This window comes from Ruegeria sp. CDSB022 (assembly GCF_059611145.1).
In genome coordinates, this window is record NZ_JBXWOZ010000003.1 from 280530 (window position 1) to 337022 (window position 56493).

At 57.7% G+C, this 56493-nt stretch carries 53 protein-coding genes and 1 tRNA gene (2 of these 54 running past the window's edge); 35 read left to right on the top strand and 19 right to left on the bottom strand.

The genetic code is table 11. The annotated features are described in order from the left end of the window. The 4 genes in view from iolE to AC2FIZ_RS09065 are tightly spaced (at most 48 nt apart) and all read left to right on the top strand, a layout consistent with a single transcriptional unit that may run on beyond the window. Nucleotides 1-559 carry the 3' portion of a myo-inosose-2 dehydratase gene (gene iolE, locus AC2FIZ_RS09050; RefSeq protein WP_142635712.1) on the top strand. Its footprint begins 341 nt before the window's first position, so 559 of the gene's 900 nt are visible here — the last part of the coding sequence; the start codon falls outside the window, past its left edge; its stop codon occupies nt 557-559. A 48-nt stretch (nt 560-607) separates the two neighbouring features. Then, complete coding sequence (locus tag AC2FIZ_RS09055; RefSeq protein WP_496790921.1) at nt 608-1789, top strand: phytanoyl-CoA dioxygenase family protein; 1182 nt, start codon at nt 608-610, stop codon at nt 1787-1789. Nucleotides 1790-1828: 39 nt separating this feature from the next. After that, on the top strand, nt 1829-2635 hold the full coding sequence (iolB, locus tag AC2FIZ_RS09060; RefSeq protein ID WP_281972475.1) for a 5-deoxy-glucuronate isomerase: 807 nt from the start codon (nt 1829-1831) through the stop codon (nt 2633-2635). Continuing rightward, the gene (locus tag AC2FIZ_RS09065; RefSeq protein WP_142635718.1) at nt 2632-3390 is read left to right on the top strand and encodes an SDR family NAD(P)-dependent oxidoreductase; all 759 of its coding nucleotides are present in this window, start codon (nt 2632-2634) and stop codon (nt 3388-3390) included. The genes iolB and AC2FIZ_RS09065 overlap by 4 nt, the downstream gene beginning before the upstream one ends. A gap of 49 nt (nt 3391-3439) precedes the next feature. Here the strand turns inward: AC2FIZ_RS09065 and AC2FIZ_RS09070 are convergent, their stop codons facing one another. Genes AC2FIZ_RS09070 through iolC form a run of 3 tightly spaced genes read right to left on the bottom strand, consistent with a single transcriptional unit; the run spans nt 3440 to nt 6090 of the window. Then, complete coding sequence (locus tag AC2FIZ_RS09070) at nt 3440-4279, bottom strand: class II fructose-bisphosphate aldolase (RefSeq protein WP_281995348.1); 840 nt, start codon at nt 4277-4279, stop codon at nt 3440-3442. Then, complete coding sequence (locus AC2FIZ_RS09075) at nt 4276-5112, bottom strand: 5-deoxy-glucuronate isomerase (RefSeq protein ID WP_281995347.1); 837 nt, start codon at nt 5110-5112, stop codon at nt 4276-4278. The genes AC2FIZ_RS09070 and AC2FIZ_RS09075 overlap by 4 nt, the downstream gene beginning before the upstream one ends. A gap of 9 nt (nt 5113-5121) precedes the next feature. Continuing rightward, entirely contained in the window at nt 5122-6090 is a 969-nt protein-coding gene (gene iolC, locus AC2FIZ_RS09080) for a 5-dehydro-2-deoxygluconokinase (protein ID WP_496790951.1), read from the bottom strand. Nucleotides 6091-6216: 126 nt separating this feature from the next. On the opposite strand from iolC, the gene AC2FIZ_RS09085 reads away from it, so the two are divergent. Together AC2FIZ_RS09085 and AC2FIZ_RS09090 are read left to right on the top strand one after the other, a co-directional pair. Beyond that, nucleotides 6217-7320, top strand: coding sequence for a Gfo/Idh/MocA family protein (locus AC2FIZ_RS09085; protein ID WP_281995346.1), 1104 nt, complete (start codon nt 6217-6219; stop codon nt 7318-7320). Nucleotides 7321-7357: 37 nt separating this feature from the next. Next, the gene (locus tag AC2FIZ_RS09090; protein ID WP_496688851.1) at nt 7358-8491 is read left to right on the top strand and encodes a Gfo/Idh/MocA family protein; all 1134 of its coding nucleotides are present in this window, start codon (nt 7358-7360) and stop codon (nt 8489-8491) included. Here the strand turns inward: AC2FIZ_RS09090 and AC2FIZ_RS09095 are convergent, their stop codons facing one another. Next, nucleotides 8492-9490, bottom strand: a complete 999-nt coding sequence (locus tag AC2FIZ_RS09095; protein ID WP_496790923.1) for a LacI family DNA-binding transcriptional regulator — start codon at nt 9488-9490, stop codon at nt 8492-8494. A 381-nt stretch (nt 9491-9871) separates the two neighbouring features. Here AC2FIZ_RS09095 and AC2FIZ_RS09100 point away from each other — a divergent pair, with 381 nt between their 5' ends. The 9 genes from AC2FIZ_RS09100 to AC2FIZ_RS09140 all read left to right on the top strand — a co-directional run bounded on the left by AC2FIZ_RS09100 (nt 9872) and on the right by AC2FIZ_RS09140 (nt 18389). After that, on the top strand, nt 9872-10060 hold the full coding sequence (locus AC2FIZ_RS09100; protein WP_281972471.1) for a Flp family type IVb pilin: 189 nt from the start codon (nt 9872-9874) through the stop codon (nt 10058-10060). 163 nt (nt 10061-10223) lie between these two features. Beyond that, nucleotides 10224-11051, top strand: coding sequence for a Flp pilus assembly protein CpaB (gene cpaB, locus AC2FIZ_RS09105; protein ID WP_142635731.1), 828 nt, complete (start codon nt 10224-10226; stop codon nt 11049-11051). A 30-nt stretch (nt 11052-11081) separates the two neighbouring features. Further along, the gene (locus AC2FIZ_RS09110; protein ID WP_496790924.1) at nt 11082-12566 is read left to right on the top strand and encodes a pilus assembly protein TadG-related protein; all 1485 of its coding nucleotides are present in this window, start codon (nt 11082-11084) and stop codon (nt 12564-12566) included. After that, nucleotides 12563-13054 carry a TadE/TadG family type IV pilus assembly protein gene (locus AC2FIZ_RS09115; protein WP_271948250.1) on the top strand — a complete coding sequence of 164 codons (492 nt, stop codon included), beginning with the start codon at nt 12563-12565 and terminating at the stop codon, nt 13052-13054. The genes AC2FIZ_RS09110 and AC2FIZ_RS09115 overlap by 4 nt, the downstream gene beginning before the upstream one ends. Continuing rightward, complete coding sequence (locus AC2FIZ_RS09120; protein WP_142635737.1) at nt 13051-13689, top strand: TadE/TadG family type IV pilus assembly protein; 639 nt, start codon at nt 13051-13053, stop codon at nt 13687-13689. Before AC2FIZ_RS09115 ends, AC2FIZ_RS09120 begins: the two co-directional genes overlap by 4 nt. A gap of 11 nt (nt 13690-13700) precedes the next feature. Beyond that, on the top strand, nt 13701-14906 hold the full coding sequence (locus tag AC2FIZ_RS09125) for a CpaE/TadZ family protein (protein WP_142635739.1): 1206 nt from the start codon (nt 13701-13703) through the stop codon (nt 14904-14906). A 48-nt stretch (nt 14907-14954) separates the two neighbouring features. Then, on the top strand, nt 14955-16352 hold the full coding sequence (locus tag AC2FIZ_RS09130) for a TadA family conjugal transfer-associated ATPase (protein WP_142635741.1): 1398 nt from the start codon (nt 14955-14957) through the stop codon (nt 16350-16352). Nucleotides 16353-16363: 11 nt separating this feature from the next. Next, nucleotides 16364-17392 carry a type II secretion system F family protein gene (locus tag AC2FIZ_RS09135; protein ID WP_142635743.1) on the top strand — a complete coding sequence of 343 codons (1029 nt, stop codon included), beginning with the start codon at nt 16364-16366 and terminating at the stop codon, nt 17390-17392. A 13-nt stretch (nt 17393-17405) separates the two neighbouring features. Further along, a complete protein-coding gene (locus AC2FIZ_RS09140) occupies nt 17406-18389 on the top strand; it encodes a type II secretion system F family protein (RefSeq protein ID WP_142635745.1) in 984 nt (327 codons plus the stop codon). Between the two features lie 13 nt (nt 18390-18402). On the opposite strand, the gene AC2FIZ_RS09145 is transcribed toward AC2FIZ_RS09140, so the two are convergent. Beyond that, entirely contained in the window at nt 18403-18894 is a 492-nt protein-coding gene (locus tag AC2FIZ_RS09145; protein WP_496700767.1) for an A24 family peptidase, read from the bottom strand. Continuing rightward, the gene (locus AC2FIZ_RS09150) at nt 18894-19739 is read right to left on the bottom strand and encodes a helix-turn-helix transcriptional regulator (RefSeq protein WP_246097200.1); all 846 of its coding nucleotides are present in this window, start codon (nt 19737-19739) and stop codon (nt 18894-18896) included. The genes AC2FIZ_RS09145 and AC2FIZ_RS09150 overlap by 1 nt, the downstream gene beginning before the upstream one ends. 781 nt (nt 19740-20520) lie before the next feature. Between AC2FIZ_RS09150 and AC2FIZ_RS09155 the strand changes: the two genes are divergently transcribed. From AC2FIZ_RS09155 to AC2FIZ_RS09175, 5 genes are all read left to right on the top strand, one after another. Beyond that, complete coding sequence (locus AC2FIZ_RS09155; protein WP_142635750.1) at nt 20521-21867, top strand: substrate-binding protein; 1347 nt, start codon at nt 20521-20523, stop codon at nt 21865-21867. A gap of 96 nt (nt 21868-21963) precedes the next feature. Continuing rightward, nucleotides 21964-22995, top strand: a complete 1032-nt coding sequence (locus AC2FIZ_RS09160; RefSeq protein WP_142635752.1) for a branched-chain amino acid ABC transporter permease — start codon at nt 21964-21966, stop codon at nt 22993-22995. A 3-nt stretch (nt 22996-22998) separates the two neighbouring features. Beyond that, nucleotides 22999-24204 carry a branched-chain amino acid ABC transporter permease gene (locus AC2FIZ_RS09165; protein ID WP_142635754.1) on the top strand — a complete coding sequence of 402 codons (1206 nt, stop codon included), beginning with the start codon at nt 22999-23001 and terminating at the stop codon, nt 24202-24204. A 9-nt stretch (nt 24205-24213) separates the two neighbouring features. Next, nucleotides 24214-24969 carry an ABC transporter ATP-binding protein gene (locus AC2FIZ_RS09170; RefSeq protein ID WP_142635756.1) on the top strand — a complete coding sequence of 252 codons (756 nt, stop codon included), beginning with the start codon at nt 24214-24216 and terminating at the stop codon, nt 24967-24969. A gap of 9 nt (nt 24970-24978) precedes the next feature. Beyond that, nucleotides 24979-25734: an ABC transporter ATP-binding protein gene (locus AC2FIZ_RS09175; RefSeq protein ID WP_142635758.1), complete on the top strand. Its 756-nt coding sequence runs from the start codon at nt 24979-24981 to the stop codon at nt 25732-25734. 323 nt (nt 25735-26057) lie between these two features. Here AC2FIZ_RS09175 and gph read toward each other — a convergent pair whose 3' ends face one another. Then, the gene (gene gph / locus AC2FIZ_RS09180; RefSeq protein WP_281972468.1) at nt 26058-26723 is read right to left on the bottom strand and encodes a phosphoglycolate phosphatase; all 666 of its coding nucleotides are present in this window, start codon (nt 26721-26723) and stop codon (nt 26058-26060) included. Nucleotides 26724-26943: 220 nt separating this feature from the next. On the opposite strand from gph, the gene hemP reads away from it, so the two are divergent. Continuing rightward, nucleotides 26944-27111: a hemin uptake protein HemP gene (gene hemP / locus AC2FIZ_RS09185; protein WP_142635762.1), complete on the top strand. Its 168-nt coding sequence runs from the start codon at nt 26944-26946 to the stop codon at nt 27109-27111. Next, nucleotides 27108-27584: a hypothetical protein gene (locus tag AC2FIZ_RS09190; RefSeq protein ID WP_496790926.1), complete on the top strand. Its 477-nt coding sequence runs from the start codon at nt 27108-27110 to the stop codon at nt 27582-27584. The genes hemP and AC2FIZ_RS09190 overlap by 4 nt, the downstream gene beginning before the upstream one ends. Nucleotides 27585-27636: 52 nt before the next feature. On the opposite strand, the gene AC2FIZ_RS09195 is transcribed toward AC2FIZ_RS09190, so the two are convergent. The 7 genes from AC2FIZ_RS09195 to AC2FIZ_RS09225 all read right to left on the bottom strand — a co-directional run bounded on the left by AC2FIZ_RS09195 (nt 27637) and on the right by AC2FIZ_RS09225 (nt 36057). Next, nucleotides 27637-30702 carry an aminotransferase class III-fold pyridoxal phosphate-dependent enzyme gene (locus AC2FIZ_RS09195; protein WP_496790928.1) on the bottom strand — a complete coding sequence of 1022 codons (3066 nt, stop codon included), beginning with the start codon at nt 30700-30702 and terminating at the stop codon, nt 27637-27639. Nucleotides 30703-30810: 108 nt separating this feature from the next. After that, nucleotides 30811-31683 (bottom strand): NAD(P)-dependent oxidoreductase, encoded by an 873-nt coding sequence (locus AC2FIZ_RS09200; RefSeq protein WP_281972465.1) that lies wholly within the window; start codon nt 31681-31683, stop codon nt 30811-30813. Between the two features lie 97 nt (nt 31684-31780). After that, nucleotides 31781-32170 carry a Cu(I)-responsive transcriptional regulator gene (cueR, locus tag AC2FIZ_RS09205; protein WP_142635768.1) on the bottom strand — a complete coding sequence of 130 codons (390 nt, stop codon included), beginning with the start codon at nt 32168-32170 and terminating at the stop codon, nt 31781-31783. Further along, a complete protein-coding gene (locus tag AC2FIZ_RS09210) occupies nt 32167-34647 on the bottom strand; it encodes a heavy metal translocating P-type ATPase (protein ID WP_496790929.1) in 2481 nt (826 codons plus the stop codon). The genes cueR and AC2FIZ_RS09210 overlap by 4 nt, the downstream gene beginning before the upstream one ends. Before the next feature lie 103 nt (nt 34648-34750). After that, nucleotides 34751-34912: a hypothetical protein gene (locus AC2FIZ_RS09215; RefSeq protein ID WP_496790931.1), complete on the bottom strand. Its 162-nt coding sequence runs from the start codon at nt 34910-34912 to the stop codon at nt 34751-34753. A 47-nt stretch (nt 34913-34959) separates the two neighbouring features. Next, entirely contained in the window at nt 34960-35580 is a 621-nt protein-coding gene (locus tag AC2FIZ_RS09220; protein WP_142635772.1) for a pyridoxamine 5'-phosphate oxidase family protein, read from the bottom strand. A gap of 12 nt (nt 35581-35592) precedes the next feature. Beyond that, on the bottom strand, nt 35593-36057 hold the full coding sequence (locus AC2FIZ_RS09225) for a nuclear transport factor 2 family protein (protein ID WP_142635774.1): 465 nt from the start codon (nt 36055-36057) through the stop codon (nt 35593-35595). Nucleotides 36058-36353: 296 nt separating this feature from the next. Here AC2FIZ_RS09225 and AC2FIZ_RS09230 point away from each other — a divergent pair, with 296 nt between their 5' ends. After that, nucleotides 36354-36929 carry a TetR/AcrR family transcriptional regulator gene (locus AC2FIZ_RS09230; protein WP_496712046.1) on the top strand — a complete coding sequence of 192 codons (576 nt, stop codon included), beginning with the start codon at nt 36354-36356 and terminating at the stop codon, nt 36927-36929. 106 nt (nt 36930-37035) lie between these two features. Beyond that, the gene (locus AC2FIZ_RS09235) at nt 37036-38193 is read left to right on the top strand and encodes an acyl-CoA dehydrogenase family protein (RefSeq protein WP_496712043.1); all 1158 of its coding nucleotides are present in this window, start codon (nt 37036-37038) and stop codon (nt 38191-38193) included. Between the two features lie 55 nt (nt 38194-38248). Here the strand turns inward: AC2FIZ_RS09235 and AC2FIZ_RS09240 are convergent, their stop codons facing one another. After that, nucleotides 38249-39142: a LysR substrate-binding domain-containing protein gene (locus AC2FIZ_RS09240; protein ID WP_142635780.1), complete on the bottom strand. Its 894-nt coding sequence runs from the start codon at nt 39140-39142 to the stop codon at nt 38249-38251. A gap of 98 nt (nt 39143-39240) precedes the next feature. On the opposite strand from AC2FIZ_RS09240, the gene AC2FIZ_RS09245 reads away from it, so the two are divergent. Genes AC2FIZ_RS09245 through AC2FIZ_RS09260 form a run of 4 tightly spaced genes read left to right on the top strand, consistent with a single transcriptional unit; the run spans nt 39241 to nt 44954 of the window. Next, the gene (locus AC2FIZ_RS09245; RefSeq protein ID WP_281995335.1) at nt 39241-40410 is read left to right on the top strand and encodes a pyridoxal phosphate-dependent aminotransferase; all 1170 of its coding nucleotides are present in this window, start codon (nt 39241-39243) and stop codon (nt 40408-40410) included. Between the two features lie 10 nt (nt 40411-40420). Continuing rightward, a complete protein-coding gene (locus AC2FIZ_RS09250; RefSeq protein ID WP_496790932.1) occupies nt 40421-42613 on the top strand; it encodes a dehydrogenase E1 component subunit alpha/beta in 2193 nt (730 codons plus the stop codon). Further along, nucleotides 42610-43644, top strand: coding sequence for an ACP S-malonyltransferase (locus AC2FIZ_RS09255; RefSeq protein WP_496790934.1), 1035 nt, complete (start codon nt 42610-42612; stop codon nt 43642-43644). The genes AC2FIZ_RS09250 and AC2FIZ_RS09255 overlap by 4 nt, the downstream gene beginning before the upstream one ends. Before the next feature lie 41 nt (nt 43645-43685). Continuing rightward, nucleotides 43686-44954: an NAD(P)/FAD-dependent oxidoreductase gene (locus AC2FIZ_RS09260; protein ID WP_281972456.1), complete on the top strand. Its 1269-nt coding sequence runs from the start codon at nt 43686-43688 to the stop codon at nt 44952-44954. On the opposite strand, the gene AC2FIZ_RS09265 is transcribed toward AC2FIZ_RS09260, so the two are convergent. Further along, nucleotides 44941-45846, bottom strand: a complete 906-nt coding sequence (locus AC2FIZ_RS09265) for a LysR family transcriptional regulator (protein WP_281972455.1) — start codon at nt 45844-45846, stop codon at nt 44941-44943. The two genes, AC2FIZ_RS09260 and AC2FIZ_RS09265, sit on opposite strands and share 14 nt — an antisense overlap. Before the next feature lie 76 nt (nt 45847-45922). Here AC2FIZ_RS09265 and AC2FIZ_RS09270 point away from each other — a divergent pair, with 76 nt between their 5' ends. The 5 genes from AC2FIZ_RS09270 to AC2FIZ_RS09290 all read left to right on the top strand — a co-directional run bounded on the left by AC2FIZ_RS09270 (nt 45923) and on the right by AC2FIZ_RS09290 (nt 53099). Further along, the gene (locus tag AC2FIZ_RS09270; protein ID WP_281995330.1) at nt 45923-49135 is read left to right on the top strand and encodes a reductive dehalogenase; all 3213 of its coding nucleotides are present in this window, start codon (nt 45923-45925) and stop codon (nt 49133-49135) included. Nucleotides 49136-49263: 128 nt separating this feature from the next. Further along, a complete protein-coding gene (locus tag AC2FIZ_RS09275) occupies nt 49264-50130 on the top strand; it encodes an FAD binding domain-containing protein (protein WP_281995329.1) in 867 nt (288 codons plus the stop codon). Continuing rightward, nucleotides 50127-50606, top strand: coding sequence for a (2Fe-2S)-binding protein (locus AC2FIZ_RS09280; RefSeq protein ID WP_281995328.1), 480 nt, complete (start codon nt 50127-50129; stop codon nt 50604-50606). Before AC2FIZ_RS09275 ends, AC2FIZ_RS09280 begins: the two co-directional genes overlap by 4 nt. Then, nucleotides 50606-52861, top strand: coding sequence for a xanthine dehydrogenase family protein molybdopterin-binding subunit (locus AC2FIZ_RS09285; protein WP_281995327.1), 2256 nt, complete (start codon nt 50606-50608; stop codon nt 52859-52861). Before AC2FIZ_RS09280 ends, AC2FIZ_RS09285 begins: the two co-directional genes overlap by 1 nt. Beyond that, the gene (locus tag AC2FIZ_RS09290; protein WP_142635798.1) at nt 52854-53099 is read left to right on the top strand and encodes a MoaD/ThiS family protein; all 246 of its coding nucleotides are present in this window, start codon (nt 52854-52856) and stop codon (nt 53097-53099) included. The genes AC2FIZ_RS09285 and AC2FIZ_RS09290 overlap by 8 nt, the downstream gene beginning before the upstream one ends. On the opposite strand, the gene AC2FIZ_RS09295 is transcribed toward AC2FIZ_RS09290, so the two are convergent. Then, the gene (locus AC2FIZ_RS09295) at nt 53096-53803 is read right to left on the bottom strand and encodes a lysophospholipid acyltransferase family protein (RefSeq protein ID WP_142635800.1); all 708 of its coding nucleotides are present in this window, start codon (nt 53801-53803) and stop codon (nt 53096-53098) included. The genes AC2FIZ_RS09290 and AC2FIZ_RS09295 overlap by 4 nt on opposite strands. A gap of 143 nt (nt 53804-53946) precedes the next feature. Between AC2FIZ_RS09295 and AC2FIZ_RS09300 the strand changes: the two genes are divergently transcribed. Continuing rightward, nucleotides 53947-54022, top strand: a tRNA-Trp gene (locus tag AC2FIZ_RS09300). Nucleotides 54023-54167: 145 nt separating this feature from the next. Here the strand turns inward: AC2FIZ_RS09300 and AC2FIZ_RS09305 are convergent. Both AC2FIZ_RS09305 and AC2FIZ_RS09310 read right to left on the bottom strand, forming a co-directional pair. After that, on the bottom strand, nt 54168-55187 hold the full coding sequence (locus tag AC2FIZ_RS09305) for a hypothetical protein (protein ID WP_281995326.1): 1020 nt from the start codon (nt 55185-55187) through the stop codon (nt 54168-54170). Nucleotides 55188-55260: 73 nt separating this feature from the next. Continuing rightward, nucleotides 55261-56142: an EamA family transporter gene (locus AC2FIZ_RS09310; RefSeq protein WP_281995325.1), complete on the bottom strand. Its 882-nt coding sequence runs from the start codon at nt 56140-56142 to the stop codon at nt 55261-55263. 77 nt (nt 56143-56219) lie between these two features. Between AC2FIZ_RS09310 and AC2FIZ_RS09315 the strand changes: the two genes are divergently transcribed. Beyond that, a protein-coding gene (locus tag AC2FIZ_RS09315) for a MarR family winged helix-turn-helix transcriptional regulator (protein WP_496676356.1) crosses the window boundary here: on the top strand, nt 56220-56493 show its 5' portion. 209 nt of this gene lie beyond the right edge of the window; only the first 274 of its 483 coding nucleotides appear in the window; it begins with the start codon at nt 56220-56222; the stop codon falls past the right edge of the window.

Here is a 56493-nt window from a genome sequence, read left to right on the forward strand (position 1 = left end):
CGGGGTCGCGGTTAATGACCGGGTGAAACTGTCCCGGGATGAGGTGTTGGCCTATGCCGCCAAAATCACCGAGCTGGCCAAATGGATGGCTGATCAGGGCATGCCGATGGCCTATCACCACCACATGGGCACGATTATCGAAAGCGAAGAGGATGTGAACTGGTTGATGGAAGGGTCGGGCCCCGAGGTTGGCTTGTGCTTTGATACCGGCCACTTGCTGTTTGGTGGGGGCAATGTAATGGCGACGCTCAATCGGTGGGGCGACCGGGTGCGCCATGTGCATTTCAAGGACATCCGCCCGGCCGTTGTCCAGGATGTGCGCGAGAATAACCGCAGTTTCCTGGATGCTGTCGTCGCGGGCGCGTTCACCGTGCCTGGCGATGGTTGCATTGATTTTCAAGCCGTGGCGAATGCGTTGAAATCTATGGGTTATAGCGGCTGGATCGTGGTCGAGGCCGAACAGGACCCCGCCAAGGCCCCACCCCAAGAGTATTCCAAGATGGGTTACGACCACATTGTCGATGTCTGCGCTCAGGCAAGATTGGAGATCACCAACTAACAAACCGCCCCAAGGGGCAACACCAAGGCCATGAAGAAGGAGAAAATCATGGTAAGTCAAAGAATTGGATATGTCGGGTATTTTGACCGGGAATCCTGTGATCTGGACGAATTCAAGGTGTTGACCTCTCGGAAACTGACCTCGGACATGGTTCCGCAGGCCGCGATGATCGAAAAGAACGTCCCCGTCTATGACATGAATGCCCTGCGTCCCGCACTGGAAGATACAGGGCAACGGCGCGCTTTGATGGCGGAATGGGGCCATGTGCTGAACCAATCCGCCGGGGTGATCGCGCTGAAATGGGCCTATCAGGATCTGTCGGTGATCGACCGGGCGACCGAGGTTTTTCGGCAGATCATCGACGAGGAACGCCAAAGCGGCGAAGGCGAGGGTGATCATTTTGCCGCCTCGGGAGCGAATGACCGGATCTGGAATGCGCTGCAAAAGCACTGCCTGCGCGATCCGGAAGGTTTCTCAAAATACTTCGGCAACGCTGCTGTTGCCACCGCCTGCGAGGCATGGCTGGGGCCGAACTATCAGGTCACGGCTCAGGTCAATCAGGTCCGCCCCGGCGGCAAGGCACAGCAGGCGCATAGGGACTACCATCTGGGCTTTCAGACCGCTGAAAGCGCTGCCCGGTATCCGGTGCATGCACATCTGCTGACGGCGGCGCTGACCTTGCAGGGGGCAGTGGCCCATTGTGACATGCCGGTGGAAAGCGGGCCCACCAAACTGTTGCCGTTTTCACAGCTATATCCAGCCGGATATATTGGCTTTCACGACCCCGCGCACAGGGACTACTTTGAGAAGAGCTATATTCAGGTGCCGTTGAACAAAGGCGACGCGGTGTTCTTCAACCCCGCACTGTTTCACTCGGCCGGCGAGAACCGCAGCACGGATATCGACCGTATGGCGAACTTGTTGCAGATCTCATCCGCTTTTGGTCGTGCGATGGAGGCCATCGACCGCCGGTCCATGGCGCTGGCCATGCTGCCGTCACTGGTGGCCCTGAAGCAAAGCGGCGAGCTGACTGGGTCCGAGCTGGACGCGGCCATCGCGGCGACGGCCGAAGGCTATCCGTTTCCGACAAATCTGGACACAGATCCCCCGATTGGCGGCAATGCTCCGGAAAGCCAGGCGGATATCTTGCGGCGTGCGGTCGCCGAAGAATGGACGCCAGAGCAACTGACCTCGGCACTTTCGGCGTTGAAAACCCGACAATCCGCCTGACGTTACGAACCGGGCCAGCGCGCCCAGAAAGGAGGCTCCATGGCCAACCTGCTCAGGAAACCACGCGGCCCCTATGGCAAGGTGCATGACATCACCCCTGCCTCTGCGGGATGGCGCTATGTCGGGTTCGGTCTTTACCACCTACGCGCAGGCGACAGGGCGACCGAAGAAACCGGTGACAATGAGGTCATACTGGTCATGGTCGAGGGCAAGGCGCATATCACCGGGGCCGGGCAGGATTGGGGTGTGCTGGGTGACCGCATGGATGTCTTTGAAAAGACGCCGCCGCATTGTCTGTACCTGCCCAACGGAACCGATTGGCAGGCCGTGGCGGAAACCGATTGTGTTGTGGCCGTGTGTTCGGCTCCCGGCACAGGTGGCCACCCGGCGCGACGGATCGGGCCGGGTGGCATCACACTGACCGAACGCGGGAAGGGTGTGAATACCCGCTATATCAACAATATCGCGATGGAGGCCGAAGACGTCGCTGACAGCCTGCTGGTGACCGAGGTCTTCACGCCCAATGGCCACTGGTCCTCCTACCCCAGCCATCGCCATGATGAGGATGACTTTCCTCGCATAACCTATCTGGAAGAGACCTATTACCACCGTTTGAACCCCTCGAACGGGTTCGGCATTCAGCGGGTCTATACCGATGATGGCGATCTGGACGAGGCTATGGCTGTATCTGATGGCGATGTCGTGATCGTCCCGCGCGGGCATCATCCCTGCGGTGCGCCCTATGGGTTTGAGATGTACTATCTGAACGTCATGGCCGGCCCATTGCGGAAATGGCGCTTTGTTGCCGCCCCCGAAGTTGAATGGATCATGGAGCGTGACGCATGAGCGCGAATTTTGCGAATTACCCCGGTCTTGCGGGAAAAACAGTTTTTATCACCGGCGGGGCCGGGGGGATCGGCGCCGAAACGGTTCGCGCCTTTGCCGCCCAGGGGGCCAGGGTCGGGTTTGTTGATCTGAACGCAGATGCGGGCCAAGCGCTGCTGGCAGAACTGGATGGGCAGCATGCCTTTGCCCAATGCGATTTGCGCGACATTGAGGCATTGCAGGCCGCCTTCGAGCGGCTGGTCGCCGCGCTGGGCGAGGCGGATGTTCTGGTCAACAACGCTGCCCATGACGAACGCCACGACTGGCGCGAGGTAACGCCGGAGTATTGGGATGACCGAATGGCAACCAATATCCGCCATATGTTCTTTGCCATCCAGTCGGTGGCCCCGGGCATGATCGCTAAGGGCAAGGGGGCCATCGTCAACCTAGGCTCGAATTCCTGGTGGGAATGCGGGGCGGGGTTCCCGGCCTATGCCACCGCCAAATCTGCCGTTCATGGCCTGACCCGCACCATGGCGCGCGAGCTGGGCGACCATCGCATCAGGGTGAACACGGTAGTTCCGGGCTGGATCATGACGGAGAGGCAAAAAGAGTTATGGGTGACACCCGAGGCGCTGGCCAAGCAGGTGGATCGTCAATGTCTGCCGGACCCGATTGAGCCGGTCTATGTGGCGCGCATGGTCCTGTTTCTGGCCTCGGACGACGCGGCCATGTGCAGCGCGGGGAACTTCATGGTCGAAGGCGGCTCGATCTGAGGTGATGCCGCTTGGCGATGCGCTCCCGGTCAACTGGTAGCATGACGACCTAGCGCTGCGGCGGGGCGCCAAAGGCACGGATCACGGTGCGGGCAGCAGCCTCAACCGGGTCGTGCGTTTCCTTCAGGATCGTGACGCGGTCAAACCGTTCAGGATCACGATTGACGGCTTCACGCATGGCATTTCCGAATGCCATACGCAGCTCGGTTCCTATGTTGAACTTGCAGATCGAGGTCTCGCGCGCCAGCTTCATACGCTGCTCTACCGGCACACCGGACCCGCCATGAATGACCAAAGGCACTTCGGTCACGGCATCGATTTCGGCGATACGCGCCTCATCCAGGCCACCTTCTTTGTTTTGCTGCAAGTGAACATTGCCAACCGAAATCGCCATCGCGTCGACGCCGCTTTCGCGTGCAAACTTCGCGGCTTCCTCGGGGTCGGTGCCATTTGAGCCTTCGCCACCGGAATACCCCACAAAGCCGATCTCCCCCTCGCATGAAATCCCTGCCGCATGGGCCATTTCGGCAATGGCCGCGGTCTCATCGATGTTTTGCTGCAGTGGCTTGCGCGACCCGTCGAACATCAGCGAGGTAAAGCCGCTGTCCAACGCGATTTTGCAGTCCTCGAACGTGTACCCATGGTCCAGGTGGGCGACGACGGGGACAGAGGCGTTTTCGGCCAGATAGCGGAACATCTTTCCCAGAATGGGCAGGGGTGTGTGCTCGCGACAACTGGGACCGGCCTGCAGGATCACGGGCGCGTTCTCAGCTTCGGCAGCGGCCACATAAGCGCGCATGTCTTCCCAGCCCAGGGTCACCAGACCACCGACGGCATAGCCCTGATCATAGGCAGGTTGCAGAACGTCTTTCAGTGTGGCGAGGGTCATTTGAATTTTGCAATCATGTCTTTGATGCCCGGTATGGTTTCGATCTGATAGGCATGGGTGGGCTGGAAATACTGGACCAGCGAGCGTTGGGTCAGGCCGCCGAGGATCGTGAAATAATACATCTCATACCCCGGCAGGACGCAGCAGGGGTGATAACCCTTGTCGATACAGACGGTCGATCCGTCCATGATATGATAGGCGTCGCCCGGTTCGTTATCCTCGCGCTGCAGCATCTGTAGGCCAGAGCCCCAGTTGGGTTTGAAACGGAAATTGTAGGTCTCGTCGTGCCGCGTCTCGTCGGGCAGACGGTTCGTGTCATGCTTGTGGCTGGGGAAGCCGGACCAGCCGCCTTGACCAACAGTGAACAGCTCACTGACCAGCAGGCGACCGACTTTGTCGTGCTGTTTCTGGCCCAGGATGTGCTTGATCTTGCGGTGGGTTTTGGTGTCGTCGCTGCCGTATTGTACCAGATCATGCTGGCGGACATCGAACGGGTCCAGAACCTTGTCGTATCTGGCGCCTGCGATGAAGACTTCGGTATGATCCGAGATGCAGACGATCTGCACCTTGGCGCCAACGGGTGCATAAACGCCCTCTGGCTCTCCATCCCAGACATCCTCTCCTCGGTTACCCAGCATGGCAAATTGCACGCTTTCGACATCCACATCGACCGAACCTGTGGCCGGGACGATGCAGGTCTCATACCCCGGCACTTGATATTCGAACGCTTCGCCCTGTTTCAGTTTGACGATGTTGAAATAGTTCAGGGGCACCATTGGGTCATCGACATCCACGATGGGTTTGTTCTGGTTGTCATAGGGGGCGATATGCATTGGGATCTCCTATGCCGTTGGGCCGGGATGGGTGGCCAGAAACGCGTCCAGCTGTTCGGTGGTCGGCATCGCGGGCGCGCAGCCGGGTTGAGACACGACGATCGAGGCGCAGGCCGAACCGCGCATCACCGCGTCCTTCAGCGAGTACCCCGCTGCAACCGAGGCCAGTAACCCGGCCATGAAACTGTCACCTGCGCCATTCGGCTTGACGGCAGTCACCGGATAGATGCCTGTCTGAAATTCCTGCCCGTCCATCAGCGTGATGGCGCCTTTTTCACCCATTTTATAGATCACCACGCGGCCTGGTTTGGCCGCCAGTTCCTGCGCCTTGGCAAACCCTTTGTCTATCCCGCCCGCCATGAAACCGAATTCTTCGTCATTGCCTACGATCAGATCACTGGCGTCACCGGCGCGGGACAGGACCTCGGACGCGACTTCGGGTGAGGGCCAACTGTAAGGGCGATAGTCTATGTCAAATATTACGGGCACACCGGCCTTACGGGCCGTGTCGATGGCCCGGAATGTGGCGCTGCGCGAAGGCTCGGCCGCAAAGACGGTTCCGGCCGAGATCACAGCCGAGAAGGAGCTGAAATCGACCTGGTCCATATCCTCTTCGGTGACTTGGAAATCGACTGCGCCATTGCGGTAGATGACATTCTGGAAATCTTCTGTCCGGCTTTCGTAGATTGCCAGCGACATGCGGTATTCGCCCCTTACAACCCGTATGTTGGACGTATCGACGCCGTAATGCGCCAGCCGGTTCAGGCAGAACCGCGCGACCGCGTCGTCAGATACCGAGGTGATCAGCGACGCTTGACTGCCCAGCTTGACCAGACCCACACATATATTTGCCGATGAACCGCCCAGATCGGCCCGGAACGCGTCGGCATCCTCACTTTTCTCGCCGATGGGATCGGCAAACAGGTCCATGCCCGCACGACCCAAGACGCCAAAGCGGTTTCCTTTGATACCGTCCATCAAAGCGGTCAAGTCATTTCCTCCGGCGAAAAGGGTCGGCAAGGTGTGTTGATCCTTGCGTTGAATCGATTCACACGATACTGATTTTGCAACCGGTTGCAAATGATATGTGCGAGGCCGCGGCAGATGCCTGAAATTGGAATTGGAATTGTTGGCGGCGGCTATATGGGCAAGGCCCACTCGGTCGCGATGTCAGCGGTAGGTGCGGTGTTCGACACCGTGCTGCGCCCGCGACTTGAGGTGATCTGTGCCTCGACATCTGCAAGCGCGGAAGTCTATCGTGCCGCCTACGGGTTCCAGCGCGCCACCGATGACTGGCGCATGTTGGTCGAGGATCCAAAGGTCGAGGCCATTGTGATCGCCTCACCTCAGTCGACACACCGTCAAATCGCTGAGGCGGCGTTTGCCCTTGGTAAACCGGTGCTGTGCGAAAAACCCTTGGGGGCGTCCTTGGACGACAGCCGCGCGATGGTGGCGGCAGCCGAGGCCACAGGTGCAATCAACATGGTCGGGTTCAACTATATCCGTACGCCCGCCAGCCAATATGCGCGTCAGCTTATTGTTGAAGGGGAAATCGGTCAGGTCACATGGTTCCGTGGCGAACATACTGAGGATTTCTATGCCGACCCCGAGGCCCCGGCAACCTGGCGCACAACGGGAATGGCCAATGGAACCATCGGCGATCTTGCTCCGCATATGGTGAATGGTGCGTTGGCGCTGATCGGGCCGATCACTCAGGTTATGGCCGATGTGGAGACGGTGCACCGGCATCGCCCCGGCGGCGAAGTTACCAATGATGATCACGCGCAGATGATGTGCCGTTTTGAAAACGGGGTCATGGGAAACCTTTATTTCAGCCGCGTCGCAACGGGTCGCAAGATGGGTTACGCCTATGAGATCTCGGGTACCAAAGGTGCGATCCGGTTCGATCAAGAGGATCAGAACGCCCTGTGGCTGTATCGCCGCGAAGGCCCCGAGGCCACGCGCGGGTTCACCAAGATCCTGACCGGCCCCGCGCATCCGGATTACGAGCCCTTTTGCCAGGGCCCTGGCCACGGGACAGGATATCAGGATCAGATCATTATCGAGGCCAAGGATTTTCTGCAGGCCATCCATTCGGGAGAGAACATCTGGCCCACCTTCCGCACCGGGCATGATGTGAACCGCGTTCTGGCGGCTGCATTGGCCTCGTCAGACGCACGGCAATGGACAGATATCAGCGATTTCTGAAAGCTCACCACCCAATTTCCAAAGAGAGACTAAGACCATGACAAAGCTGAAATGGGGCATGATCGGTGGCGGTGAAGGCAGCCAGATTGGCCCTGCGCACCGCCTTGGCGCACAGGCCGATGGGCTGTTTGAGTTCGCTGCCGGAGCGTTGGACCACCGCCCCGACGTGGGACGTGAATATGCACAGCGTCTGGGCGTTGCAACTGATCGCGCCTATGGCGACTGGCAAGAGATGCTAGCCGGTGAAAAAGACCGTAGCGACCGCATCGATCTGGTTACAATCGCGACACCGAACTCGACCCATTTTGAAATTGCCAAGGCCTATCTCGAGGCGGGTTTTAACGTTCTGTGCGAAAAGCCGATGACGATGACCGTGGAAGAAGGCGAAGAGATCGTGCGCATCGCCGAAGCATCGGGCAAGCTATGCGCCGTGAATTATTGCTATTCGGCTTATCCGATGGTGCGCCAGGCACGTGCAATGGTGAGGGTCGGGGATATCGGCAAGGTGCGTCTGGTCGTGACGAATTTCAGCCACGGCCACCACGGGGATGCCACTGACGCCGACAATCCGCGCGTGCGCTGGCGGTATGATCCGGCGATGGCCGGTGTCTCGGGGCAGTTCGCGGATTGCGGTATACACGCGCTGCATATGGCCAGCTTCATTTGCGATGATGAGGTCACGTCGCTGTCCGCCGACATGGCCTCGACCATCTCAAGCCGCGTGCTGGAGGATGATGCCATGGTCAACTTCCGGACAGAGCGTGGCACCGTCGGGCGCTTGTGGACTTCGTCCGTTGCGATCGGGCGCCAACATGGGTTCGACATTCAGGTCTTCGGTGAAACCGGCGGTCTGCGCTGGACCTCGGAACAGCCCAACCAGTTGCTCTATACACCGGTCGGCGGCCGCACACAGATCATTGAAAAGGGCGAAGGTGGCTTGTACGAGGACGCCCAGCGCCTGTCGCGGGTGGCCATCGCACATCCTGAAGGGTTTCCCTTGGCTGTGGCCAACATCTATTGCGATCTGGCCGATGCCATTCGTGGCGAAACCCGCGACGGGTTGCCAGGCGCAGCGGATGGGGTGCGGTCTATCGCAGCGGTCCATGCTGCCGTTGCGTCGGGCAATGAAGACGGAGCCTGGAAGGATGCGCGCCCCCCTATGTTCCGCTGACTAGGTGCGGGGGCGCAGCGTGCCCCTTTCGACTACGCGGCAGGGGAAAATGCGGGCCTCGGGATAACGCTCGGGGTCTTTCAGCATCTCTTCCACCAGATCCACAGACGAGGTGATGATTTGCTTGATCGGTTGGTGGATGGTCGTCAGATTCACGCTTTCCCAACGCGACATCTCCATGTCATTCAGGCCGATGATCCCGATATCCTTGCCCGGTTTCAGCCCGTGATCCGACAGGGCGGACAGCGCACCGACGGACAGAATGTCATCGCCGCAGAAATAGCTTTCGGCTGGTTGACCCTTTAGCAGACCCAGCATTTCCGCGCGCCCCGCCTCAAATGAATAGGCCCCGGCGAAAGAGTATGTCACCTCAAGATCAGGGTGCTTTTCCGCCTCTTCCATAAAGCCCTGATATCGATCCATGGCCGAGGTCGCATCTTTTGGCCCGCCCAAATATCCAACGCGCCGATAACCCCGCGCCTGCAGCTCGCGGGCTGCCATGCGACCACATTCGACATTGTCGATCCCGACGACATGTACCTCTGGTGAGGTCGCCGAGCGCCCGAACGTATGCACAACCGGGACGCCAGCGTCGTGAAAGGCCTTGGCGAAACTTGGCGGCAGGGTCGAAGAGGCCACGATGGCAGCGTCAACAGAATACTGGCGCAGCATCCGAACGGAATTGGCAGGCTCGGTCTCATCGGTCAGGTTCACGATCAACGGGCGCAGACCGCGTTCCTGCAAGGCGCGCGTGAATTGATCGAAGACTTCAAGGAAAATCGGGTTGTGAAAGTTGTTCGAGATCAACCCAATCAGTTTTGTCCGCCCCGTGGTCAGGGACGAGGCCAGGGCGTTTGGGCTGTAACCCAGTTCCGCCGCGGCCTTTTCCACCTTGCTTCGGGTTTTTGCCGAAACCGAGGCACCCTCGGTAAAGGTGCGCGACACGGCAGAGCGCGACACCCCGGCCAGAGCTGCGACGTCTTTTAGGGTGACGCTCATGTTTCGTACCTGCAGAAGAAAGGTGGGATGACAGACATTTTCATGTCGTGATACTAAGCCAGTTAGTCTGGTGGCTGCAATCGGTTGCAAATGATTGCTCGTTTGACGCGGGGCCCGGTTTATTGACCCCGAGCAGCTTCTCAACAGTCGATTCTTTCTGATGGGAGATCAGGTAAATCTGCTGCCGCGCACCGTAAATCGGTCCGCGATTTTACACATTTCCGCCCAAAATGATCGAAAATTCGCCCTAAGCGGGAATTTCTTTTCGTTTGTGGGGAGGTTTCGGCACCGCCTCATCGGTAACGATTTAGTTAACGGGGGTGTGTTCCTCGTGTCAGTGCGGGATTTCGCACTTTGGTAAAACAGTCTGGAGTTCAAGTAATGTTGAATGGAATTCGCAAAGTATTTCTGAAGCTACGCAAAGACGAGAGTGGCGCCACCCTGGTTGAATATGGCATCGCGCTGTTTGTTGCGATTGTCGTCGGCGGGACAATTCTGACCAATTTGGCTGGCACGACCAGCAGCAACTTTAGTGATGCAAACTCGGCAGCCCAGCGGACAACGCCTTAAGCTGCGCGCCAATTTCCTAAGTGAAAAAAACCTGACTTCCCATTCGCAAGTGTGGGGCGTCAGTTTCCTACCAGACCACCTTTGATTTGCATAAGCGGTCTGTTTGGCCATTCAGGCCCAATTAAGTAATTATCCTGAGTTTTCCCGGGAATTGGAGGATACCATGCGTATTAAATCATTTTTGATGACTTTCCTGGGAATAGGTTTGGCGGGTGGCGCAGTCATTCTGGCACAGGATCAGATCCGAAGGAATCAGTCAGCGGGTGAACCAACCATAGTTCGTGTTGTGGCCGTGGCCGAAGATATCGCGTTCGGAACGCCGATCGAAGGGCACAAGCTGACGACCATTGATTGGCCTACTGCATCTGTGCCTGCAGGTGTTTTTACAAGTTTTGATGATGTCCTGCCTGCCGCAGGCATAGAACCTCGCCGGGCCAAGCGCGCTTTGGCGCAGGGCGAAATTCTTTTGACCTCGAAAGTTTCCGATTTTGGTGAAAAAGTGACAATCGTTCAGACGATTGGCGAGAATAACCGCGCGATGGCGATCAATGTCGACGCGCAGACAGGGGTAGGCGGATTTGTTACGCCTGGCGACTTTGTCGACATTGTTCTGACCCGCGGCACCAATGATACACTGCGTGCAGTGACGATCCTGCAGAATATCCGGGTCATCGGCGTGGACCAAACCGCGGATGAAGAGCTTGACCAACCGGGCATTGCCCGCACGGTTACGATCGAGGTCACCCCGGATGAAGGTCAGAAGTTGGCTCTGGCGCAGAAGGCTGGGCAGCTCAGCCTGTCTCTGCGGTCTCTGCAAACAGAAGAGGATAAGCCGCTGGAAGCGGTTCGCCTCAGCGACATCCTCCTTGAAAAATCACCGCTAGAAGAGGGCACGCCCAGGCCGATTGTGAAAGTTCGCCGTGGGGCAACCGACGTTCAGGAAATTCAGGTCTTTGGGAACACCAGTGCAACAACTGAGCCGGTGAACTGAGGTCAGGTTGGTCTTTCGAGGGAGGTTGATATGACTTCGCTACGCAAAATCAGGGACAAAGAAGACGGCACAATTCTGGTTTTTGTCGGCATATTCATGGTCGTCATGATCGGAATGGCTGCACTGACTTTTGATCTGGGGCGTATCGCCTCTACCCAAACTGACATGCAAGCCTATACCGACCACGTGGCGCTTGCCGCCGCAGGAGAGCTGGATGGCAATGCTGACGCCATTACACGTGCAACAGCTGCGGCATCCGGCATGATCGACGACGAACAGTTTTTCGCGGATGGCAGCCAAAGCCTTGGAACTTCTGCGGATTTTTCGCTTCGCTTTCTGACCGGATTGCCTACTCCGGCGGCAGACCCAGACGATAACGACTCGGTTACGCCCTTTGTGACGACAGACCCGGCGCGTGCCGTCTTGGTCGAGGTGACCGCGACACCACGGACTGTTTTCCTGCCCTTTGGCCGATCGCTGGCCAGCTTGCTGGGTGTCGCCAGCCCGTCCGGAGAGGTGAATTCAGTCTCGATCGCTGGGTATTCAGCATATGCCTGTGACGTAACGCCGTTGATGTTCTGCATCCCGTCGGGCTGGACCTCCAGCGCCAATATCGGCGCTTCCATCAAATTGCGTACTGGCGGCAACAACTCGGCCTGGGGGCCGGGGAATTTCGGATTTCTGGATCCAACGGATATCGGGATCAATCCAAACGGGCCATGCGCCGGTCTGACTGGTTCAAAGCTGTATATCTGCCTCATTGCTGCGAATGGGAACCTGACCAAATGCGTGTCTCAGCGCGGTGTCGACACCGAACCCGGTCAGCGGAACGGGATTGGCAGCGCGATCTACAATTCGCGGTTCGATATGTTCCAGGCGACCATGAACCAACTGAAGAACGATCCAGATTATGCGCCGGGTCCAAATGTGATTTCAGGCTGGGACCATACTGGTGGGGGATGTTTGAACAACAATCCGACGCTGTCGACCAATACTATTCCAATGCCGCCGGATGATTGCTTTGACCCTGTGAGTGGTCTTTGCAATGGCAGCCGTTTTGGCGATGGCAACTGGACGTCAGGGCAAGCAGCTTACAACCTTATGAATTATGGCGTTGGACCGGACGGTACGCTGACACCGCACGCGCAGGGTGCACCGACAGGAAACACCCGGTATCAGGTATATCTGGATGAGGTCAGCCGGGCCGGGTCAGGCGATATCGTCACCGGACGGGACGAGACCGGCCGCGCCCAATGTTCAAGCCAGCCCAGCACCGACCCCGACCGCCGGACATTTATCGCCGCAGCGATTGACTGCACCGCGAATCCGGTTTCCGGGCGGGCCACCGATGTGCCGGTGAAGGAATTCGTAAAAGTCTTTCTGTTTCAGCCGCTTGAAGAATCCACAGGTTCGGATTTCGACATCTTCGTCGAGGTGGTCAAACAGGTTGGCGGCGGAGTTGGTGGCAGTGCCGTTGATGGCATTTTCCGCGATGTCGTGAGGCTGTACCGATGAAGCCGCTGGGTCGCTTCCTCTCACGCTTTCAGCGCTGCGAGTCTGGCGCGCCGATGGTCGAGTTCGCCATGGTTCTGCCGGTTATCTTGCTGTTCTTTGTTGTGATCATCGAGGGCAGCCGGATCACCTGGATACATCAGGCGACATCTGCCGGCGTACGGGATGCGTCACGCATGATCGCTCGCATCGCACCGCTGGATCTATGCAGCGCGGGCGGCGTCGCAAGCTATGATGCAATGGCCACAGATATTGTCGCCAACCGACTGGGCGGTGGGGCGCATTTGCCGGTCGGAACAACGCTGGTGGATGTAACCCCGACCTGCATATCGCGGTCTGGCAGCTATCGTATTGACCCGACCTCAGTGGTCGAAGTGACCGCGAAAATCCAGATTGATTTTATCCTGGGCAATGTTCTGGGCCTGTTCGGCGGGGCTGTTAGCACGCTTGACACGGTGATTTCGGATCAGAGCCGGGTGTTCGGCGTATGACCCGGGTGTCGCATATCCTGCGGACCTTCCGGCGTCAGGAGCGTGGCGCCGCCCTGGTCGAATTGGGGATGGTCATTCCACTGTTCCTGTTGCTGATGTTCGGCATTGTGGATTATGGCCGGTTGTTCTGGTCGACAACCATGGCGCAGAAGGCGATGCAAAAAGCATCCAGGCTGGCAACTCTTGGGCCTCCGCTTTGCGGTGCGTTGCCGACCGAGCACACGCTGGCAAGCGGCGCTCCTACAAGTACGAAATTTGGGGTGCTCTGCCGCAGTGGCAATGTCTGTGCCGTGCCTGCCCTGCCTGCGCCCTGCCCTTTGAATACCGCGACGGATTACGGCGCACGTGTCTGGAATGATATCCGCATGTTGCTGCCACCGGGAACGACTGCCGCCAACGTACAGATCGGATATTCGCATGACGCGCGCCTTGGATTTTTAGGGGGGCCATATACGCCGGTCGTTACCGCCGAACTTGTTAACGTAAACTTTAACTTCATGATGCCAATCGCCGGTCTGGCCGCTCTTGCGTCGAACGGCACAACACCTGCGTCAAATACCCCCAACAGTATTTCTCTTCCCGCGATGAGCACATCGGTTCCCGCCGAAGATCTGGCGGCCGGGGCGAGTGAGTAAGGAGAAACATAATGAGTGCCAAGCAGATTTCAGTATTGTTGATTTCACCGGACGAGCAGATTTACTCGGCCATCGAAGGCTCGTTGCGGGGGCAGGCGAACTGCCGGTTCACCGGTCGTCAGGACACCGTTGCGGGGGTAAACGGCTCTGCGATCTCGCTGACTGCAGAGCATGATGTTGTTCTGTTCGATGTGGATGAGAATTCCGGGGACCTACTGCAAACCGCACGGAAAATCTGTGATGCCCGTATGCCAAATGCGATCATCATTGCGTTGGCCCACGAGGATCTGCCCTTGGAAAAGGCGCGCCAGCTGAAAAAGCTTGGTGTCGACGACGTTCTTCCGAGAAAGTGGATCGACGAGGAAATTGTGCCGCAGGTGGACGCAATCCGGGCCCGCCGTCAGGCGCAGTTGCCGGCCGTGTGGGGCGGTCAGGCAACCCTGGGCAAAGTGATCGCCGTGGCCAAATCCCGTGGTGGGGTTGGATCGTCTATCGTCGCTGCCAATCTGGCCAACGAGCTACAGGCCAAGGAAGGGTTCTTCAAGAAGAAAGCCGCCAACGAAGTCGCGGTTGTCGATTTGGATTTTCAGTTCGGATCTATTGCCGCCCTGATGGATGTTGAGGAAAGTGACGCCATGTGGCGGATGGCGATGGATGAGAGCATTCCCGATGGCGCCTTTCTGGAACAGGCCATGACCAAATCCCCCTGTGGGGTTGATGTTCTGGCTGCACCGTCGCGCTTTGGTCCTCTCAGTGCCATTAATGAAGAACAAATCTCGGCCATTTTGGACAGCCTCAAGCGCAGCCATGATTATGTGATTATTGATCTGCCGCGAGCTCTGGTCGAGTGGATCACGCCGGTGTTGTCACAAGCCGACCGGCTGCTTTTGGTGACAGATGTCGCTGTACCTTCGATCCGGTCAGCGCGGAAATTGATGGATTTCTATCACGCCGAAAACCCGGCCTTGGAAATCCAGCTGGTTGCGAGCCTGGAAAAGAAACCCCTGATCCCGGCCGCGCACCACCGCGCAGCGGCAAAGCTGTTGGAACAGGATTTCGCCCACTGGATTCCCAAGGATGAGCGAACCGTTCGTGAATGCGTGGATCGGGGCGTACCTCTGCAAGAGGTCTCAAACCGGGCGCCTCTGACAAGGGCCATCCGCCGCATCGCGCAGGAAACCACAGTTTCTCTGCCGCCACGCGTGGGCAAACAGTAAATCGAAGTCCGAAGATGTGAAGATCAGTTAAGTAAAAGGTAAAGCAGAATGTTTCGTGAATTTGACAGAACGGGTCGCACAACATCCCAATCCCCAAAAGTTGTGCCGTTGGACACGAAACAGCCGAACGGAAATGTTGCTGATATCGAGGTCAAGAACGCCGAACGCCGTGCCATGGAGCGCGAGCGCGAGATGGACCGTATCGACCTCAAGGCCCGGATGCACAACTCGTTGCTTGATAAGCTGAATCTGGCTGTGATCGACAAGGTCGAAGAAGACACATTGCGGGGCGAAATCGGCAAACACGCAACTGATCTGTTGCGGTCCGAGGGCCGGGCCATGCGGTCTGAGGAAATCAAGCTTTTGGTCGAAGAACTGATGCACGAGGTGCTTGGGCTTGGGCCACTGGAGCCTTTGCTGGCCGACCCTTCGATCAACGATATTCTGGTGAACGGTCACAAGCAGATTTTCGTCGAACGTTCAGGTATTCTGGAAAAAACCTCGGCGCGTTTTCGGGATGAACGTCATTTGCTTCGGATCATCGACAAGATTGTCAGTCGTGTCGGCCGTCGTATTGATGAACGCCAACCCTGGGTGGATGCGCGGCTTGAGGATGGCAGCCGTGTAAACGCGATCATTCGGCCCTGCGCGCTGGACGGGCCGGCCTTGTCGATCCGTAAATTCGCGCGCGTACCGCTGACGATGGAGCGGTTGGTTAAGAACGATGCATTGAATGACAGTGCTGCGGCGTTGTTGCGCGGTCTGGTCGAGGCAAAGATGAATGTCCTGATTTCCGGAGGAACCGGATCAGGTAAAACGACAATGCTGAATGCCCTGTCTTCCTATATCGGCGGCAACGAACGGGTCGTGACCATCGAAGACGCTGCTGAACTGCAACTGCAGCAGGAACATGTTCTCCGCATGGAGACCCGCCCAGCCGGTTTGGACGGGACCGGCGCTGTGGCCCAGCGTGATCTTGTCCGCAACGCGCTGCGGATGCGCCCTGACCGTATTGTGGTCGGCGAGGTGCGCGGATCAGAGGCCTTCGACATGCTGCAGGCGATGAATACCGGCCATGACGGTTCGATGACGACCGTTCATGCCAACAGTCCACGCGATGCGCTGTCTCGGGTCGAACAGATGGTACAGATGGGCGGGATGGAGCTGCCGCATTCGGCGATCCGGGCCACCATCGCTTCGGCCATCCACTTTGTGCTTCAGTTGAACCGACTGTCAGACGGGACGCGCCGGGTTACTTCGATCTCGGAAGTGACTGGAATGGAAGGCGACATCATCACCATGCAGGACATCTTTGTTTTCAAGCGCGAAGGCAAGGATGAAGACGGCAAGGTTCTGGGCCGGTTCATGCCCACGGGAATTCGGCCAAAATCCAGTGATGCACTGGCGGCTGCCGGGGTCGACCTGTCCACCGTCAAGTTCAACTAAGGAGGTCCGGGATGTTCGAGAAAATCAGGTCATATCTGGCCAATCTGAACATCAACAACCTGATCGGCCCGGAAATGGAAGTTGCCGGGTTCGATGTCAGGTTTGTTCTGGCGCTTGCGGTTTTCCTGGGTGCGCTGATTGCTTTTGAAGGGCTGCGTCAGTTTATGCGGCGTGGCGAAAACCGCGAAGAGGCGATCAACCGCCGAATTCAGATGCTGTCCGAGGGGAAGTCGGGTGAGGATGTCCTCAGCCTGTTGAAACCGCAGGAAGCCAAGCCACTGTTGCGGAGTTTCCCGCTGGTGGGGGATTTGCCTCTGGCGTTGAAGGTTTCGGGCCTGAACATGGTTCCCGAAATGTTTCTGGCCGGTTGTGGCGCAGCCTTTCTGATCTCGGCCATTGGTGGGTCTATGGTGGCTGATCCATTGAAAGTGGTCCCCACCTGCGCCCTTGTTTTCTTGATTGCGCCACTGGTTGCGTTGGGGGTGACGTTGCGCAAGCGCAAGGCGGCGTTGATCAAGCAGTTGCCCGATGCGCTGGACCTGATGTCCCGTGGATTGAAGGTGGGGCACCCGCTGAACACAACCTTACAAAGTGTCGCCGAAGAAATGCCTGACCCGATTGGAACCGAGTTTGGGCTGGTCGTTGATCAGGTCTCTTATGGCGAAGAACTGACAACTGCGATCAAAAGCATGGCTGACCGCATCGATGAAGAAGATATCCAATATCTAGCTGTTGCGCTGATGATGCAGCACGGCACAGGTGGCGACCTGGCCGGCATCTTGCGCACGCTGGCTCGCGTGATCCGAGCGCGCATGTCATTGCGTCGCAAGGTCAAGGCCATCTCGGCCGAAGGCCGCATGACAGCATATATCCTGTCATCCATTCCCGTTGGCATTGCCGTGTTCATGACCATCATGACGCCCACATATTATGGCGATGTCGCGGACTCTCCGGCCTTTGTGCCAGTCATGAGCGTTATCGCCGTGACCATCGTCCTGAACGCGATTGTGATGTTCAAGCTTGTGAATTTCCGGATTTGAAGAGGCGTATTCGATGGAGTATTTGAGTTCGATTTTTGATAGCGAATTATCAACGCAGATCCTGGTTCTGGGTTGTGTGCTGATAGGTGCGGTCGTAGCGTTTCTTGGTATCTCGTCCTCGCTTAGCGAACGGTCCACAGCCGCAGAGCGCATGGTGTCAAGCCGACCACGTCAGGCTTTGTCACGGGCAGTTCCTGAAAAAGTCGAGGGCGAAGCGCCGACAGGGTTGAGTGCGGCCCTGATACCCAGCGATGCCAGTGTACGTTTCGAAGTTGGGCAAGTGTTGGCGCGTTCCGGATTTCGTAGCAAAAACGCAATCGTGAATTTCTATCTTATCCGTTTGGGGCTGGCGACGTTCCTGCCGCTGGCCTTCCTCTTCCTGATGTCCTGGCAACCCGCAAACAACTTGGGTGCGCGGATCGCGGAATATACGTCCAGCCTGAACGCGTTCGAGATTATCCGGAATGTCGGCGTACTGTGCGGAATCGGGTATCTCATACCGCAGTTATGGATGGGCGCCCGGATCAAAGAGCGCAAGCGCCTGATGGAAAATGCGTTTCCGAACATGCTGGATCTGCTTCAGATCGGTATTGAGGCTGGCCTCGGTTTTGATCAGGCCCTGCTGAAAGTGGCGGTCGAAATGCAGCTTGTCGCGCCGGAAATGTCCGAAGAGATGCTGATTGCGCTTTCCGAGATTCAGGCAGGGCGTGACCGAGATACCGCGCTGATGCGTATGGCGCGTCGAACAGGTATAGAGGAAATGAGCTCATTCGTAAGCGTTGTGCTGCAATCGACCCGGTTTGGTGTTCCCCTGGCTGCGGCTTTGAACACTTATGCCGAAGAAATGCGTGAACTGCGCGAGGTGCGGGCACAGGAAAAGGCCAACAAGTTGCCTGTCCAAATGTCGGCGGTTATGGCCAGTTTTATGCTGCCTGCAATCGCTGGGCTGATCCTGGCCCCGATCGTGATCCGTTATATGGATGCGTTTGGCCCCTAAAACGCTGACATGGTCAGAACCAAAGCGCAGTAGCCGACCAGATTGCAAGGATCACCCCGGATGATCCGATAGCGATTCCAAGAGGAAATTCGCGCGACTGGGCGGTCGACTTGATATGCGGGGAAGTTTGTCGGGCGAAGCGCCGAAACAGCGACATTCCGATCAGCCCCGCTGCCATGCAGCCTGCCAGTATTAGCAGATAGGTCGATACGACCGGGACCGGAATTGCGGCAAATACGATTGGCAATATCTTGGCGTCGCCACCGCCCAGCCAACCCGCTGCAAACAGACCGAAACAAATCGCAAAACACGCTGCGGCCACAAGAAGGCGCAGCAGCAGTTGGTTCCAATCCGGAAACGGCGCGGTCACAAGCACGACTGCACCGCCCAGCAGGCAGTACAGGTTAGGGATGCGCATTTGGGTGAAATCCGTCCAGGCGATCATTACGAACAGCGGTGTGAATACCCACAATGTCAGCCAGGACTGCCAGTCCAGTTCTGGCATCAGGCACGTGCCTGGCCAGGTTTCCCAAAAAGGGCCTCGCGCTCTTCTACCGATACCAAGCGCCGGGCCAGCATGTGGAAGGTGTCCAGCGCCGTTTTTGAATAGATATGCTTGAGATGCGTGCGAACTGTCGCTGGTCCGATCTCAAGTTCGGCACCAATGGACTGAGGCGACAACCCGCGTGAAACAAGAACGCAAACACGCCATTCGGCACGGGTCAGGCCCGTTGGGTTCTCGGTGCTGAGAATAGGTGCTTCACTGTATGATTTTCTGAGTGCGGTGACTGATTGCCGAGACAATGATTCAGTGATCAGTCCGGCTCGGCGGGCCTGATAGGTCTCGGATAGTTGCGGAGCCACCTGTTCAATAGCTTCGCGGTAACCGGGTTCGGAACTCTGCCCGAAATGAAGTTCCAGAAAGTCGATTTCGCCGCCGTTATGGTCCAGGCATATGAACAGAATGTCATCCAGCTTGCGGTGCGACATCCAATCTAACAAAACTGCGGAGATATCACTGGGGTCTGCCCCGTCATCTCGCAGACTAAACACCGAGGCGCGTTTTGGTTTGTTCCGAAACGGGCCGAGGGCGTCGTTGGCGAAAGAATGAAACAACGGTCTTTGGAATTTTGGATCCCGTGTGTCAGCCCGTGCGGCAACACGATGGGCCCCTTTGTTCAGCCACACACGGCTGATGACAGCACAATCGGCGCCAAATGCTTTGACGATACCTTCAAGCGCGGCATCAAGAACGACGCCTGCCTGGCTCCAATGAATGAAATTAATGATGGCTCTGGCATGAAGCGCGTTTGGCAACCATGCAGCGCTCTGAGCATTCCCCCGGACCATAGATAACAACCTGTACTCGAACAAACATAAACGCGCATTTGCAATATAAGAGTGCGCAACCTCCTACCGATTCTTTACATTCCTATAGTTCTATATAATCGTCTAAAACTCATCTAAAAAATCATTAACCTAATTATGTACGATCAATTCGTCGCGTTTCAGTAAACAAACTGCACAAAATCCGCGGACTATTTCTTTGACCTATTCGCGGAATGCGGGGTGAAGCGTAGTGGTTTATGCCTTTTTTGTAAGGTTATTGCGCTTGTTTGGTCGTCGGTTGGTCGGGCGGTTGCCTGTATTCACCGATGCAGCCGTGGAGGGATTAACCGTTTTTCAATTTGTCACAATTCTTGATTTGCACGATGCTTCGGGTTTGAGAACCCAGGTTCAAACGGCTTGATCTCCAGGGGAAGTCAGCTCGTCCCGGTGACCATCTGAGCTGTATCATGCGGCCCGGGCTCTCCTTTAGATTTAGCAACAACTTCTTGTAGATTTAGTAACAACTTCTTGCTTGCCGAGCAAAGCGGCACTGCCTGCATGGCGATCACCCGCATGTTTTCAAATAATACCTTTTAATTTCAATTCTTAAGAAGCATAAGATGTTTAAGAATTTACAAAAATCCGCACCTAGGTGTTCATTTGTTTACATAACATAGCTGCTTTTTGAATAGGTTATTGAGAAATTTTCAGAACCCCCGCCATACTCGCGGTGCGTAAACCTGCGCAATCGTTTGCTGGAAGAGGAGCCAACAGACGTAAAACAGGGAACTGGGAGGAATGAATGACTAATAAATCTGTCACACGCCGCGGCGTGCTGAAGTCTGGTGCTGTTGCCGGTACCGGTCTGGCCCTACCTACGATTTTTACTGCATCGTCGGCTGCTGCATATACTAACGAACCTTCTGGGTCGTCTGTCACATTGGGTTTCAATGTTCCGCAGACCGGGCCTTATGCAGAAGAGGGTAATGATGAACTGCTGGCACAGCAGCTTGCAGTCGAGCATCTGAACGGTGAGGGCGATGGCGGTTGCCTGAACACCTTTACGTCCAAGGCCCTGAAAGGGAACGGGATTCTTGGTAAAAAGGTCGGGTTCGTAACCGGCGACACCCAGACCAAATCGGACGCTGCACGCGCATCGGCCAAGTCGATGATCGAAAAAGACGGTGCGATCATGATCAACGGCGGCTCGTCCTCGGGCGTGGCTGTCGCAGTTCAGGGTCTGTGTCAGGAAGCGGGCGTGATCTTCATGGCTGGCCTGACCCATGCCAACGACACGACCGGTAAGGACAAGAAGGCGAACGGTTTCCGCCATTTTTTCAATGCTTATATGTCGGGCGCTGCTCTGGCGCCGGTTCTTGCTGCCGAAATGGGCAGTGAACGCCGGGCCTATCATCTGACCGCTGACTACAACTGGGGCTGGACTCAGGAAGAGTCGATTGTGGCCTCGACCGAAGCCCTGGGATGGGAAACGGTCAACACGGTCAAAACACCGCTCGCGTCGACGGACTTCTCGTCCTATATCGCGCCGGTTCTGAACTCGGGCGCGGATGTGCTGGTTCTGAACCACTATGGCGGTAACATGGTGAACTCGCTGACCAATGCGATTCAGTTCGGCCTGCTCGACAAGGTGGCCAACGGCAAAGACTTTAAGATTGTCGTGCCGCTGTATTCCGAACTGATGGCTGCCGGTGCTGGCGAGAACATCAAGGGCGTGCTGGGTTCGATGAACTGGAACTGGCAGCTGCAAGACGAAGGCACCAAGGCCTTTGTGAAATCCTTTGGTGAGAAATACGGCAAGCCGCCGTCCAATTCGGCTCAGACCTGCTATGCACAGGTTCTGCTCTATGCAGATGCGTGCGAACGAGCGGGTACCTTCAACCCCTGTGGTGTCGCCGAAGCGCTGGAAGATTTCGAGTTCGACGGTCTGGGCAACGGGCCGACCTGGTATCGAGGCGCGGATCATCAGTGCTTTAAGGATGTGCTGGTGGTGCGGGGCAACGAGAACCCGACCAACGCCTATGACACGCTGGAGATCGTCGAGATCACCCCACGCGCGCAGGTCGAATACGATCCCGAGCACCCGATGTTTGCCGGTGGCGAACTGGGTAAATGCAATCCGGGCGCGTAACACAAGCGCGAGAATTTTCGACGAAAATTCTCTGACCTAGAAAACGGGCTCTCCCGGCTATGGGGGAGTCCACTGGACAGGCCAAAGGTGGGGACTATGGACGCCATTCTTCTGCAAATTCTGAACGGGTTGGACAAGGGGTCGGCTTATGCGCTGATCGCGCTTGGCCTGACGCTGATTTTCGGAACGCTTGGAGTTGTGAACTTTGCCCATGGGGCGCTGTTCATGATTGGCGCGTTCTGCGCCGTGTCTTTGCAAAAACTCTTTAACTTGAGCTACGTGACCCTTGATGAAAGTCAGAAAGATTTTCTGGGCAACCCGCTGAAGGTTGAAACCCCGTATATAGAGGCCTGGTTCGGCCCCGAGATTGGCGCGTCAATCATAGATTGGTCCGTTCCTCTGGCTGTCCTGTTCGCGATCCCGATCATGTTGTTTGTCGGCTATGTGATGGAGCGCGGGCTGATCAAACATTTTTACAAGCGCCCTCATGCGGATCAGATCCTTGTGACTTTTGGCCTGGCGATCGTGCTGCAGGAGATCATCAAATATTTCTTCGGTGCCAATCCGATCCAGACCCCGCCCCCCGATATGCTGAGTGGGTCTGTTGATCTTGGCATCATGGTTGGATTCGATCCCAACGCCATCATCTATCCGATCTGGCGGCTGGTCTATTTCGGGTTTGCCGTTGGCATTATCGGAGCGGTGTTCTCGTTCCTGCAATTCACAACCTTTGGCATGGTCGTGCGGGCTGGCATGGCAGATCGTGAAACGGTGGGCCTGCTGGGGATAAATATCGACAGGCGGTTTACCATCATGTTCGGGATTGCGGCCGCGGTCGCGGGTCTTGCCGGGGTGATGTACGGGCCGCTCAACCCCCCGAATTATCACATGGGCATGGACTTTCTGGTTCTCAGCTTTGTGGTTGTGGTTGTGGGGGGGATGGGCTCATTGCCGGGCGCGGTTTTGGCCGGGTTCCTGCTTGGCGTGCTCGAAAGCTTTGCGTCGACCACCTGGGCCACGACCACGATCCCCGGCATCAACCAGATCATCATCTACCTTGTCGCCATCATCGTGCTTTTGACCCGTCCACGCGGGTTGATGGGGCGCAAAGGCGTGATGGAGGAATAAGCCATGTTGGGACTGAACAAGAGAGATACCAGCCTGCTGATCATCGTCGCCATACTGACCCTGTTGGCGCCCTTTATCCTGAACCCGTTCCCCGAAGGCAGCGCCATGGCGCAGTTCAACGCGGGCTATCCCGATTTGATGCAGCGGTTCGTGATCTTTGGGATCTTTGCGATCGGCTTCAACATTCTGTTTGGATTGACCGGATACCTGTCCTTTGGCCATGCGGCCTTTCTTGGGGTGGGGTCGTATTCCGCAGTGTGGATGTTCAAACTGCTCAGCTATAACGTCGTTCCGGCCATCGCGCTCAGCGTTCTTGTCGCCGGGGTGTTTTCGCTGCTGATCGGATTTGTCAGCCTGCGTCGGTCGGGCATCTATTTCTCGATCCTGACGCTGGCTTTTGCACAGATGAGCTTTGCACTGGCCTATTCGGTGCTTTCGAACCCAAAATTCAACCTGACAAATGGTGAGACCGGCTTGCAGGTCTATGCGGACGATCCGCAGATCCTGCAATCGGCCAGCGCGCCGAACCTACCGCATCTGTTCGGCATTCCCATGCGCGCGACCTATACGTTGGATGTGGGTGCCTGGAGCTTTGACTTTAACGCGGGCTATTACCTGTGTGCGGTGATCATGATGGCGGTGTTCTATCTCTCTATCCGGATCTTCCGCTCGCCCTTTGGCATGATGCTGCGGGCGGTGAAATCCAACCAGCAGCGGATGAATTATACCGGTCTAAATTCGAAACCCTACACACTGGCAGCCTTTGTGATTTCGGGCATGTATGCCGGTCTGGCGGGGGGGCTGATGGCTGCAATGGACCCGCTGGCCGGGGCCGAACGGATGCAGTGGACTGCCTCGGGCGAGGTGGTGCTGATGACAATTCTGGGCGGTACAGGGACCCTGATCGGGCCGGTACTGGGAGCAGGCTTTATCAAGTATTTCGAAAACATCTTCTCGAAGATCAACGACAATGTTCTGCACAGCTGGTTCGCTTTCCTGCCCGATGGGCTTGAGGACGCGGTTGTGTTCCTGATCCATCCGTTCATCGGCAAGGGTTGGCATCTGACGCTGGGTATCCTGTTCATGCTGGTGGTGATCTATCTGCCGGGTGGGCTGGTTGAAGGTGGTCAGCGGCTGATGGGCTGGTTCAAGCGTAAGAAACCGGGCGCCGATGATGCCCCGAAGGGCAAAACCGAGCCAGCGGAATAAGGGGGCACCATGGCAATTCTACGAGTCAAAGACGTCAGCAAACGCTTCGGTGGCCTCAAGGCGCTGTCGGATGTGAACCTCAACGTCGAAGAAAACTCGGTCCACGCGATCATCGGCCCGAACGGTGCGGGCAAGTCAACCTTGCTGAACTGTTTGGTGGGAAAGCTGATGCCGGATACCGGTTCTGTTTTGTTCGACAACAATTCTGTTCTGGGGTTGGAACCCTATCAGATCAACCAGATGGGTATCAGCCGTGTGTTCCAGACGCCCGAGATTTTCGGCGATTTGACTGTGATGGAGAACATGTTGATCCCGATCTTTGCGATGCGGGACGGTGCTTTTCGGATGCACGCCTATGAAACCATCTCCAGTGAAAAGGCGATTGTCGAGCAGGCCGAGGCGATGCTGTTAGAGATGAACATGGCTGACAAACGCGAGATGCACGCGGCATCGCTGTCACGCGGGGACAAGCGACGGCTTGAGATCGGCATGTGCCTCAGCCAGAACCCGCGCCTGCTTTTGCTGGACGAACCCACTGCAGGGATGGCCCGGGCAGATACCAACAACACGATCGACCTGCTCAAACAGATCAAGGACGAGCGTGACATTACCATCGCCATCATTGAACATGACATGCATGTGGTGTTCAGCCTGGCCGAGCGCATCACCGTTCTGGCGCAAGGAACACCTCTGGTCGAAGATACGCCAGAAAACATCCGCGGGCATCCCAAGGTTCGCGAAGCTTATCTGGGTGAGGCCGCGTAAGGAAAAGCAATGAACGAGAAACCTGACTTTTCGAAAAACGCCAATATGGCCAGCACCGCCCCTGCGTTTTTGTCCGTATGGGACATGCATTCATACTATGGCGAAAGCTATATCGTGCAGGGCGTCAGCTTTAACGTGCACGAAGGTGAAATTCTGGCCCTGCTGGGCCGGAATGGTGCTGGCAAGACCTCGACGCTCAGATCCATCGCGCGGGTCAGTGACCCCGAGGTGCGTCATGGTGAAATCTGGCTGGATCACAAGCCGCTGCACAAAATGACCAGCTATGAGGCCGCCGCCGCAGGCCTTGGCCTTGTGCCAGAGGATCGCCGTATCATCCCCGGTCTGACGGTCGAAGAGAACCTGCAACTCGCCCAGATCGCTCCACCTGTCGGCTGGTCGCTGGAACGGCTTTATGAGCTGTTCCCAAGGCTGGGTGAGCGCCGCAAGCAAGAAGGAATTACCCTGTCTGGCGGAGAGCAGCAGATGCTGTCGATTGCGCGGGCTTTGGCACGGGACATCAAGGTGTTGCTTCTGGATGAACCCTATGAGGGACTTGCCCCGGTGATTGTGGATGAGATCGAAAAGACTCTGCTTCACGTCAAACAGCAGGGTATGACCACGATCATTGTCGAGCAGAACGCGGTGCGCGCCCTGGAATTGGCGGACCGTGCGATCATTCTGGATACGGGCAGCATCGTGTTTGATGGAGCCGCCAGCGAGGTGTTAGAGAATCCACAGCTGCGCGAGGAATATCTGGCAATCTGAACATGCGGATTCAGCAATTGTTCTGAACCGTCGGGCGGGGTGTTCATCCCCGCCCTTTTTCGTTGTTCAATTTTCGATTGGCGGTGTCCTGGGGCCGGGTCACCAACGGAAAATGACAATATTCAACGAATTTCTAGAATTTACGGATAATTTATTATGTAATTTCAACACCCTATCTAGGGCTACGGGAAACCCCCTATATCTTTGATTGGAGCGATTCGTTAACTTCAAATCATCCAAGGAGTTTCCAAGGACCTACCACTTTTCCCCTTGAGGGGCTGGCTACTTACCCCCTCGGCCGGCCCCTCACTAGTTGGGGGACATCAACCCAATTCCCCCAAAAGCTCACTTACAAGCGCAGGCACTTCGTGCCAGTCGGCGAAGTTACGGGTATGATACAGTTCAGAAACCGGGCTTTTCCGATAACCTTCCGTGAATAGCAAAAAGGGCACCTGGGCCCGTTCAGCGGTTTCTGCGTCGACCTCACTGTCACCCACGAACAGGCGCGGACCTATAGCGGCCACTGCGTTAAAACTTGCCTCAAGATGGGCTGGGTCTGGTTTGCGCGTGGCCAGGCTGTCACCACCCAGGGTGGCATCGAAATGATGGGTCAGGCCCATCGACTTCAGAACATGGTCAGCCGGTGCTTTGGGTTTGTTTGTACAAACACCCAGAACACATCCCATCTGGCGCAGCTGTTCAAGCGCTTCGGCCACGCCGGGGTAGACGACGGTTTTGTCGCTGGAGGCTGCGTTGTAGTGGGTCAGCGTCAGTTCCGATAGCTCGGCATGGCGATCCATAGGCAGGTCGCAATGAAACATCATACGTTCTACCAATTTCGGGAGGCCATTGCCGACGAATTGTTTGATCGTGTCCTGGGGCAGGGGCGAGACACCAGTGTCCCGCAGCATTGCATTCGCAGCGGCGGTGATGTCCGGAAGGCTGTCGACCAGTGTTCCGTCCAAATCGAACATAATTGTAGCGCTCATTAAAATCCTTGCCTCTGAAGCTGCACCGCAAGTCCTAACTGGTGTGTTCAGGCAGTGCAATTCAACCCGGTTGCGAGAGTGGGATATTGAGGCTTGACATACCTGACTAAAATAATCAGATTATATTTCAAGCCGTCAGCAACCCCGGAATCGGGCCAGCCAGATACCCGAAAAGTAGACCGATAAGGCGCATTGCCTGAAACCCTCCGGAGTGATCCTGATGAATGTTCAGAACCCGAATCCCAGCCAGTCTTTTGCCGTATCAATGCTGCCTGCACATAAGGCTGAAGATCTGACCAAAGGGGGCAATCTGGCCCATATCGAGCTGGGCGATCAGCTGTACACCCTGCGCATCACGCGCGCGGGCAAACTGATCTTGACCAAATGAGCGCGCCTGCAGCCCGGGGTGGCGCGACCGTTGGCCGTCTGTCCGACCTAAGCCCTGTCGAGGCCGGTGCGGTCATGTATCTGCGCCTCTGGGGGGACGGAATGCAAACGCGTATGGATGCGGCGCAGGACTTTCAGATCGCCCTGGGTACGGATCAGGGCCGGGCAGCGATGTTGACGCTGGACCGGCTGTGCTCGCTTTGTGCCCATCACGGGCGGCGCCCGCTGATCCGGAATGGGTTGGGCTGTGCCTGCCTTGGCGCGGATGAAAACTGTTTCGCCCAGATGATTGCGGCGGCATCAGAAGGCGCGCGCGAAGACGCTATGATGATGGCGTCCCTGATCGTCCGTCCCGATTTTGCCCCCGCATTGGCCGCTTTGTCCGAGGAATTAGGGCTGGCTTTGCGACACATGACGGTCTCGATCCCGATGCCAACCTCTAGACATCAGAACCCCACTGCCACGCTGCACTAAGCAGCAGGGCAGGTGCAGAACCCCGGCGAATGCGCGCCGGGGTTCCGTGCCCTCAGCAGCAGCCGCACCCTGCGTGGTGATGGTCATGATCGCATGAGGGTGGCGGGCTGTAATCACCAACTTCTGCCAGCACATCCCGTAATGCCCACAGGATCATGTCCACATCTTCCGCTTCGATCGTCAGCGGCGGGCGAATTTTCAGGATGCTGTCCTTTGGGCCTTCGCTGCCAATAAGAATCCGGTGGTCGCGCATCCGGTTCTTGACATATTTGCAGATCTCACGGCCTTCAGAGCCATCGGGGTTGATCAGTTCGACTCCAACGAACAGGCCCATGCCGCGCACATCACCGACAGATCCGAAATCGGTCTCGATCTGACGCAGGCCTGTCATCAACCTGTCGCCCATCAGGCGGGCATTGTCCTGCAAGCCTTCATCATCGACGATATCCAGAACTTCTTTGCCGATGCGGCAGGAAAGGGTCGATCCGCCAAAGGTCGAAAAGAACTCGATCCCGTTGTCAAAGCTGCGGGCGATCTCTTTGGTAGTAACCAGAACGCCCAATGGATGACCGTTGCCAATGGGTTTGCCCATGACCACGATATCCGGCAGCGCGCCTTGATGCTCAAAGCCGAAATAATATTCGCCCAGACGCCCCAGACCTGTCTGCACCTCGTCGGCGATGCAGACACCACCAGCGGCGCGGATTTTCTCATAAACCGCGGGCAGATAGCCTTTGGGTGGTATGATCTGCCCGCCAACTGAAGGGAAGGTCTCGGCAATGAAACCGGCAACGCCCTGACCTTTGTCCTGTAGGGCTGCAATCGCTGGGTCCACTAGATCTGCAAACTTCTGGGCGCGATCGGGGTCGTCGCGCCGGAAAGACCCTCGGTAGTCATCCGCGACCTCAACCAGTTCCACCCAATCCGCCTGACCAACTCCGCCCGGTTTGTTGAACTTATAGGCCGAAATTGCCACGGCGGCGGTGGTATTGCCGTGATACCCGTGATCGGGCGTCACGATCCCTTTGGCGCCGGTATGGGCGCGGGCCAGCCGCAGGGCGAGCTCATTGGCTTCGGTGCCGGAATTCACAAAGAAGCAGACCTCGAGGTGATCGGGCAGCTTGGACAGAACCTTATCGGCAAAAGCCGTCTGGGCCGGATGCAGATACCGGGTGTTGGAATTCATCCGCTTGAGCTGATCTGCTGCGACAGCCTGAATGCGCGGGTGGGCGTGGCCCACATGGGGTACATTGTTATACGCATCCAGATAAGGGCGACCCCATTCGTCAAACAGGTGATGCTTCCAACCGCGTACCAGCATGACTGGATCGTCATAGGTCAGGGACAGGTTGCCTCCGAAGTGGTCCTGCCGTCCCTGCAGGATCGCCTGTTTATCGGTCGGCCGATAGAACACCTTGTCATCGGGAAGGTTCAGCAGAGCCGCCGGATTCGGGCAGACGGCGTGCCACAGTTCAAGCTCGTCAGGGTCGCCAACACCCGGCCAGTTGGCCCGCATCCCGTTCGTAGTAAGGGCCAGCTGGAAATGTACATGTGGGGCCCAGCCCCCGTTCTGTGTGACATCCCCAAGCCGTGCAAACGCCGCTCCCTGTGCGACTGGATCGCCCGGGTTCAGCCTGTCGCAGACCTCGGGGTCCAAATGTCCGTAGAGTGTATAGAACGGATCGCCTTGGGGTGTTTCGTGATGCAGGATCACCACCCCGCCATAGTCAAGGTGACTGTCGCGATTCTCGACCGCCTCGACCCGGCCACTGATCGGGGCATTCAGGACAGTGCCAGCAGGCGCGAACACATCCACCGCCAGATGCACGGTGCGTCGGTCCGAAGCTTTCCATGGCCCTTTGCGGAACCCCGGCTCTGCGTAAATCAGGCGGGGTTCATTGTAATATCCCAACCAGAATTCTGTGCCATATTCCTCGCCAACACGTGCCGCCTCGGCCAGGGGCATGTGGAAAGGATTTTGCGGCCACACCGAGTTTTCGACCGATAGCGAGCCAATGGGCACATCTTTTAGACCCTGCCCAAACATCTCGGCGAATTGACCGCGATGCGCGGACAGATAGGCGTGGATGCGCTCGGCCCCATCGGTGACCGGTAGACTACAGGCGACGCGCAGGCGCGCTGGCATCAATCCGCCATTGACGCTTTGGTCCTCAAGAAACCGCCAGGCCGGCGCCTGACTGATGGTGACATAAGGATCATCCGGGTTTTCAAGGGCCATCAGGGTCGAGTTCACAACCGACACAGCCAGTCGCATACGCAAGAGAGGCCAGATCAGTTCGACTTCGTCCGCGCGCAGGGGGTTTGCCGCCTGATAGCCGCGCACCAGTGCCGCCAATGCGCGTTCGGGTTGCGGATGATCCAATACGATATAGGCCCCGGCAATCGCCAGATCGCAAACGCGTGGCGCGGCACACATATCGCCAAGGTCAATCAAGCCCGACACCCCCGGGCGCTGGCCAGGCTCTGCTTCGACCAGAACGTTATAATCATTGGCGTCATTATGAATCGCCTGACTGGGCAAGCCTGCCAACTTGTCTGATATCGCATTGAATTCGGAACATATCTCGGCCAGCACTGCCTGCCGTGCGGGGCTACTAACGGTGTCCAGATGCTGTTCGATCCACCCTGCCTGCGTCAGATTCCATTTGAAATCGCCCCGGGCCAAACCCTCATGAGTGAACCGCTCTAATGCACGGTCTGTAGCACCCAGAACGCGACCCAGCTTTAGGATCAACTCTTCGGATTTGGGTGCCGATTTCGCATAGCATTGCCCAGGCAGGCATTCCAGCAACCAAACAAGGCGCGGTACCCCCTCGTGATCTTCGATCCGGGGCAGATAATCCCCCTGCAAATCGGGAAACACTGTAGGAAATGGCAGCCCCGGTGCTTCTGAGGCGATATGTTCCAAGGCTTTGACCTGGAGGTCCACAAGCTCTGCTTCGCATCCGGGGCGCATGACTTTCAGAACATAATCCTGTCCGTTGGTTGCCCGGACCAGAAAATTAAGATCGTATTCGCCGTCCAATCTGGTCAGCCGCGCGTCCAGCCCCCAGTCTTGCCGCAAAGCATTAGCCCAAAATGCGATGATGTCGTTCATTTGAAACCCTGTCCCAGTAAACCGGGGTCCTTTTCATCTGGCTAAAAATATCTTCGGGAGTGAATTGGCCCTGCGGGCCAAGAGGGGGCAGACAGCCCCCTTTTCCCGTTACCCCAATGCGCGCAACCGTTTAATAAGCGAGGAAGTATCCCACCGATTCCCGCCCATTTTCTGCACATCCTTATAGAACTGATCAACCAAAGCCGTCACCGGCAGTGATGCCCCTGTTTCATCTGCGGTATCCAAGCAAATTCCCAGATCCTTGCGCATCCAGTCCACCGCGAAACCGTGCTCGAAATGATCGTCCAACATGGTTTCATAGCGGTTCGCCATCTGCCAACTGCCTGCGGCCCCCTGACTGATCACTTCCACAACCGCCCGGCCATCCAGCCCGGCTTTTTCGGCAAAATGCAGCGCCTCGCTGAGGCCCTGAACCAGTCCGGCAATGGCGATCTGGTTGCACATCTTGGTCATCTGACCGGCGCCACTGTCCCCAATGCGGCGACAGATTTTGGAATAGACCTGCATAATGGGCTCGGCCGCGTCATAGGCAGCCTGATCCCCCCCGCACATGATCGACAGAACGCCGTTTTCAGCCCCGGCCTGACCGCCCGAAATCGGCGCGTCCACAAAGGCAATCCCTGCGGCTTTGCCCGCGCCATAAAGCTCTCGGGTTACCTTTGCCGAGACGGTCGTATGGTCGACGAAAACCGCGCCGCTTGACATTGCGCCGAAGGCACCATCGTCGCCGGTGCAGACCATGCGCAGATCATCATCATTGCCCACACAAGCCATGACAAACTCGGCTCGCTCAGCCGCCTCGCGCGGGGTAGCGGCCATTGAGCCGCCATATTGGGCGACCCAAGCCTCGGCCTTAGCGGTGGTTCGGTTGAAAACCGTGACCTCATGACCTGCAGCCTGCAGGTGGCCGGCCATTGGATATCCCATGACACCCAAACCAAGGAACGCAACTTTTGCCATTTGGTGAACCTCTCTGCTGTCCGGGTCCGGTCAGACGCCGCAAGCCGGATTGTTTGGCAGAGACAAAGCAAAGCTGAAGACAAAGGGCAACCCCGTGTCAGGGTTGTCCGCCCAAATCCTTCAGGATCGGACAATCAGGCCTGTCGTCTCCGGCGCAGGCGTCAATTAAATGACCCAACGTATCGCGCATCGCATTAAGGTCGGCGATCTTCGCTTCGATCTGGACCATATGCGCGCGGGCAACCTTCTTCACATCTGCACTTGCGCGGGTTTCATCCTCATACAAGGCCATCAGGGTCCGGCAATCTTCGATCGTAAATCCCAATGCGCGGGCCCGGCCCAAAAAGTTCAGTTTGTGCACATCCTGACTGCGGAACCGGCGATAGCCATTATCATCGCGCAGCGGTTTGATCAGTCCGATATCTTCGTAATAGCGGATCGTCTTGGCCGGGAGACCGGTTTGGTTGGAAACGTCGCCGATATTCATGACGTCACAATTTGTTGAGCCGCCGTATGTGATCCCTCGGGCAGGCTGGCGCGAACCCTGCGAAGTCGCAACGCGTTGGTGACGACAAAGACGCTGGACAAAGCCATGGCTCCAGCCGCCAGAACCGGAGAAAGAAGCGGGCCGCCAAAAGGATACAGCAGCCCGGCGGCGACGGGGATCAGCAAAACGTTATATCCAAACGCCCAGCCCAGATTCTGACGGATATTGCTCATGGTCCGGCGGCTGATTTCAACCGCATTGGCAACCGCGCGCAGATCGCCCGACATCAGCACCACATCCGCCGTTTCAATCGCCACATCCGTCCCCGTTCCGATGGCGACGCCGATATCCGCAGCCGCCAAGGCGGGGGCATCGTTGATCCCGTCACCGACAAAGGCCAGCTCTCCGAACTGGTCGCGCAGGGCGTTGATTGTGGCGAGCTTTCCGTCCGGCAGGACCTCGGCTGTGACATGATCGATGCCCAGCTTGTTTGCCAAGGCCTGCGCAGTCAGGGCGTTGTCCCCGGTGACCATCGCCAGCGTTAGGCCCATCGTGTGCAGCCTGCGCAATGCCTCGACCGTGCCGGGTTTGACCGGGTCGGAAACCGCAAGGAGTGCTGCAGCCTGACCGTTGATCGCGACGAATACGGGGGTTGCCCCTTCGGCGGCATGCTGGTCGGCCTGTCGGCTCAGCGCTGACAGATCAATTCCGTTCTGCGCCATCAATCTGGGTGAGCCGATCAGCAGATCATGCCCATCGACAGACGCGCGGGCGCCCAGCCCAGTCAGCGATTCAAAGCCGGAGATAGGGGGCAGGTCCGCCGGTCCGGCCCGCGTGATCGCCGTGGCAATCGGATGCTCGGACCGCGCCTCAACCGCAGCGGCCAGCCGCAGAACAGTATCGCGCTCAAACCCGTTCGTGGTCGTGACATTCGCCAGTTCGGGGCGCCCCAGTGTCAGAGTCCCGGTTTTGTCCAAAGCAATGATCTTGGCCTGTTGCAACTGCTGCAAAGCATCGCCTTTGCGGAACAGCACGCCCAGTTCAGCCGCGCGCCCCGTGCCCACCATGATCGACGTCGGAGTCGCCAGCCCCATGGCGCAGGGGCAGGCAATGATCAAAACCGAAACCCCTGCGACCAGCGCCATCGGCAAGGCAGGCGCAGGGCCAAAGATCAGCCAGATTGCAATGGTCAGTAGGGCAACGCCAATCACAACGGGAACAAACCACGCCGTGATCCGGTCGACTAGCCCCTGTATCGGCAACTTGGCACTCTGAGCTTGCTGAACCATCTGGATCACCTGCGCCAGCACCGTTTCGGACCCAACCCGCGTGGCGCGCACGCGCAGCGCGCCCGTGCCGTTGACCGTGCCCCCTATCACCTGATCTTCGGCCGATTTCCCTATAGGAACGGGTTCGCCGGTAATCATGCTTTCATCCACGTATGAGGTGCCGTCCAACACTTGAGCATCCACTGGGACGCGCTCTCCGGGTCGGATCTGCAGCACATCGCCAACCAGGATTTCGGATATGGGCCGATCGACCGTGCCCCCGTCCTGTTCTAGCCGGGCTGTTTTCGGTTGAAGCCCGACCAGTTTGCGAATAGCGGCCCCGGTCCGGCCTTTTGCCCGCGCCTCCATCGCGCGACCCAGCAGGATAAGGACTACGATGACCGAGGCGGCCTCGTAATACACATTTGCACTGCCTTGTGGCAGAACCTGAGGCGCAAAGGTGGCCAGGACGGAATACAGATAGGCGGCACCGGTTCCCATCGCGACCAGCGCATTCATATCAGGTGTCCCGCGCAGCAAGGCCGGGATACCCTTGGCATAGAACACCCTTCCGGGGCCGATCAGCAGAACCGACGTCAGGACAAACTGGATGATATGGCTGGTCTGAATCCCGATTGTTGCCTGAACCCAGTGATGAAAGGCTGGGATCATGTGCCCGCCCATCTCGAGTATAAACACGGGCAAAGCCAGCGCCGCAGCGATCAGGGTGGTGCGGATCAGCGCAGAGGCTTCGCCCGGTTTCTCATCGTTGCTTTCGGCCATCCTGGAAGGGTGCGCCGGATAGCCCGCTTTGGTGCTTAGCTGCGCCAGCTTCACAGGATCAGTTGCCCCGTCGGCAAAACGAATGGTCGCGGTTTCAGTGGCCAGGTTGACCCGAGCACTTATGACGGCCGGATCTGCGCAGAGTGCTCGTTCAATCCTTGCGACGCAAGAAGCACAACTCATACCGTCAATCTGCAGAACGGCTTCTGCCACTGACACCGGATAACCAGCTTTGTCCAGCGCGCCGGTCAGGTCGCTGATCGGCGCGTCATAAGTGACCTGTGCAGTCTCGGTTGGGAAGTTGACCGAAGCCTCGGTAACCCCGGGAACATTGCGCAACGCAGATTCCACGCGGCCTACGCAGGATGCGCAGTTCATTCCGGTGACCTTCAGTCTGATAGCATGTGGGGTGGCCAATCGACTCATCCTGTCCTGTTTCCAACCCTAGATGGGGGTTCCAGTCACAGGAAGGTCAAGGGCAGAGATCATGATTCAGGCACAATCTCTTGTTTCGAAGGCCGTATGGTTCTTAGTCTCGGGCCAGTTTTTCCAGCAGCAGCGAATTATAAAGCGCGGGCGGGGATGTCCGAACAGCTTCGGGGGATGCGAAAAATCCCAGCATAAGAAAGGCAATCGACAGAGCGAAACCAAACAGGACTATGAAGGCTCGGTGAAGCGTTAACGTTATCATGGTGTCAGTCCTTGAATCACAAGTTGGGGAATGCTTGGCACTGGGGCTTATTTCTTATTTTCCAATTCCCGTTTCAGCCGGTCATTTTCTGCCTGAAGTTGGGCCAGCTGCTGACCCAATTCGTTCAGGTGGGGGCGCAGCTCGGCCTCGGTGAATCGTGGGGTAATGTGACTTGGGCAATTCCAGTCCAGACCTTCGACCTTGATAATGACGGCGCGTTCGGCCGGGGTCTGGGTGCCTTCAGGGGAGAGGCTGGCAGCCGCCGCAGCGCCTTCGGCAATTTCGACACGCCCAAGTATTTTCAGGCGTCGCTGGTTGGCATAATCCATCAGGATCAGCGCAACCCGGTCATTGCCATCCAAATTCCCGCGCGAGATATACTGTTTGTTGCCTGAAAGATCAGCATACCCGATGGTCTGCGCATCAAGTACTCGTAAAAACCCCGCGGGTCCGCCACGATACTGTACATATGGCCAGCCGGTCTCGGACACGGTTGATTGGTAGAACCCGTCGCGGGCCTCGATGAACTCTTTTTCGGCGGCTCTGATTTCGTGACCCTGCACAGGGCCGCTTTCCAGGAATTTCGCATAGGTTTTTGCCGATCCCATCCTTTCTTGATGGGTGAGAACGGCAGGCGTGAAGGTTAGTTTGGAAAAAGCACGTGGCATAATTGGTCCTTTCTACAGGCCCAGATCAGACAGGCCGGGATGGTCGTCAGGGCGCGGACCAAGAGGCCAAAGGAAAACCCGATCCTGTTGCCTGATCGGAAGGTCGTTCAGCGAGGCATGACGTTTGGCCATCCGACCATCCCTATCGAATTCCCAGTTCTCGTTACCATATGAGCGGAACCACTGGCCGCTGTCGTTCCGCCATTCATAGGCATAGCGCACGGCAATACGGTTTTCCGAATAGGCCCAGAGTTCTTTGATCAGCCGGTACTCCTGCTCATTTCTCCACTTGCGGGTCAAAAGCGCGTGAATTTCAGCATGGCCCGCGACAAACTCGGCCCGATTCCGCCATTGGCTGTCCTCGGTATAGGCGGGCGTCACGATATCCGGATCGCGGCTGTTCCAAGCATTTTCAGCCATGCGGACCTTTTGTGTAGCGGTCTCAGCAGTGAATGGCGGCAGAGGGGGGCGGCTCATGTCATGATCCTTCAGGTCAGCGATGCAGCGAGCAGCGCAAGGGTCAACAGAATTGGGATGTACTGGCGGTTGAAGGGGCTGGTACGGCGTTTCATGATGGCTCCATGGTTAACTGATCGGTACATCATGTTGTTAAGGTGTACTGATCGGTACCTATTTGCAAGGGGCGCCTGTAAAATATCTAAAATTTTTCTCTATCCAGGTGGAAAATAAAGAGAATTTCCTGAACATTGGTGGCCCTTGCGGATTATGGAGGGTACAATTATGTACAGATCGGTACGTATAGGAGGCGAATCATGCGCCCAAACAAAAGGGATGAGCTGGTCCGCAAGGCCCTAAAGGTCTTTTATCGTGACGGTTTTCATGCGACCGGCATGGACAAGCTGGTGGCTGAGACGGGTGTGTCGAAGACTTCGATGTACAAACATTTCCGCACCAAGGAAGATCTGATACTGGCGGCTTTGCGCTTGCGGGACGAGAATTTCCGCAACTGGTTCATGCGTCGTGTCGAGGAATTGGCCGACACCCCTGCGGACCAGTTGATTTCAAGCTTTGATGCACTGGGCGAGTGGTTCGCCGAAGACGGGTTTCGCGGCTGCATGTTCATCAAGGCTGGCGCCGAGTTCCAGGAGAAAGAGCACCCGATCCACGTGCAGGCGGCGGAGCACAAGCGGTTGTTGTTGGAATATTTCACGGATCTGGCCCGCAAAGCCGGTGCCTTCGACCCTGAAAGCCTGGGATGTCAGATTCTTCTGCTGAAAGAAGGGGCAATCGTGACGGCGGTTCTGTTGAAAAGCTGTGATCCCGCGCAAGATGCCAAAGCTGCAGCGCGGGTCTTGCTGGAAAACGCGTTGGCCGCACCGATCCCGTGACCCGGCGAAATCTTCCAAAAGACGTTGCGTAGCGTTTCATCCAACGCATTGGATTACTTGGCGGTCCAACTTACGCTGGCGGCAAGTTGATCTTGGAGGATGCGCAATGTCTCTTATTACCCCTACATCCAGCTGGGTGTCCGAAGAGCACCAGATGTTTGCCGAAATGGCGGACCGTTTCATGCAGGACGAACTGGTGCCCAATATCGAGCGCTGGACCGAAAACGGAGTTGTTGATCGTGCGTTCTGGCGCAAGGCCGGTGACATGGGACTGATGGCTGGCGCGATCACCGAAGAACACGGCGGTGTCGGTGGTGGCATGGGATTTGATGCTCTGACCATGTACGCCCAGACCTCGCACGGAGATTCCGGTTGGGGCTATGCGATCCAGTCGATTGTCATCCACTATATCACCGCTTATGGCAGCGAAGATCAAAAATTGAAATGGCTGCCGAAACTCGCCTCGGGCGAGATGGTCGGCGCGCTGGCCATGACAGAGCCCGGAACCGGTTCGGATGTGCAGTCGATCCGCACAACTGCAGAAAAGAACGGTAACTCCTACTGTCTGAACGGATCCAAGATCTTTATCACCAATGGGCAATCTGCGGACTTGATCCTTGTGGCCGCAAAGACCGACAAGACCCAAGGGTCGAAAGGGGTATCGTTGGTCGCGGTCGAAACGCAGGGCGCAGATGGGTTCCGCAAGGGGCGGAACCTCAAGAAACTGGGCATGAAGTCCAATGACACGGCCGAGCTGTTCTTTGAGGACGTCAAGGTCCCGATGACAAACCTGATTGGTGCGGAAGAGGGGCAGGGTTTTTACCAGATGATGCGGCAACTTCCCTGGGAACGCCTGACGATTGCAATCGGTGCCCTGGGTGCGATTGATTTCGCGATTGCCGAAACAGTGAAATACACGCAGGAGCGCAAAGCCTTCGGTCAGCGCGTGATGGATTTCCAAAATACCCGCTTCAAGCTTGCCGAGTGTAAAACCAAGGCCGAAGTGCTGCGCAGTTTTGTCAACGACTGTATTGCTCGGCTTGAGGCTGGAACTTTGGATGCATCGACCGCGTCGATGGCCAAATACTGGGGGTCTGAGGTGCAGAATGAGATCATGCATGAATGTCTGCAGCTGTTTGGTGGCTATGGGTTCATGATGGAATATCCGATTGCTCGGCTTTACGCGGATGCGCGGGTTCAGATGATCTATGGCGGGACAAATGAGATCATGAAGGAACTCATTGCTCGGTCGTTGGACACATAATCCTGTTCGGGACGCTCCCGCCCCGCAGTTTTCTAGGGTGGTCGGAATGGCCCGGTCACGAGATTTGGTCGACTTGGCCTTGCAGCCAAGAACAGAACGACTTCAGCGGCTCGGATGCCACCCGGGATTGCGGCCAGACCAGAAAGAAATCGCCCAGACTGACGCCTGGGCCTTTCCAGGCGGGAACAAGCCGCCCGGTTTTCAAGTCGTCTTCGACCAGATAGCTGGGCAGCAGCGCCACCCCAAGCCCATGAATTGTGGCTTGTCCCATAGTCGAGAATTGGTCGAACAACATGCCGCCAAGCCCTGATGCCACAAGCCCTTGTGCGGCAAACCATTGCTCCCAGGCGTCAGGGCGCGTTTCCAGGTGCAGCAGTGGGGCATTCATTAGCCAGTCAATCTGTTCCGGGTTTTTTGGCAGAATTTCCGGGGCGCAAACCGGTACAACGTTTTCACGCATGATCGGCAGGTAGTTGACGCCGTGCCAATCTCGACGTCCGAAATGAATCGCGGCGTCGAAATGTTCCGTTTCGAAATCGAAGGGGCGAAGCCGGGTGTTCAGATTGACGGTCACCTCGGGATGTCGGCGAGCAAAGTCCTGAAGACGCGGCGCCAGCCAATGCATCCCAAACGCCGGCAGGATCGACAGGTTCAGCGATCCTCCGGTCGGATTGGCTCTGAGTTTTAGGGAGGCCTGCGCCAGTTGGTGCAAGCTTTTGCGCGCGACCTGAACGTATTCTTTTGCCGCCGGGGTAAGCTGCAGCCGCATCTGGGTTCGCTGGATCAGTTCGATGCCCAGCTGTTCCTCCATCGACTTGAGCTGTCGGCTGATGGCGCTTTGGGTCAGCGAAAGCTCTTCCGCTGCCGCCGATGCACTGCCAAGGCGGTCAACGGCCTCGAGTGCCAGCAGAGAGGGGATAGACGGCAGAAAACGACGGGGGGCGATCATATGATAATTCCTCATACCTTTCGAATGGAATATCACTGGCTTTTAGAGCCCGCCAGCCCGATACCAAATGAATATTTTGGTCAAGAGAGACGTTGGCAGTGTCCAGGGAAATCGCAGCAGATAGTTTTAGGCGTGCAGACAGGCTGCGCGGGATTGAGTTGTCAGAGATTGTTCAGATCTCTGAGCAGGCTGCGCGCCTTAAGGCGCAGGGTGTCGATGTGGTCGCGCTCAGTACTGGCGAGCCTGATTTTCCGACCCCTGAACATGTGGTCGAGGCGGCCCATAAAGCGGCGCTGGCCGGGCAAACACGGTACCCGGCGACGGCAGGGGCGCCGGACCTTCGGGCGGCTATCGCCGTCGGGGCCAGTGTCCAGCCGGAAAACGTGATCGTCTCGACCGGTGCTAAACAGGTTTTGTCCGGGGCGCTGATGGCCACGCTCGATCCCGGGGATGAAGTTATTACCGCGGCGCCGTTCTGGACCAGCTATGCGGATATGGTCAGGCTGTCCGGCGGTATTCCGGTTGTCTTGGACTGTCCGGTTTCTCAGGGGTTCAAGCTGACCCCAGCACAGCTTGAGGCCGCAATTACGCCGCGCACTCGCTGGCTTTTGCTGAACACGCCCTCAAACCCGACCGGCGCGGTCTATACTGAATCGGAAATGCAGGCCCTGGGTCGTGTTTTGGACAGGCATCCCAATGTTTGGGTGATCTCGGATGAGATTTACCAACACCTGACCTATGTTCCCTTCACGCCATTTGTTCAGGCCGTGCCGCATCTGGCGGATAGAGTGCTGACCGTAAATGGAGTTTCCAAGGCCTATTCGATGACCGGGTGGCGGATCGGTTGGGGAATCGGGCCATCACCCTTGATCAAGGCGATGACCGCTGTTCAGGGGCAGATTACATCAGGCGCATGTTCCATCGCGCAGGCGGCAGCATTGGCTGCGATTACCGGGCCGCAAACGCTTTTGGGCGAACGCCTGCAGGCGATGCGAGCACGCCGTGATCTTGTGGTTGCTAGGTTGAATGCCGCGGGTCTGGAGTGTGCCGTTCCGGATGGCGCGTTCTATGTCTTTCCCAAAACACCGGCTGAAATGCCGGTCGATCATGAATTCTGCCGGTATCTGCTGGACGAAGTCGGGGTGGCCCTGGTGCCGGGGCGCGCCTTTGGGATGCCGGGCCATCTGCGGCTTTCTTTTGCCTATGGCACCGAAAGCCTGCAAGAAGGGTTGCGGCACATTTCTGTTGCGACCGCCAGATTGAAGTAGAGGGGCCGCCATGGATCGCGCTCAGATCGTTCATGAGAATTTCCTGACACGTGTGGCGCAAGGCCACCTGCCTGACGGCGCAGCCCCGCGCCCCGGACTTAGCAATACCGAGGCGGTGTCGCTGTACCGGTCGCAGGTTCTCAGCCGGGCGTTGGACCGTACCAGCCGCGCGATGCAGAAGGCGGGGCAGGGGTTCTATACTATCGGCTCGTCCGGGCATGAGGGCATGGCTGCTGTCGCCCATGCTCTGCGGCCCACAGACATCGCGTTTCTGCACTACCGGGATGCCGCGTTTCAGATCGCGCGTTCCGAGCAGGTGCCGGGTCAGCAGATCGCCTGGGATATGTTACTGAGTTTTGCCTGCTCGAAAGAGGACCCGATCTCGGGTGGTCGGCACAAGGTACTGGGCACGAAGGCACTGATGATCCCGCCGCAGACCTCGACAATTGCCAGTCATCTGCCCAAAGCTGTGGGTGCGGCCTATTCCCTGGGTGCAGCGCGGCGGCACCCGCCCGAACATCGCGAGCTGCCACAGGACGGGATCGCGATGTGTTCGTTCGGGGATGCGTCGGCCAATCATTCCACTGCGCAGGGGGCGATCAATACGGCGGGGTGGACCAGCGTACAGTCGACCCCTTTGCCCCTGTTGTTCGTCTGTGAGGATAATGGGATCGGTATCTCGGTCAGAACGCCAAAGGGATGGGTTCAAGCGTCGATGCAGCACCGGCCGGGGATCAAATATTTCCAGGCCAATGGTTTGGATATTTTCGAAACCTATGCGGTTGCGAAAGAGGCGGCGGAATACGTGCGCACTCGGCGCAAACCGGCTTTTCTGCATCTAAGAACCGTTCGGCTTTATGGCCATGCGGGGGCGGACGTCCCGACGACCTATATGGCGAAATCCGAGGTCGAAGCTGATGAGGCTAATGATCCGCTTCTGCATTCGGTGCGGCTGTTGGATCAGGCCGGGGCGTTATCGTCGGATCAGGCGCTGAAGATATATCAGGATACCTGCGCCCGCACCGACAGGATCGCGGCCGAGGCCGTGACCCGCCCACATCTGACCACTGCGTCCGAGGTCATGGCCAGCCTGATCCCGCCGGAACGCACCTGCAAACCCACCAATGGTCCGGGGGCCGAGGCCCGTGCAGCCGCTTTTGGCGGCGACATGCGCGCGATGGACGATCCCCAGCCGATGAGTCGTCTGATCAACTGGGCGCTGACCGATCTGATGCTGGAACACGCCGAGATCGTGTGCATGGGCGAAGATGTGGGACGCAAGGGTGGCGTCTATGGCGTGACCCAAAAGCTGCAACAGCGGTTCGGCCCGGATCGGGTGATCGACACGCTGTTGGACGAACAGTCCATTCTGGGGCTGGCCATCGGTATGGGGCATAACGGCTTTGTCCCGATCCCTGAAATTCAGTTTCTGGCCTATCTCCACAATGCCGAGGACCAGATCAGGGGCGAGGCCGCGACCTTGCCCTTTTTCTCGAACGGGCAATTTACCAATCCGATGGTCCTGCGGATCGCCGGTCTGGGATATCAGAAGGGTTTCGGGGGGCATTTCCACAACGACAACTCTCTGGCCGTTCTGCGCGATATTCCGGGTGTGATCATTGCCTGCCCCTCGACTGGTTCGGACGCGGTGCAGATGCTTCGAGAATGCGTAAGGCTGGCCCGCGAAGAGCAGCGCGTCGTGGTATTCCTGGAACCCATTGCGCTTTATCCGATGCGCGACCTCCATCAGGCACAAGATGCCGGATGGATGACGACCTATCCTTCGCCGGATCGCAGCATCCGCCTGGGCGAGGTCGGGGTACAGGGGGACGGCACCGATCTGGCGATTGTGACCTATGGCAACGGCCACTACCTGTCGCAGCAAGCCTTGCCTGAACTTGAGGCCGCAGGGATCCGAACCCGGATTATCGACATGCGATGGTTGGCTCCATTACCTGCAGAAGCGTTGCGCGAGGCCACCAAAACCTGTGCGCATATTCTGGTCGTTGACGAATGCCGCCGGACCGGAAGCCAGTCAGAGGCGCTGACAACTTTCTTCGTCGAAGAAAGCCCCGACACACCAATCGCCCGCGTAGTGGCAGAAGACAGCTTTATCGCGACTGGGCCTGCATATGCTGCGCCATTGCCGTCAAAGGATAATATTGTCGCCGCCGCGATCAATCTGACTGGAAACCGCTCATGACCCGTACCGCCGTTGTGATCTGCCCGGGTCGGGGCACCTATAACAAGGCCGAGCTGGGTTATTTGCACCGTCATCACGCAAGCCGGATGCAGATGTTTGGCAATTTTGACGCCATCCGTGCCAATGCGGGGCAAGCGGCAGTCACGGCGCTGGACGGTGCTGATCGGTTCACGGTCAGTAAGTACTCGCGCGGTGATGTGGCCTCACCCCTGATTTATGCGGCCTCTTTGGCCGATGCTCAGGCGCTTGCTGATGACATTGAGGTGGTCGCCGTCACCGGCAACTCGATGGGCTGGTACATCGCCTTGGCCGCCGGAGGCGCGGTGTCGCCCGAGGATGGCTTTCGTGTGGTGAATACAATGGGGACGCTGATGCAGGACCACCTAATTGGTGGGCAGCTCGTATACCCATTCACAGACAATAGCTGGGCGGATGACCCACAGCGTAAGGCTGAATTGCTGGCCGATGTGGCGCGGATCAACGCGCAGGACGGTCAGGTTCTGGCATTGTCGATTGATCTGGGTGGAATGCTGGTTCTGGCGGGCAACGAAGAGGGCTTACGAGCGTTCGAGGCATCGTGGCCGAGTGTGCAAGACAGGTTCCCCATGAGGTTGGCAAATCACGCCGCATTTCACACCCACCTTCAAGCTCCGGTGGCTGCGGAAGGGCGCACGCAACTTGGTGCGGAGCTGTTCAAACAGCCTGACCGGCCTCTGATCGACGGGCGTGGCAAAATCTGGTGGCCGGGTGCGACGGACACGCAGGCACTGTGGGATTACACCCTGGGACATCAGGTGACCGCGGCCTATGACTTCACCCGCGCAATCCAGACCGCCGCGCGCGAATTCGCGCCTGACCTGTTCATCGTGACAGGCCCCGGAGCGACTTTGGGCGGTGCCGTTGCGCAATCGCTGGTTCTGGCCGGGTGGCAGGGGATGTGCGATCGGGCAGCGTTTCAGTCGCAGCAAAAGGCGCGGCCTTTCCTGATCGCGATGGGGCGTGAGGATCAAAGGGCTCTTGCGACGACCTGATCCCGCGTCCTAATGGTTTTTGACACCGCAAGGAGTCCGCATTGAGCGACTACGATCAATCCCTTTGGCTAAACACCTGCCGCGAGCATGTGGAGAGCGCCCCGCTGACCAGCGATTTGTCTGTGGACCTTGCGGTGATCGGCGGCGGTTATACTGGCAGTTCTGCGGCTTTGACGGCCGCACGGGCCGGAGCCTCGGTCTGTGTCTTGGAGGCGCAGGAGATCGGGCATGGGGGATCCGGGCGCAATGTGGGGCTGGTCAATGCCGGACTCTGGGTGCGTCCTGCTGACATTTGCGCCCATCTGGGGGATGCGGACGGAACGCGTCTTATCGAAATCCTTGCGGCGGCCCCAAGTGAAGTATTCAGCGTGATCCAGGCACATGAGATTGAGTGCGAGCCGATGCGCACGGGCACGTTGCATTGTGCGCATTCTGGCTCTGGTCTTGCTGATTTGAAAATACGCCATGCACAGTTGCGTCAGGCAGGCGCTCCGGTCGAGTTGCTGTCGTCGGACAAGACGTACCAGCGCACGGGCAGCGCCACCTTTCGTGGAGCTCTGTTCGACCCGCGCGCCGGAACGATCCAGCCGATGGCATATGTGCGTGGTCTGGCCCGCGCGGCTGCCGCAACCGGGGCACGCGTTCACACACACAGCCCGGTGACGACGATGCGCCATGTCGATGGCCAATGGCTGTTGGAAACCCCGCAGGCAACGGTGCGCGCCAAATCGGTGATCCAGGCCACCAACGCGTATCATCGGAACCTGCCCGATACGGCACCGGCCTATGTTCCTGTCTCGTATTTTCAATTCACTACTGCGCCGTTGTCCGACAATCTGCGCGCGAGTATTCTTCCCGGAGCCGAAGGATGTTGGGATACCGGCCTGATCATGACCTCTTTCCGAATGGATCACGACGGGCGCTTTATCCTCGGCGCAATGGGCAATCTAGAACATGCGGGCAGCGCCGCGCACACCGGATGGATCAAGCGCAAACTGTCAGAGCTTTATCCTCAGCTTGCGGATCAACCCTTGCAGCAGGGATGGCATGGCCGCATTGCGATGACCTCGGACCACATTCCCAAGATCACCCGGATCGGACCGGATGCGGTTTCGATCCATGGCTATTCAGGCCGGGGTATCGGGCCGGGCACGGTGTTTGGCCGTATGGCGGCTGAGAGCCTTTTGGCAGGGGATCCGGCGTTGCTGCCAGTTCCCGCTGTGGCGGAACATACTGAACGCTGGACCCGCCTGCGTCACGCCTACTTTGAAACCGGTGCTGCACTGACCCATTTGATCAAGGCGCGCTGATGTCAGCTGCTATGGCTTCGATCCTTCTGCGCAGCCAACGATGCGCCGGGTCATTGGCCGACCTTTGGTGCCAGACCATGTAAAGCGGAACCGGGGTGCATTCGAAGGGCAAATGCGCACAGTCCAACCCGGCCAGAGGACCTTGTCTCATCAAGGCGGTATCGGTCGAGATCAACGAGCTGCCCCGCACAAAGGCCGGAATCGCGTTGAAATGGGGCAGGGTAACAATCGGCGCTCTGATCTGGCTTTGATCAACACCCCGCATGACGGCACGGGCGTTGCGGCCATCGGAAAAGCGCACCTCGATATGGTCGCTCTCGCAGTAGGTCTGCCAACTGTTTGGCGGGGTGCAATGGCCGGCATCATAAAACATCATCAGCGGGCTTTCGAGCAGCCGTTTCTGGTAAATGTCCGGCCCATCCGGCGGCAGAGGGGTGACCATCAACTGACACCGGTCGCTGCGCAACAGGTCCGGATCGGGAACGCCCGATGGGATGAACTCCAACCGTAACCGTGCACCCTCGGCGCGTGTGTCTCGCAACAGCCTTGGGAATATCACTTCGCGTGGCATGTCATTTGTGGCGATGCGAATGTCGATCTGTTCGGATAACGGGTCAAAGGGGCGACCGTCGGTCAAGGCACGCATCCCGTCCAGCACCGTTTGAATAGGGTCCTTCAGGGACAAGGCACGTTCGGTCGGGGTCAGGCCCTGACCTGAACGTACAAACAACGGATCGCCCAGCACCTGCCGCAGTTTGGACAGCGTGTGGCTGATTGCCGATTGCGTGACCCCCAGCCGATCGGCTGCTTTCGAGACCGAGCTTTCCTCGAGTATTGTCAGAAAGACCCGCAGGACTTTGCCGTCCAAATCAGTGAAATCATTTTTATTCATATTATTTATGATTAAGTATGAATGGCATTGCTGTCTACCGGGCATTAAGGGTCAGACGGGCAAGGGGAGGCACGCTATGGGAATCCGTTTCTTTTCAGACCGGAACAGGCCAGTTCATATGGGCGGCTACCCGCTAGAGCGGTTGGCGCGGCAGGACACAATGCCGGACCTTTCGCAGGTGCCGCCTATGGGCGATCTTAGTTTTCGCCGCCCCGATCAGCCCCACAGCATCGTCAATGCGATGGGTGAGTTTCAGGCGATGATGGATGCGATCCGCGACGGGTTGGTGAACCCGGCAATGGGCGATATCCCGTCAGATCCGAATGCGCGCGCCAACCATCTGAAAGCCTTTGGTTATTTCAACGATGCGTCGATGATTGGGTGCGGACCACTGCCGCCTGAAGCACTGTTGCCCGAGCCGCGCCGCAACCCTGATATAGACCGGCTGGCTGATGCCCTGAGGACACGGCAAACCAAGACGCTGGCCTCGGGCATTGATGTCATCATGGCGGATTTGAAGGACAGTATCGAGGCTGCGCCAAAGCCAATCGACAGCCACCGCCATGCAATCGTGTTTCTGTACGAACACAACCGAGACCCGGACCTGTCCGAGCCCGGAACCGATTGGATCGTGGATGCGCAGGATCATCGCGCTTGTTTGTTGGCAACCGAGAATGCGGTGGTGATTGCCAACTACATCCGATTGCTTGGCTTTGATGCACGGGCGCATACGGCGATGTCGTCGGATGTTGATCTGGGCAAACTGGCGGTCGCCGCGGGATTGGCCTCGGCCGAAGGTGGACAACTTGTTGCCCCGTGGCTTGGGACCCGGTTCGGGCTGGCCGTGGTGACGACCGAGTTGGAGATCGCTCATGACCGCCCGCTGTGCCCGATGGCTCAGCAACCGTGGTTTCGCACACAAGGACCGGCATGGTGGTTGGGGGCGGGTTTTGCCAAGAATGCGTTGAACCGAGACTCCTATGCCAAACGGCGCTATGTCGACGGCGCGCATCCCTTCGAAAAGCTTAAGCGTGTCGAAACGCCGACAACTTATATTGACGAGGAAAACGTTGCACGCGTCCCCAAACGGGCTGACATGTTTGCCCGGGCGCAATTCGGCGACATGGGTAAGACTCTGCAGGACGCCGCCAAGGGTGGGCATTACGTGCGCAAGGCGGCCCCCAGTTTCGCGCAACGGCGCGCGCTGGGCGCGTTTGTTCTGCTGCAGGATGGCGATAGCGCCGAGACAGCGCCGCCGACAGATGCCGCCCGGAACGCCGCTAATATCAAGGCCACGACCTATTTTCTGGGTGCGGATGCGGTGGGCCTCAGCCGCTGCCCCGAATGGGCGTGGTATTCACATGATGCCGCCGGAGAAGAGATTACACCGCCACATGATCAAGCCATCAGCATGATCATCGACCAAGGTTATGAGACGATGGAGGGATCCAGCGGTGACGACTGGATTGCGGTCGCTCAATCCATGCGCGCCTATCTGCGGTTCTCGCTTTTGGGTGGGGTCGTTGCACAGCAGATCCGCAACCTTGGGTATAAGGCCAAGGCCCATACGGTGATGGATGGCGAGGTGCTGCAGCCTCCGCTTTTGCTGTTGTCGGGACTGGGAGAGGTCAGCCGGATTGGCGAGGTCATCCTGAACCCCTATCTGGGCCCGCGTCTGAAATCCGGTGCGGTCACAACAGATATGCCTCTGGCTCATGACAAGCCGATAGATTTCGGACTGCAGAGTTTTTGTGAAAGCTGCAATAAATGCGCGCGAGAATGCCCCTCGGGGGCGATCACCGCCGGGCCAAAACTGATGTTCAACGGCTATGAAATCTGGAAGTCCGACAGCCAGAAATGCGCCACTTACCGGGTGACAACATCGGGTGGTGCGATGTGCGGGCGGTGCATGAAGACCTGCCCATGGAATCTGGAAGGCATCTTCAAGGAACGTCCCTTCCGTTGGGCCGCGATGAACTTCCCCCAAGCCGCGCCAGCGCTGGCGAAACTGGACGATGCGGTGGGCAATGGTGGCTTGAACGACACCAAGAAATGGTGGTGGGATATCGAATTGCAGCCCGACGGCGCGTATCGCCCGACCCAGCATCCGCTGAACCGGCGCAACCTGCAGACGGACCTTGCCCTGAAATATGAGGATCAGACGCTGGCGGTCTATCCCGCCTATCTGGCCCCGCATCCCTGGCCCTATCCTTTTGCCATGGACCGCGAAGCCGGGATTGCAGCTTATGAAGCGATGGTCACGGCAGAGGAGTACAAGGCACGCAAGGCCGCCGGGGACATGTCTGTTGTTCACAACTATTCCATCGCAGGTGATGCCCCTGTCATGCGGGTCGAGCTGAGCATGGTCGACCGGATGACGGATGATGTGACCAAATATGAGTTCGCGACGCTGGATGGCGCGCCGCTGCCTCAGTGGACCGCAGGCGCCCATCTGGACGTGCTGGTCGCGCCAGAGTTCCTGCGGCAATATTCAATGTCCGGCAATCCGGCGAACCCAGCGACCTATCAGATCGGTGTCTTGCGCGAGGATGAGGGGCGGGGCGGCTCGGCCCTGTTGCACCGGATTTTTACCGAAGGGCGCAAGGTTTTCATCTCGAAACCGATCAACCATTTCGAACTGGATGAGACCGCCACCAGGACATTCCTGATGGGCGGCGGGATCGGTATCACGCCGATGATCGCTTTTGCCCACCGCCTGCACAGTCTGGGCAAACCCTTTGACCTGCATTACTCGGCAAGTACCCGCGCTGGGGCGGGGTATCTGGACGATCTGGCTGCAATGCCCTGGGCCGATCACGTGCACTATCATTTCTCGGACGAAGGCACGCGCGCTGATTTACAGTCAATCCTGTCGGGATATCAGGTAGGTTGGCATGTCTATACCTGCGGCCCGGATCGGTACATGGAAGGCGTGATGCAGGCAGCGGAACGTCAAGGGTTCCCAGACGAGGCGCGGCATCTGGAGTATTTCTCCGTTCCCGAGCAGCCCGAGTATGAGAACCATTCTTTCACGCTGAAACTGGCCAAATCGGGGCGAGAGCTGCAGGTTCCCGCCGACAAACACGCGGCGCAGGTGCTGAACGAAGCCGGAATTCAGGTCGATGTGAAATGTTCGGACGGAATTTGCGGCGTCTGTAAATGCGGTGTGATTTCGGGTGAAATCGAGCATAGGGATTTCGTGCTGTCGAACAAGCAGCGCGAAGGCGCAATCATCCTGTGCCAAAGCCGTGCTGCGGACCCGGACGGGGTGGTCGAGATCGACCTCTGATCCGAGGTCTGGAAACGTCATTTCGGGATCGAAAAATAGGTCGTTCTTGCCATGGACGCCAGTGTGTTGCTGCATTAACGTCCCTGCGAACCCCAGTGGATCCTGACCAACAGGCGCGAGGTAAAATCATGGATTATCACAGCCCTGCCAGCTTTGCCGAGGCGTCGGCTCTGGCAGAAAATGCAAAAGGCGTTACACGGTTTCTTGCCGGTGGCACCGATGTTTTGGTGCAGTTGCGCTCGGAATTGGTGACGCCTGATACATTGATAGACATCAAGAAAATCAATGGCGTAAGCGATATCACCCGCAATGCTGACGGCAGCTGGACGCTGGGCGTGGCGGCGACAGGTGCGGAAATGAGCGAACATCCTGGGTTGGGCCTCGACTGGCCCGGCGTGGTCGAAGCGATGGATTTGATCGGATCGACTCAGGTGCAGGGGCGGGCGACGCTGACTGGCAACCTGTGCAATGGCTCGCCTGCGGCGGATTCGGTGCCAGCCATGGTGGCAGCGGGCGTGACCGTGACAGTCACCGGACCAAGTGGCACACGTGAGGTTGCCGTCGAAGATATTCCGACCGGCCCGGGCAGAACGTCCTTGGCCAAGGGTGAACTGATCTCGGCGGTCAATATTCCTGCACGCGGCGAAAACGGAGGTGATGCCTATCTGCGGTTCATCCCCAGGACCGAGATGGATATTGCGGTGGTTGGCGTAGGTGTGAATCTCCGTCTGGACGGGGATACCATCACCGAGGCCCGCGTGTCTCTGGGTGCCGTGGCTCCGACTGTTCTGCTTGTCGAAGACTGCGCCACGGCGATCATGGGCAGCGCCCTGGACGATACTGCATTGGACGCGCTTGCCGCTGCCGCATCTACTGCCTGTAACCCGATCGACGATAAGCGCGGCACAATCGCATTCCGTACCGAAGTGGCCGGGGTTCTGGCCAAACGCGCCGCGAAAATCGCCTATGCCCGCGCCAAGGGAGAGCAAGCATGAGCAAGTTCCACGTATCCACCACCGTCAATGGTGACACGGTCGAATACCTGTGTGACCCACGCGAGACCCTGCTGGACTGTCTGCGCGACAAGCTGAACCTGACCGGTGCGAAAGAAGGCTGCGGCACCGGCGATTGCGGTGCCTGCTCGGTAACTCTCGATGGCCGTTTGGTTTGTTCCTGCCTGATGCTTGGGATCGAAGCAGAGGGTAAACAGATCGAGACGGTCGAAGGTATTGCAGACGGGGACGTTCTGCATCCGCTGCAGAAGAAGATGATTGAATATGCTGCTCTTCAATGCGGTATCTGCACCCCCGGTATTCTGGTCGCGGCCAAATCGTTGCTGGAAAAGAACCCGAACCCGACCGAGGAAGAGACACGGTATTGGTTGGCTGGTAATCTCTGCCGCTGCACCGGGTATGACAAGATCATTCGCGCCGTGATGGATACAGCGGCTGAACTGGGGGAGGCTTCGTAATGGCACTCGACGATCGCAAATCTGAATTCACTTTCGTTGGCACCCGACCGAACCGCCCTGACGGGCTGGACAAGGTCACGGGGCGCGCGAAATTTGGTGCTGACGCCACCGCACCGGGCATGTTGCACGGGGCTATTCTGCGCTCGCCCCATGCCCATGCGCGGATCGTAAAGATCGACACCTCCAAGGCCCAAGCGCATAAAGACGTCAAAGCCGTTGTGACCCGTGACGATTTCGCTGAGGTGCCGTTTAAGCCCGGTCTTGAAGGTGAGTTCTGGAACGTGCTGGAAAACGTTATGGCAGGCGAGAAGGCCCTGTATGACGGCCACGCGGTGGCAGCTATTGCGGCAACTTCGGCGCTGTCGGCACGTGACGCACTCAAACTGATTGAGGTCGAATATGAGGTGCTGCCCCATGTGACCGATGTCGACAAAGCGATGGCCCCGGACGCTCCGGTTATACGCGAGGGGGCGGCGGATTATTCCGTGCCCGAAGGGATGCACCCGAACGTCGTGCGCTATCACGAAAGCGGGCATGGCGATGTCGAGGTCGGTTTTGCCGAAGCGGATCTGGTTGTTGAAGACAGCTTTGTCACCGAGGCAACCCATCAGGGTTATATCGAACCTCATGCCTGTTTGGCGACGCTGGGAAATGACGGCAAGGGTGAGCTGTGGTGCACCACCCAAGGTCACTGGATCGCGCAGAAAACCTGTGCGGCTTTGCTGGGGATCGAAACATCGCAACTGCGGGTGACGGCGTCCGAGATTGGCGGCGGCTTTGGTGGCAAGACAACCGTATTCATCGAGCCGGTCGCGCTGGCGCTGAGCCGCAAGGCCAACCGCCCGGTCAAGCTGGTGATGACCCGATCCGAGGTATTCCGGGCCACCGGTCCGACTGCCTCCGCGTCGATGGATATCAAGATCGGGATGAAGAAAGACGGCACGATCACCGCAGCGCAAGGCGTGTTCCGCCTGCAGGGTGGGGCCTTCCCCGGCGCGCCGGGTGATATGACGGCCATGTGTGCCTTTGCTCCTTATAACCTGACTAACGTCAAGCAGGTGGGCTATGACGTCATGGCCAACCGCCCGAAACAGGCGGCCTACCGGGCGCCCGGTGCACCGATGGGAGCCTTTGCTGTTGAGTCGGTGATTGACGAGCTGTGCAAGAAACTGGGTCTGGACCCCGTGGATGTGCGTCTGAAAAACGCCGCCTACGAAGGTACGAAGGCCAGCTATGGCCCGCGCTACGAACGCATCGGTCTGGTCGAAACGCTTGAGGCCGCCAAGGCGCATCCGCACTATTCTGCGCCACTGAAACCAGGGCAGGGGCGTGGGATATCCTGTGGATTCTGGTTCAATCACGGGGGCGAGACATCCGTGTCGCTGGCCCTGTCCGAGGATGGTTCGGCCCAGCTGATGGTCGGCACGCCCGATATCGGCGGTTCGCGCGCGTCGATGGCTCTGATGGCAGCCGAGGTGTTGGGCATTCCCTACGAGAATATCCGCGTCACCATCGCGGACACGGCAACACTCGGCTATAACGACGTTTCGCACGGCTCGCGCGTGACTTATGCCTCAGGGCTGGCCACGATCAAGGCGGCCCGGCATGCGGTTGAAAAGCTGAGCGAACGCGCGGCGGCCAAGTGGGGCATCCCGATGGATGCGGTGAAATGGGAAAACGGCTGCGCGGTGCCCTCGGGCCCCAATGCGGGCGATTTCGACCCGATGCCGCTGGCCGATATCACCGCTGATATGGGTGCGACCGGCGGTCCGATCTCGGGCCATTTCGAAGCAACCCCGGAAGGCGCAGGCGTGTCGTTTGGCACCCATATCGTCGATGCCGAGGTCGACCCGGAGACCGGCAAGACCAGCATCACCCGCTATACGGTCATTCAAGACGCCGGAAAGGCGATCCACCCGACCTATGTGGAAGGCCAGTATCAGGGTGGCGCGGCGCAGGGCATCGGTTGGGCGCTGAACGAGGAATATGTCTATGGCGAGGATGGTCGTCTGCAGAACTCGATCTTCCTCGATTATCGTATCCCGGTCGCCAGCGACTTGCCGATGATCGATACGGTGATCGTCGAAGTGCCCAATCCCGGCCACCCGTTTGGTGTGCGCGGCGTGGGCGAGACTGGCATCGTGCCACCGCTGGCAGCCATCGCCAACGCGGTTTCGAATGCAGCGGGTGTGCGGATGAAACAACTGCCAATGTCACCGCCACGCATTTTGGCGGCGCTCAAGGACAATGGTTGAGGTCCACCTGTGGTCCGGCCTCCGGTCTTTGACCGGGGGTCAACAGGTGGTCGAGGTTGAGGCCAAAACCACTGGTGAGCTGCTGCGGGAACTTGCGCGGGTACATCCGCAGCTTCAGGCACCGATTGATGCTGGGGTATCCATCTCAATAAACGGTCGCGTGATCGCCAGCGGGTTGACCGAACCGATCCCCGAAGGCAGCGAAGTGTATCTGATGCAAAGGCTGCGCGGCGGTTAGCCCTTGGGTGACCAGGGTTCGCGCCCGACCATCCTGTCTGCTTCGGCAGTGATGTCGTTCATATGCGCCTCAAGGCTTAACCGCAGCGTCTCGAGTTCTTCTTCACTGGCCTTGCGGGGAACGTTTTCGGTCCATTCCCGGCACAAAAAGACGCCCTGATTGCGCCAAGGGCGCGGCATCAGCAGGCGATCCCAGGTACCGGCCTCGCTGCCGTGGCGGGCAGAAAAGGTGATACCGAAGACCCGCTTGCCCGAGGTGCGTGCCCAAACCAGAGGCACTGTCGACAGCACCCGTTCCGGACCGCGCGGGCCGTCAGCGGCGATACCGATGGAAATGCCCCGCTTGATCTTGCCGATCACTTCGCGTGACACCGCGATGTTGTTGGCGTTTTTGCTGGTCATGGCGATGGTGTCCATGCCGAAGAGTTTCTGCACCCGACCAACCATGCTGCCAGCGCGTGCCGAAGATGTGATCGAGCAGATACGCCCCTTATCCAACGGAAAGAAATAGGGCGATTGTGCCAGTCGCTGATGCCAAAGGACAACGATGACCGGCTCGCCCTGATCGGCCAGTTGGTCCAGCTCTTCATAGCCGATGCGTTGCCATTGGGTGTTGCGGTTAACCATCCGAATATAGCTCGCGATGCGGCGGGCGGTCCAATTCAGGACGGCCTCGCTATCGGCGATTTTCTTGCGGATACTCACGAATGGTGACCCTCATATTGATCAAACCGTGTCTTATAGAACTCAACGCCATACGCAACTTGTTTGTCGTGCGCATAACTGAGGAGGAATCTGAAAAAGCCTCTTGAGTCCGCCGCGCGGCTGGCATATTTGAGGCGCACCTTAGGGGTATAGCTCAGTTGGTAGAGCGACGGTCTCCAAAACCGTAGGTCGCGGGTTCGAACCCTGCTGCCCCTGCCATTCTCTCCATTGCCAGAAGTTTGTGCCAGCTTGGGCGGAATGGGACACGCGTGACCCTTTGCGCAGCCTAGCTGTTACAACTTGGACCAGCAGAGCATTCGACCGATGCGATAAACCGCGTTCTGGTTGCTCAACAAATCACGGTCTAACCCAAAATCGGTGATATGCCACCGGCAAAAGCGGCCAAGATTGGGGCCGTCAGGGCGAAGCCGGCGCGGATGATGTCACCTGTTCCTTCTGTCAGCTTATGCGACGATCTCCAGTCATCAATGTCGAATGTCTGGTCTGTGCCGCCCTGATTTCGGGCAGCCAAAGCGAGGTTAGAAATTCTTCCGTCCAGAAGGACTGCCACGGGAAGAAAGTAGCTGAGCATTAGCAAGCAAAAATATGTGCCGGTGAACAAGGCCGATGCGTTGAGCAATGCGCTATAGGCGGCCCTTTCTGATTCAGCGATCATGGGCAAGGGCCAGTACATCCAGCTTGCGGCAAAGAACATGCCGAAGGTCAGCACCAGACTGGACAGGTAGAGCTGCTGCCGCATCTGCCGCAAGTTTTGCGCCAGCTCAGCTGCGGTTGCTTCGATGTCCTGAGATTCATGCCGACCAAGACACAATATCATTCCGACAATCAACGACCCGATCGCAAGGCCGGCCATTGCATTCACCAGGTCCAGAATACGGTTGAACAGCGAAAGAACAGGGGCCTGCCCGCATTTCCCAAACATCCAGCTATCTTCCGAACCGGAACATGCCGGCAAGGTGCCTTGCGACAATGCTGTTTCAAAAACGGCTTTGCCGATCTGGTGGTAAATCTGCGGGCTTTGGTCGGTCATATGCTTTTGAATGGTCGGCACGAGAGCCAGAAACACGATGGCGACTACAATCGCGATTGCCGCGATCCGGGTGTTTTTTTCGATCGGGCGTGACAGGGTCCGGAACAAGACTGCCACGGGCAACAAGGCCAGCGATAAAAAGAACCAGGACGCGGCAAGAAACCGAAATCGACCAACGGCTTCCTGCCAAGAGCTACCGCTCAACACAAAGTTTACTGGAACGTCCAGTTCATTGGCGATCATTTGGTTCTGGATCAGTTTATGGATTGCGAAAACACATACCGGCAGCAGGGCGATGGCAAAATAGCGCGGTTTTACTCGGCTTTTTGACACGTGATACCTTTCTAGCCCGGGCGTTGCACAGCACACAGTTTAGCACAAAACTCGTACATCGATGCCTGGAGTTTCAGGCGGGCTTTCTGATGGTGACAATCGAACGGCCGGTACGTTTGCCCATTTGCCCCAGCCAGACCGCCAGAAGTACAATACAGACACCGGCGATCTGCACAAAGGTCAGGTTTTGCCCAAGCATGACCCAACCAATCATTACGGCGGATAGCGGGCTGAGAAAGCCAAGTGCCGAGACCGCAGAGGGTTCGATCCGGGCGAGGCCTCGGAACCACAGGATATAGGTCAGGGCAGCCCCGATGACGCTCAGATAACCAATTCCGAGAAGGTTGTTTTTTTCAAGCGCTGGTAAGGCGGGCTCAAACATCAGTGCAAGCGGCACCAGCAACAGCCCGCCGGCGGTTAGTTGCCAAGCGGTAAATGTCAGCAGCGGCACTGGCGGTTGCCATTTGCGCGTCAGGACAGTTCCTGCTCCCATCGAAAGGGCGCCACCCAGTCCAGCGATCAGGCCTACCGTATCAAGATTGATAGCTGTACCGAGGACAAGGCACCCGACGCCGATCACCCCCAACAGCGCTGCGCCGACCGATCTCAGCCCAACCGGGGTGTTCAGCAGAAATGCCGACAGGAAGACTACAATAAGAGGTTGTACCGCGCCGACAGTGGCTGCGACCCCACCGGGGAGCCTGTAAGCCGCGACGAAAAGCAGGGTCCAGAACACGGTGAAATTGAGCGCGCCCAGAATGAATATGCGGCCCCACCAATGACCCCTTGGAAGTTGACGGGACAAAACTAGAAGCAGCAGCCCGGCAGGCAGCGCACGCAGCGCGGCCATCGTGATCGGATATCCGACGGGCAAAAATTCGGTCGTAACATAATAAGTGCTACCCCAGATCAAAGGGGCAACAGCAGTTAGGGCGATGTCGGTTTGGTGTCTCATGGCGAATCCCTTTATCTTGATGTCAAGATATATTGCAAAATCTTGACGTCAAGATAAAGTTGGGCTAGCCAGAACTCATGGATCATGTGGAGCGAATTATCGCGCAGTGGAACAGTGCCCGGCCCGACCTGGATGTGGGGCCAATGGAAACCGTTGGTCGACTGACGCGGTTGGCGGTTCAGTTGCGAAGGGCGATGGAGCATACTTGGGCTCTTCATGACATGAACGCTGCCAGCTTTGATGTCCTTGCCACGTTGCGAAGGTCTGGCAAGCCAGAGGGTCTTTCACCTGGCGAGCTTTTGGAGCTTACAATGGTGACGTCCGGCACAATGACGAATCGCGTCGATCAAC

Bases quoted from the DNA above. Each gene is read 5' to 3' on its own strand.
- AC2FIZ_RS09055 (WP_496790921.1), top strand. From the start codon at position 608: ATGGTAAGTCAAAGAATTGGATATGTCGGGTATTTTGACCGGGAATCC.
- iolB (WP_281972475.1), top strand. From the start codon at position 1,829: ATGGCCAACCTGCTCAGGAAACCACGCGGCCCCTATGGCAAGGTGCAT.
- AC2FIZ_RS09065 (WP_142635718.1), top strand. From the start codon at position 2,632: ATGAGCGCGAATTTTGCGAATTACCCCGGTCTTGCGGGAAAAACAGTT.
- AC2FIZ_RS09070 (WP_281995348.1), bottom strand. From the start codon at position 4,279: ATGACCCTCGCCACACTGAAAGACGTTCTGCAACCTGCCTATGATCAG.
- AC2FIZ_RS09075 (WP_281995347.1), bottom strand. From the start codon at position 5,112: ATGCATATCGCCCCCTATGACAACCAGAACAAACCCATCGTGGATGTC.
- iolC (WP_496790951.1), bottom strand. From the start codon at position 6,090: ATGGACGGTATCAAAGGAAACCGCTTTGGCGTCTTGGGTCGTGCGGGC.
- AC2FIZ_RS09085 (WP_281995346.1), top strand. From the start codon at position 6,217: ATGCCTGAAATTGGAATTGGAATTGTTGGCGGCGGCTATATGGGCAAG.
- AC2FIZ_RS09090 (WP_496688851.1), top strand. From the start codon at position 7,358: ATGACAAAGCTGAAATGGGGCATGATCGGTGGCGGTGAAGGCAGCCAG.
- AC2FIZ_RS09095 (WP_496790923.1), bottom strand. From the start codon at position 9,490: ATGAGCGTCACCCTAAAAGACGTCGCAGCTCTGGCCGGGGTGTCGCGC.
- AC2FIZ_RS09100 (WP_281972471.1), top strand. From the start codon at position 9,872: ATGTTGAATGGAATTCGCAAAGTATTTCTGAAGCTACGCAAAGACGAG.
- cpaB (WP_142635731.1), top strand. From the start codon at position 10,224: ATGCGTATTAAATCATTTTTGATGACTTTCCTGGGAATAGGTTTGGCG.
- AC2FIZ_RS09110 (WP_496790924.1), top strand. From the start codon at position 11,082: ATGACTTCGCTACGCAAAATCAGGGACAAAGAAGACGGCACAATTCTG.
- AC2FIZ_RS09115 (WP_271948250.1), top strand. From the start codon at position 12,563: ATGAAGCCGCTGGGTCGCTTCCTCTCACGCTTTCAGCGCTGCGAGTCT.
- AC2FIZ_RS09120 (WP_142635737.1), top strand. From the start codon at position 13,051: ATGACCCGGGTGTCGCATATCCTGCGGACCTTCCGGCGTCAGGAGCGT.
- AC2FIZ_RS09125 (WP_142635739.1), top strand. From the start codon at position 13,701: ATGAGTGCCAAGCAGATTTCAGTATTGTTGATTTCACCGGACGAGCAG.
- AC2FIZ_RS09130 (WP_142635741.1), top strand. From the start codon at position 14,955: ATGTTTCGTGAATTTGACAGAACGGGTCGCACAACATCCCAATCCCCA.
- AC2FIZ_RS09135 (WP_142635743.1), top strand. From the start codon at position 16,364: ATGTTCGAGAAAATCAGGTCATATCTGGCCAATCTGAACATCAACAAC.
- AC2FIZ_RS09140 (WP_142635745.1), top strand. From the start codon at position 17,406: ATGGAGTATTTGAGTTCGATTTTTGATAGCGAATTATCAACGCAGATC.
- AC2FIZ_RS09145 (WP_496700767.1), bottom strand. From the start codon at position 18,894: ATGCCAGAACTGGACTGGCAGTCCTGGCTGACATTGTGGGTATTCACA.
- AC2FIZ_RS09150 (WP_246097200.1), bottom strand. From the start codon at position 19,739: ATGGTCCGGGGGAATGCTCAGAGCGCTGCATGGTTGCCAAACGCGCTT.
- AC2FIZ_RS09155 (WP_142635750.1), top strand. From the start codon at position 20,521: ATGACTAATAAATCTGTCACACGCCGCGGCGTGCTGAAGTCTGGTGCT.
- AC2FIZ_RS09160 (WP_142635752.1), top strand. From the start codon at position 21,964: ATGGACGCCATTCTTCTGCAAATTCTGAACGGGTTGGACAAGGGGTCG.
- AC2FIZ_RS09165 (WP_142635754.1), top strand. From the start codon at position 22,999: ATGTTGGGACTGAACAAGAGAGATACCAGCCTGCTGATCATCGTCGCC.
- AC2FIZ_RS09170 (WP_142635756.1), top strand. From the start codon at position 24,214: ATGGCAATTCTACGAGTCAAAGACGTCAGCAAACGCTTCGGTGGCCTC.
- AC2FIZ_RS09175 (WP_142635758.1), top strand. From the start codon at position 24,979: ATGAACGAGAAACCTGACTTTTCGAAAAACGCCAATATGGCCAGCACC.
- gph (WP_281972468.1), bottom strand. From the start codon at position 26,723: ATGAGCGCTACAATTATGTTCGATTTGGACGGAACACTGGTCGACAGC.
- hemP (WP_142635762.1), top strand. From the start codon at position 26,944: ATGAATGTTCAGAACCCGAATCCCAGCCAGTCTTTTGCCGTATCAATG.
- AC2FIZ_RS09190 (WP_496790926.1), top strand. From the start codon at position 27,108: ATGAGCGCGCCTGCAGCCCGGGGTGGCGCGACCGTTGGCCGTCTGTCC.
- AC2FIZ_RS09195 (WP_496790928.1), bottom strand. From the start codon at position 30,702: ATGAACGACATCATCGCATTTTGGGCTAATGCTTTGCGGCAAGACTGG.
- AC2FIZ_RS09200 (WP_281972465.1), bottom strand. From the start codon at position 31,683: ATGGCAAAAGTTGCGTTCCTTGGTTTGGGTGTCATGGGATATCCAATG.
- cueR (WP_142635768.1), bottom strand. From the start codon at position 32,170: ATGAATATCGGCGACGTTTCCAACCAAACCGGTCTCCCGGCCAAGACG.
- AC2FIZ_RS09210 (WP_496790929.1), bottom strand. From the start codon at position 34,647: ATGAGTCGATTGGCCACCCCACATGCTATCAGACTGAAGGTCACCGGA.
- AC2FIZ_RS09215 (WP_496790931.1), bottom strand. From the start codon at position 34,912: ATGATAACGTTAACGCTTCACCGAGCCTTCATAGTCCTGTTTGGTTTC.
- AC2FIZ_RS09220 (WP_142635772.1), bottom strand. From the start codon at position 35,580: ATGCCACGTGCTTTTTCCAAACTAACCTTCACGCCTGCCGTTCTCACC.
- AC2FIZ_RS09225 (WP_142635774.1), bottom strand. From the start codon at position 36,057: ATGAGCCGCCCCCCTCTGCCGCCATTCACTGCTGAGACCGCTACACAA.
- AC2FIZ_RS09230 (WP_496712046.1), top strand. From the start codon at position 36,354: ATGCGCCCAAACAAAAGGGATGAGCTGGTCCGCAAGGCCCTAAAGGTC.
- AC2FIZ_RS09235 (WP_496712043.1), top strand. From the start codon at position 37,036: ATGTCTCTTATTACCCCTACATCCAGCTGGGTGTCCGAAGAGCACCAG.
- AC2FIZ_RS09240 (WP_142635780.1), bottom strand. From the start codon at position 39,142: ATGATCGCCCCCCGTCGTTTTCTGCCGTCTATCCCCTCTCTGCTGGCA.
- AC2FIZ_RS09250 (WP_496790932.1), top strand. From the start codon at position 40,421: ATGGATCGCGCTCAGATCGTTCATGAGAATTTCCTGACACGTGTGGCG.
- AC2FIZ_RS09255 (WP_496790934.1), top strand. From the start codon at position 42,610: ATGACCCGTACCGCCGTTGTGATCTGCCCGGGTCGGGGCACCTATAAC.
- AC2FIZ_RS09265 (WP_281972455.1), bottom strand. From the start codon at position 45,846: ATGAATAAAAATGATTTCACTGATTTGGACGGCAAAGTCCTGCGGGTC.
- AC2FIZ_RS09270 (WP_281995330.1), top strand. From the start codon at position 45,923: ATGGGAATCCGTTTCTTTTCAGACCGGAACAGGCCAGTTCATATGGGC.
- AC2FIZ_RS09275 (WP_281995329.1), top strand. From the start codon at position 49,264: ATGGATTATCACAGCCCTGCCAGCTTTGCCGAGGCGTCGGCTCTGGCA.
- AC2FIZ_RS09280 (WP_281995328.1), top strand. From the start codon at position 50,127: ATGAGCAAGTTCCACGTATCCACCACCGTCAATGGTGACACGGTCGAA.
- AC2FIZ_RS09285 (WP_281995327.1), top strand. From the start codon at position 50,606: ATGGCACTCGACGATCGCAAATCTGAATTCACTTTCGTTGGCACCCGA.
- AC2FIZ_RS09290 (WP_142635798.1), top strand. From the start codon at position 52,854: ATGGTTGAGGTCCACCTGTGGTCCGGCCTCCGGTCTTTGACCGGGGGT.
- AC2FIZ_RS09310 (WP_281995325.1), bottom strand. From the start codon at position 56,142: ATGAGACACCAAACCGACATCGCCCTAACTGCTGTTGCCCCTTTGATC.